45 protein-coding genes are annotated in these 51,522 nt (G+C 71.2%); 25 read left to right on the top strand and 20 right to left on the bottom strand.

Annotated elements, in window-relative coordinates:
• Positions 1 to 605: cellulose-binding domain-containing protein (locus OQ02_RS43115; RefSeq protein ID WP_197043653.1), on the bottom strand; the 605-nt coding region annotated here is incomplete at its 3' end.
• A gap of 37 nt (positions 606 to 642) precedes the next feature.
• On the bottom strand, positions 643 to 1,821 hold the full coding sequence (locus tag OQ02_RS36170; RefSeq protein WP_033443182.1) for a right-handed parallel beta-helix repeat-containing protein: 1,179 nt from the start codon (positions 1,819 to 1,821) through the stop codon (positions 643 to 645).
• A 293-nt stretch (positions 1,822 to 2,114) separates the two neighbouring features.
• Here OQ02_RS36170 and OQ02_RS36165 point away from each other — a divergent pair, with 293 nt between their 5' ends.
• Entirely contained in the window at positions 2,115 to 3,056 is a 942-nt protein-coding gene (locus tag OQ02_RS36165) for a universal stress protein (RefSeq protein WP_033443181.1), read from the top strand.
• Positions 3,057 to 3,282: 226 nt separating this feature from the next.
• Here OQ02_RS36165 and OQ02_RS36160 read toward each other — a convergent pair whose 3' ends face one another.
• Positions 3,283 to 4,005, bottom strand: a complete 723-nt coding sequence (locus OQ02_RS36160; RefSeq protein WP_051773236.1) for an NPP1 family protein — start codon at positions 4,003 to 4,005, stop codon at positions 3,283 to 3,285.
• A gap of 522 nt (positions 4,006 to 4,527) precedes the next feature.
• Here OQ02_RS36160 and OQ02_RS36155 point away from each other — a divergent pair.
• From OQ02_RS36155 to OQ02_RS36115, 9 genes are all read left to right on the top strand, one after another.
• A complete protein-coding gene (locus OQ02_RS36155; protein ID WP_051773231.1) occupies positions 4,528 to 5,859 on the top strand; it encodes a M20/M25/M40 family metallo-hydrolase in 1,332 nt (443 codons plus the stop codon).
• 174 nt (positions 5,860 to 6,033) lie between these two features.
• Positions 6,034 to 8,829 carry an ABC transporter substrate-binding protein gene (locus OQ02_RS36150; protein ID WP_063747212.1) on the top strand — a complete coding sequence of 932 codons (2,796 nt, stop codon included), beginning with the start codon at positions 6,034 to 6,036 and terminating at the stop codon, positions 8,827 to 8,829.
• A 136-nt stretch (positions 8,830 to 8,965) separates the two neighbouring features.
• Positions 8,966 to 10,111, top strand: a complete 1,146-nt coding sequence (locus tag OQ02_RS36145) for a S1 family peptidase (RefSeq protein WP_231500385.1) — start codon at positions 8,966 to 8,968, stop codon at positions 10,109 to 10,111.
• Positions 10,112 to 10,339: 228 nt separating this feature from the next.
• Positions 10,340 to 13,252: a glycoside hydrolase family 3 protein gene (locus OQ02_RS36140; RefSeq protein ID WP_231500384.1), complete on the top strand. Its 2,913-nt coding sequence runs from the start codon at positions 10,340 to 10,342 to the stop codon at positions 13,250 to 13,252.
• Positions 13,252 to 14,532, top strand: a complete 1,281-nt coding sequence (locus tag OQ02_RS36135; protein ID WP_051773229.1) for an ABC transporter substrate-binding protein — start codon at positions 13,252 to 13,254, stop codon at positions 14,530 to 14,532. The genes OQ02_RS36140 and OQ02_RS36135 overlap by 1 nt, the downstream gene beginning before the upstream one ends.
• Positions 14,529 to 15,434 (top strand): carbohydrate ABC transporter permease, encoded by a 906-nt coding sequence (locus OQ02_RS36130; protein ID WP_051773228.1) that lies wholly within the window; start codon positions 14,529 to 14,531, stop codon positions 15,432 to 15,434. Before OQ02_RS36135 ends, OQ02_RS36130 begins: the two co-directional genes overlap by 4 nt.
• The gene (locus OQ02_RS36125) at positions 15,431 to 16,243 is read left to right on the top strand and encodes a carbohydrate ABC transporter permease (RefSeq protein WP_033443178.1); all 813 of its coding nucleotides are present in this window, start codon (positions 15,431 to 15,433) and stop codon (positions 16,241 to 16,243) included. Before OQ02_RS36130 ends, OQ02_RS36125 begins: the two co-directional genes overlap by 4 nt.
• On the top strand, positions 16,240 to 18,537 hold the full coding sequence (gene yicI / locus OQ02_RS36120; protein ID WP_051773227.1) for an alpha-xylosidase: 2,298 nt from the start codon (positions 16,240 to 16,242) through the stop codon (positions 18,535 to 18,537). The genes OQ02_RS36125 and yicI overlap by 4 nt, the downstream gene beginning before the upstream one ends.
• Complete coding sequence (locus tag OQ02_RS36115; protein ID WP_051773226.1) at positions 18,534 to 21,362, top strand: beta-galactosidase; 2,829 nt, start codon at positions 18,534 to 18,536, stop codon at positions 21,360 to 21,362. Before yicI ends, OQ02_RS36115 begins: the two co-directional genes overlap by 4 nt.
• Here OQ02_RS36115 and OQ02_RS36110 read toward each other — a convergent pair.
• A complete protein-coding gene (locus OQ02_RS36110) occupies positions 21,324 to 22,331 on the bottom strand; it encodes a LacI family DNA-binding transcriptional regulator (RefSeq protein ID WP_033443177.1) in 1,008 nt (335 codons plus the stop codon). The two genes, OQ02_RS36115 and OQ02_RS36110, sit on opposite strands and share 39 nt — an antisense overlap.
• A gap of 172 nt (positions 22,332 to 22,503) precedes the next feature.
• Here OQ02_RS36110 and OQ02_RS36105 point away from each other — a divergent pair, with 172 nt between their 5' ends.
• Positions 22,504 to 23,286: a GH12 family glycosyl hydrolase domain-containing protein gene (locus OQ02_RS36105; RefSeq protein WP_033443176.1), complete on the top strand. Its 783-nt coding sequence runs from the start codon at positions 22,504 to 22,506 to the stop codon at positions 23,284 to 23,286.
• Between the two features lie 549 nt (positions 23,287 to 23,835).
• Here OQ02_RS36105 and OQ02_RS36100 read toward each other — a convergent pair.
• A complete protein-coding gene (locus tag OQ02_RS36100) occupies positions 23,836 to 24,288 on the bottom strand; it encodes a MarR family winged helix-turn-helix transcriptional regulator (RefSeq protein ID WP_033443175.1) in 453 nt (150 codons plus the stop codon).
• Between the two features lie 151 nt (positions 24,289 to 24,439).
• On the opposite strand from OQ02_RS36100, the gene OQ02_RS36095 reads away from it, so the two are divergent.
• From OQ02_RS36095 to OQ02_RS36080, 4 genes are all read left to right on the top strand, one after another.
• On the top strand, positions 24,440 to 25,162 hold the full coding sequence (locus OQ02_RS36095) for an alpha/beta fold hydrolase (RefSeq protein WP_033443174.1): 723 nt from the start codon (positions 24,440 to 24,442) through the stop codon (positions 25,160 to 25,162).
• A gap of 44 nt (positions 25,163 to 25,206) precedes the next feature.
• Complete coding sequence (locus OQ02_RS36090; protein WP_033443173.1) at positions 25,207 to 25,959, top strand: hypothetical protein; 753 nt, start codon at positions 25,207 to 25,209, stop codon at positions 25,957 to 25,959.
• A gap of 85 nt (positions 25,960 to 26,044) precedes the next feature.
• Entirely contained in the window at positions 26,045 to 26,896 is an 852-nt protein-coding gene (locus tag OQ02_RS36085; RefSeq protein WP_033443172.1) for an alpha/beta fold hydrolase, read from the top strand.
• A 67-nt stretch (positions 26,897 to 26,963) separates the two neighbouring features.
• Positions 26,964 to 27,908 (top strand): acyltransferase domain-containing protein, encoded by a 945-nt coding sequence (locus OQ02_RS36080; protein WP_033443171.1) that lies wholly within the window; start codon positions 26,964 to 26,966, stop codon positions 27,906 to 27,908.
• A 57-nt stretch (positions 27,909 to 27,965) separates the two neighbouring features.
• On the opposite strand, the gene OQ02_RS36075 is transcribed toward OQ02_RS36080, so the two are convergent.
• The 6 genes from OQ02_RS36075 to OQ02_RS36050 all read right to left on the bottom strand — a co-directional run bounded on the left by OQ02_RS36075 (position 27,966) and on the right by OQ02_RS36050 (position 33,692).
• On the bottom strand, positions 27,966 to 28,409 hold the full coding sequence (locus OQ02_RS36075) for a hypothetical protein (protein WP_033443170.1): 444 nt from the start codon (positions 28,407 to 28,409) through the stop codon (positions 27,966 to 27,968).
• Positions 28,410 to 28,460: 51 nt separating this feature from the next.
• On the bottom strand, positions 28,461 to 29,096 hold the full coding sequence (locus OQ02_RS36070) for an NUDIX domain-containing protein (RefSeq protein WP_033443169.1): 636 nt from the start codon (positions 29,094 to 29,096) through the stop codon (positions 28,461 to 28,463).
• A 19-nt stretch (positions 29,097 to 29,115) separates the two neighbouring features.
• Positions 29,116 to 30,351: an adenylosuccinate synthetase gene (locus OQ02_RS36065; RefSeq protein ID WP_033443168.1), complete on the bottom strand. Its 1,236-nt coding sequence runs from the start codon at positions 30,349 to 30,351 to the stop codon at positions 29,116 to 29,118.
• A complete protein-coding gene (locus OQ02_RS36060) occupies positions 30,351 to 31,331 on the bottom strand; it encodes a hypothetical protein (RefSeq protein ID WP_033443167.1) in 981 nt (326 codons plus the stop codon). Before OQ02_RS36060 ends, OQ02_RS36065 begins: the two co-directional genes overlap by 1 nt.
• 1 nt (position 31,332) lies before the next feature.
• Positions 31,333 to 32,334 (bottom strand): protein kinase family protein, encoded by a 1,002-nt coding sequence (locus OQ02_RS36055; RefSeq protein WP_033443166.1) that lies wholly within the window; start codon positions 32,332 to 32,334, stop codon positions 31,333 to 31,335.
• 122 nt (positions 32,335 to 32,456) lie between these two features.
• Positions 32,457 to 33,692 (bottom strand): MFS transporter, encoded by a 1,236-nt coding sequence (locus tag OQ02_RS36050; RefSeq protein ID WP_051773225.1) that lies wholly within the window; start codon positions 33,690 to 33,692, stop codon positions 32,457 to 32,459.
• Positions 33,693 to 33,796: 104 nt separating this feature from the next.
• On the opposite strand from OQ02_RS36050, the gene OQ02_RS44415 reads away from it, so the two are divergent.
• From OQ02_RS44415 to OQ02_RS36030, 5 genes are all read left to right on the top strand, one after another.
• Positions 33,797 to 33,940 (top strand): hypothetical protein, encoded by a 144-nt coding sequence (locus OQ02_RS44415; RefSeq protein ID WP_156077519.1) that lies wholly within the window; start codon positions 33,797 to 33,799, stop codon positions 33,938 to 33,940.
• 315 nt (positions 33,941 to 34,255) lie between these two features.
• Positions 34,256 to 37,042 (top strand): helix-turn-helix transcriptional regulator, encoded by a 2,787-nt coding sequence (locus OQ02_RS36045; protein WP_063747211.1) that lies wholly within the window; start codon positions 34,256 to 34,258, stop codon positions 37,040 to 37,042.
• Between the two features lie 88 nt (positions 37,043 to 37,130).
• Positions 37,131 to 38,855, top strand: coding sequence for a glycoside hydrolase family 13 protein (locus tag OQ02_RS36040; RefSeq protein ID WP_033443165.1), 1,725 nt, complete (start codon positions 37,131 to 37,133; stop codon positions 38,853 to 38,855).
• Between the two features lie 184 nt (positions 38,856 to 39,039).
• Positions 39,040 to 39,693, top strand: a complete 654-nt coding sequence (locus OQ02_RS36035) for a hypothetical protein (protein WP_033443164.1) — start codon at positions 39,040 to 39,042, stop codon at positions 39,691 to 39,693.
• Between the two features lies 1 nt (position 39,694).
• On the top strand, positions 39,695 to 40,618 hold the full coding sequence (locus OQ02_RS36030; protein ID WP_231500383.1) for a hypothetical protein: 924 nt from the start codon (positions 39,695 to 39,697) through the stop codon (positions 40,616 to 40,618).
• A 10-nt stretch (positions 40,619 to 40,628) separates the two neighbouring features.
• Here the strand turns inward: OQ02_RS36030 and OQ02_RS36025 are convergent, their stop codons facing one another.
• Positions 40,629 to 41,123 (bottom strand): FBP domain-containing protein, encoded by a 495-nt coding sequence (locus OQ02_RS36025; RefSeq protein WP_033443163.1) that lies wholly within the window; start codon positions 41,121 to 41,123, stop codon positions 40,629 to 40,631.
• 82 nt (positions 41,124 to 41,205) lie between these two features.
• On the opposite strand from OQ02_RS36025, the gene OQ02_RS36020 reads away from it, so the two are divergent.
• Positions 41,206 to 41,775: a TetR/AcrR family transcriptional regulator gene (locus tag OQ02_RS36020; protein WP_033443162.1), complete on the top strand. Its 570-nt coding sequence runs from the start codon at positions 41,206 to 41,208 to the stop codon at positions 41,773 to 41,775.
• A 94-nt stretch (positions 41,776 to 41,869) separates the two neighbouring features.
• Positions 41,870 to 42,397 (top strand): hypothetical protein, encoded by a 528-nt coding sequence (locus tag OQ02_RS36015; RefSeq protein WP_033443161.1) that lies wholly within the window; start codon positions 41,870 to 41,872, stop codon positions 42,395 to 42,397.
• 85 nt (positions 42,398 to 42,482) lie between these two features.
• Here the strand turns inward: OQ02_RS36015 and argS are convergent, their stop codons facing one another.
• The 7 genes from argS to OQ02_RS35980 form a co-directional block, all read right to left on the bottom strand.
• Positions 42,483 to 44,255, bottom strand: a complete 1,773-nt coding sequence (gene argS / locus OQ02_RS36010; RefSeq protein ID WP_231500382.1) for an arginine--tRNA ligase — start codon at positions 44,253 to 44,255, stop codon at positions 42,483 to 42,485.
• Between the two features lie 106 nt (positions 44,256 to 44,361).
• Positions 44,362 to 44,826, bottom strand: a complete 465-nt coding sequence (locus OQ02_RS36005) for a GNAT family N-acetyltransferase (protein ID WP_269321661.1) — start codon at positions 44,824 to 44,826, stop codon at positions 44,362 to 44,364.
• Between the two features lie 81 nt (positions 44,827 to 44,907).
• A complete protein-coding gene (locus OQ02_RS36000; protein WP_033443158.1) occupies positions 44,908 to 45,945 on the bottom strand; it encodes a medium chain dehydrogenase/reductase family protein in 1,038 nt (345 codons plus the stop codon).
• 112 nt (positions 45,946 to 46,057) lie between these two features.
• Positions 46,058 to 47,107: an ABC transporter ATP-binding protein gene (locus tag OQ02_RS35995; RefSeq protein WP_033443184.1), complete on the bottom strand. Its 1,050-nt coding sequence runs from the start codon at positions 47,105 to 47,107 to the stop codon at positions 46,058 to 46,060.
• Positions 47,104 to 47,910: a molybdate ABC transporter permease subunit gene (modB, locus tag OQ02_RS35990; protein WP_033443157.1), complete on the bottom strand. Its 807-nt coding sequence runs from the start codon at positions 47,908 to 47,910 to the stop codon at positions 47,104 to 47,106. The genes OQ02_RS35995 and modB overlap by 4 nt, the downstream gene beginning before the upstream one ends.
• Positions 47,907 to 48,653: a molybdate ABC transporter substrate-binding protein gene (modA, locus tag OQ02_RS35985; RefSeq protein WP_033443156.1), complete on the bottom strand. Its 747-nt coding sequence runs from the start codon at positions 48,651 to 48,653 to the stop codon at positions 47,907 to 47,909. Before modA ends, modB begins: the two co-directional genes overlap by 4 nt.
• A complete protein-coding gene (locus OQ02_RS35980; RefSeq protein ID WP_033443155.1) occupies positions 48,653 to 49,051 on the bottom strand; it encodes a TOBE domain-containing protein in 399 nt (132 codons plus the stop codon). The genes modA and OQ02_RS35980 overlap by 1 nt, the downstream gene beginning before the upstream one ends.
• Before the next feature lie 102 nt (positions 49,052 to 49,153).
• Here OQ02_RS35980 and OQ02_RS35975 point away from each other — a divergent pair, with 102 nt between their 5' ends.
• A complete protein-coding gene (locus OQ02_RS35975; RefSeq protein WP_033443154.1) occupies positions 49,154 to 49,645 on the top strand; it encodes a DUF4383 domain-containing protein in 492 nt (163 codons plus the stop codon).
• A gap of 72 nt (positions 49,646 to 49,717) precedes the next feature.
• Positions 49,718 to 49,969 carry a hypothetical protein gene (locus OQ02_RS35970; protein ID WP_156077518.1) on the top strand — a complete coding sequence of 84 codons (252 nt, stop codon included), beginning with the start codon at positions 49,718 to 49,720 and terminating at the stop codon, positions 49,967 to 49,969.
• Here OQ02_RS35970 and OQ02_RS35965 read toward each other — a convergent pair.
• Complete coding sequence (locus tag OQ02_RS35965) at positions 49,963 to 51,147, bottom strand: metallophosphoesterase (protein WP_033443152.1); 1,185 nt, start codon at positions 51,145 to 51,147, stop codon at positions 49,963 to 49,965. The two genes, OQ02_RS35970 and OQ02_RS35965, sit on opposite strands and share 7 nt — an antisense overlap.
• A 103-nt stretch (positions 51,148 to 51,250) precedes the next feature.
• On the opposite strand from OQ02_RS35965, the gene OQ02_RS35960 reads away from it, so the two are divergent.
• Positions 51,251 to 51,433, top strand: coding sequence for a hypothetical protein (locus tag OQ02_RS35960; protein ID WP_033443151.1), 183 nt, complete (start codon positions 51,251 to 51,253; stop codon positions 51,431 to 51,433).
• The last annotated feature ends 89 nt before the right edge of the window (positions 51,434 to 51,522 follow it).

Here is a 51,522-nt window from a genome sequence, read left to right as displayed (position 1 = left end):
GTGCCGGTGTTCTTGGTGGTGGTCTGGTGCACGCTGCCGGTGTCGCTGGGCCACGAACCACTGCCGTCACCGCCACCACCCGGAGTCGTGGTCGTGGTGCTGCTCGTCGTCGGGGTCGTGGTGGACGTGGTGGTCGACGACGAGGTGGACGAACTGGTGGAGGTGGACGTGGGCGACCCGGTGCACGTCACGCCGTTCAGCTTGAACGAGGTCGGCGCCGGGTTGGAGCCCGACCACGAGCCGTTGAACCCCGGTGTCACCGACGCGCCCGTGCCGAGGGAGCCGTTCCAGCTCGTGTTCCGCACGGTCACCGTGCTGCCGGACTGGCTGAACTCGCCGGACCAGCCCTGGTCGACGCGCTGTCCCGCGCTGAACGCCCACTCCAGGGTCCAGCCGGACACCGCGTCACCCAGGTTGGTCACGGTGACGTTGGCGCCGAAACCGCCGTTCCACTGGCCGGCGACCACGTAGTCCACCCGGCACCCGACCGCCGCACTGGCCGTCGGGCCACCGGCCACCACCAGCGCCGCGGACATCGCCGTCACCGACGCCACGGCGGACACCGTGGCGGCCCATCGGGCGGATCTGCTCTTGCGCGTGCTCATCCAAGTCTCCTCATGCTCTGGATCGGGGTGGACAGGTTCAGATCCGGGCGCCCAGCTGGGCGTGGTTCCTCGGCTGGAGGAACGTCGACGGTCGGATGTTGCCGGCGGAGTCGCGGGAGCCGGTGATGGTGGACGCGCTGGTGCTCGCCAGGTCCGAGTCGGACCAGGACGACTTGATGTCCCAGGAGTTGCCCGAACCGGTGGAGCTGCCCAGCGAGACCGGCTTGGCGTTGCCGACGGCCAGGTTCGCGGTCAGCCTCGACTGCGAGCGGTCGACCGTGAAGCCGTTCTTGGCGTTGCGCCACGCGGTGTTGCGGGTCAACGAGGTCGCGCCGGGGTTGCCGTTGTCCACGAACCCGCCGGCGGCGTTCTTGAACGACATGTTGTTGGTCAACGCGTGCGCGACCGCCGGTGCGGGGTTGCCGCCGCCGAGCTTGAACCCGTTGCCGTCACCGGAGAAGTCGGGCAGGTTCCACCGGTTGTAGCCGTTGCCGTGGGCGATGCTGTTCTCGATGCGGATCGGCGAGGCGAACAGCCAGGCGTCGAAGCCGTCGTCGACGTTGTTCCACAGCCGTGCGCCGCGCACCACGTTGCCGGTGCCCGAGCCTTCCTTGATGGCCAGGCCGTCCGCGCTTTCGCCGTTCTTGCGCGGGTCGCGGTTGCCGTGGCTGTCGAGGTTCAGGATCAGGTTGTTCGCGGACGCGCCCTGGAGCTGGAACCCGCTCTCGTAGTTGTCCCGGGTGACCAGCCGCTCGAACACGTTGTCGTTGCACCCGGCGCAGTAGTACGCGTACGGGCCGCGGATGATCTCCAAACCCGAGACGTGCCACCAGGACGCCTCCTGGTGGAACACGCCGCGCTCGTCACGCGGGATGCTGCCGCCGACCGGGGTGTGGCTCGCGGGCAGGGCCTCACCGTCCACCACGACCCGTTCACCGGGGTAGTTGGCCAGCCGGATCGGCCGGCCGGGTTCGCCGCTCTTGCGGATCTGGATGTTCGTCATGACCGCGTACGTGCCGCCCCGGACCAGGATCGTGGCGCCGGGAGTGGTGAGGTCGACGGCCTTCTGGATGGACTTGAGCGGTCTCTCGACCGTGCCGGGGTTCGAGTCGCTGCCAGTGCCCGCCACCACGAAGGTGGGGTCGGCGGCTTGCGCCGGCGCGGGGGCCAGGGCGAGCAGTGCGGCGGCCGTCGTGAGAGCAATCGTTGATCTCATGCGTCCTTCATCCTACTTGCGGGCAGAATTCCCCAAGATGTTCTGGGAGCGCTCCCAGGGAGGTTAACGCAACGGTTTCGAATCAGGCAAGAAAATTCATGGACGTGAATCTTTCCTGTTTTGCCGGGAGGTCGGCGCGCCTTGTTCGCATACTTGAACAAGGCGGTCCGAATGAAATCTCCGCGTGGTTCGCAATACGCATTACGGCTTGGCGGGTGGCCGGCCATGTGTCGGGGAAGGCCGACCCGGCTACCCCCGTGGCATCGGTTCTCGCCGAGCACGGGAGGTGGACCATGTCCAGCCCGGAAAGCCTGGAAGGCGAGCTGGGGCGCGACGCGGTGGTCGTGGGGTTCGACGGCTCGGAGCGGTCGCGGCAGGCCGCGCACTGGGCGGCACGCGAGGCGGTGAGCCGAGGGCTGCGCCTGGTCGTCGTGAACGCACTCCGCGGGCCGTTCCCCGAGGTGCTGGTGACCTCCTTGTCCATGCCCCTGCCGCAGTTGGTCGACGAGGCCGCGGTGCGCGCCTACACGGACGAGCACCTGGCCGAACTCGCCGACGAGTGCGTCCGGATCGCACCCGGCCTGGACGTGGACACCCGCGCGTTCGACGGACATCCCGCCGCCGTGCTGGGCGAGGTCGCCCGGAACGCGGCGCTGCTGGTCGTGGGCTCGTCCGGCGCCACCGGCCTGGCCAGGCTGTTCGCCGGCTCGGTCACGGCGGACCTGGCGCACCACGCCACCGGAACGCTCGTGGTGGTCCGGGAGACCGGTGCGGAGGGCGGCCACGTGGTCGTCGGCGTGGACGGGTCCGACCCGAGCTACCTCGCGGCCGACTTCGCCGTGGACTTCGCCGCCCGCCACGACCGCCCGGTGGTCGCCGTGCACGCCACCACCGGCCTCCCGGTCGACGCGATGGCCCCTGGTGGGGCGTGGGGTCAGGGCCTGGGCCTCGGGCTCGACGCCGAACAGCTCCGGACCTCGGCGGACGCCCTGATCGTCAAGTCCCTCGACGGACCGCTGGCACGCCACCCGGAGGTGCGGGCGGAACGGCTGGTGTCGTTCGCGCGGCCCGCCCAAGCCCTGGTGGAGGCGGCGGAAGGCGCCGCGCTGCTGGTGGTGGGCAGCCACGGCCACGGAGCGGTGCGCCGCGCGCTGCTCGGCTCCGTCAGCCACGCCATGCTCCACCACGCCCACTGCCCGCTCGCGCTGGTGCACGGCGCCCGACAGCCGCACTGAACCCACACCCGGTCGATCACACGGCTTCGCCCGACTCCCGTCGGGTACCGGCGGTGATCTCGGCGCCGGCGTTACCGCAGGTGTTCGTGCTGCTGCTCGGCATCGGCGAGACGTCGTAGACCGCTACGAGGCCGCCCGCAGTGGGTCTTCTCCGCCGCACTGCACGCCTGACGCTCCCTGCTCGCCGCCCCTGGCGGGAAGCGCCTCGTCGGTAGCGCCGTGTCAGTCAGGCGTTCGGGTCGAACGGGATGCCGCTCGGCTTGGCCAGGCCGAGGTTGTAGTGGAACGCGCTGTCCTTGATCGCCAGGCTCGCGCTGCCGAAGTCCGCGTTCACCAGGACGTCCCGGACGCCGGAGGGGAAGTGGTCCCAGCTCACCAGGTCCGGGTACTGCCAGGCGCGGTAGTGGTTCTCCGGCTGCTCGGTCGCGCCCGCGAGGCGGAAGCAGTGCGTGCTCGCGCCGTCCTTGTGGTAGACGATCTTGGGGTGCGTGCCGTCCCATGCGACCTGGGAACGCGGGTAGGTCGAGTATCGGCCGTGCGCGGACGTCGAGACGTACTGCGCCTGGTCGCCGCTGACCCACACGATCACGTGCTCGATGTCGTGCCGGTGACCGCAGCAGTCGATCAGCGGCACGGCCTGGTCCTTCTCGAAGTACAGGTCGTAGAGGTACGCGCACCAGCCGTTGTTGCACTTGGAACGCGAGTACGAGTTCGTGTTGTCCAGGTCGGACTGGTCGCGGCACTGGCCGTTGAGGGCGCCCGAGTTCTTCAGGCCGGTGGCCAACGCCCCGGTCGGCGAGATCGCCGGGGTCGGGTAGCAGCCGTCGGTGTCGTAGTCGAACGCGGGCTGCCACTTGGCGTCCGCGGCGGCCGAGGACGCCGGCAGCGCGCGCGGGGGTTCTGCCCACGCGACCGCGGGAACGAGCGCCGTGAGCAGAGTCGCGCCCACCAGCGCGCCCAGCAGTCTCACGGCGGTCCGCCTCGCACTGGTGCGGGGAGTGCTACGGGGCTGGTCCGTCAACTGGGCGGTCAACTGGGCGGTCACGACGGCACTCCATCCGGTGTCGACTGGACGGCGGCGGAACCGGCCGCTGACGCGGAGATCATCGACCGGCACCGAAGGGTCCCGGCACGGGCTCGACCCCGTCAACCCGCCGATGGTCGGTTCGAGGCGAACAGGCGACTAACAGCTGCGGACCTACTGCCGATGGGGAGACGATCGAGACCTGCGGAGACATCGGCGTTCTAGTGAAACTCCGCGCGGGTGGAGCGGTTCATCCCGACCCGTGGGGTAGCGGTTGCCGGAGCAGGTGGCGGCAGTCGCCAGGGCGCGGGTGTGTCAAGGGAGGCGGATCGGGATCACCACCCGGTGTCATCGAGGTGCGTCGGCCTCGCCCGAACCACCGCTCGAACCACCGCCCGGTTCACCGCAGTCGGCCCCGCGTAGGGCGCGTGGTGGTAGGAAGGCTGGGTGAGCAACTTGGATGACGAGGCCGGGCTGCGGCTCGCGCAGGACGAGGTCGTGTCGCTGGCCAGCGAGCTGATCCGGATCGACACGACCAACACGGGGGATCCGGCCACGGTCGTCGGGGAGCGCGCCGCCGCCGAGTGGGTGGCGGAGAAGCTGGGCGAGGTCGGCTACGAGACGACCTACGTCGAGTCGGGCGCCAAGGGCCGCGGGAACGTGGTCGCCCGGTTGGCCGGCGCCGACCCCTCACGGGGCGCGCTGCTGGTGCACGGGCACCTCGACGTGGTGCCCGCCGACGCCTCCGAGTGGTCCGTGCACCCGTTCTCGGGCGCGGTCCAGGACGGGTACGTGTGGGGCCGCGGCGCCGTCGACATGAAGGACATGGTCGCGATGACCCTGGCCGTCGCGCGGCGCTTCAAGCGGGAGGGCGTGGTGCCGCCCCGGGACATCGTCTTCGCGTTCCTGGCGGACGAGGAGGCCGGCGGCCTGTTCGGGGCCAAGTGGCTGGTGGACAACCGGCCGGAGCTGTTCGAGGGCGTCACCGAGGCCATCAGCGAGGTCGGCGGCTTCTCCATCACGATGAAGGACGACGTCCGCGCCTACCTGGTGGAAACCGCCGAGAAGGGCATCCGGTGGCTCAAGCTCCGGGTCCGCGGCACGGCCGGCCACGGCTCGATGATCCACAACGACAACGCGGTGGCCAAGCTGGCGGCGGCCGTCACGAAGCTGGGCGAGCACCGGTTCCCGCTCGTCGTGCGGCCGTCCGTGCGGGAGTTCCTGGACGGCGTCTCGGAGATCACCGGGCTGGAGTTCCCCGACGACGACATCGAGGGCTCCATCGGCAAGCTCGGCGCGCTGTCCCGGATGATCGGCGCGACGCTGCGCGACACGGCCAACCCGACCATGCTCTCCGCCGGGTACAAGGCGAACGTCATCCCGTCGCTCGCCGAGGCCACGGTGGACTGCCGGATCCTGCCGGGCCGCGAGGAGGCGTTCGACCGCGAGCTGGCCGAACTGCTCGGCCCGGACGTGGAACGCGAGTGGCTCGGGCTGCCACCGGTGGAGACCACGTTCGACGGCGCGCTGGTCGACGCGATGACGGCGTCGATCACGGCCGAGGACCCCGGCGCGAAGGTGCTGCCGTACATGCTGTCCGGTGGCACGGACGCCAAGTCCTTCCAGCAGCTCGGCATCCGCAACTTCGGCTTCGCCCCGTTGAAGCTGCCCGCCGACCTGGACTTCTCCGCCCTGTTCCACGGCGTGGACGAGCGCGTGCCGGTGGACGCGTTGCAGTTCGGCGTCCGCGTGCTCGACCGGTTCCTGCGCAACTCGTGACCGATCGGGTGCCGCCCGCGCGGGTGGGCGGCACCCGGTCGTGGCGACCGCACTAATCGTGCGAATCGTCGGTTCACATTCGTCCGATCGAATGCACGACGGGCGTTTTGCGCGGACGCCCGGAACCCGCCGCCTCGATACTGCTCGGATCGATTCCGACAGGAAGAGGCGAAGGTGAACGATCCTCTCTTTCGCGGTGTCCACGTGCTGCTGTCCGTGATCAGGGACCTCGTGAGCCGGCCGAGGTGGCGTCCGCGCCGCGGCCGGGACGGGCTGCGCGGCGACCGCCCGCTCCCGCTGCTGTGCCTGATCCGCGATTCCGGGCGGAACGACGTGCTGGACGCGTTGTCGACCCGCCTCGGACAGGCCGGCACGCCGCGGAAGCGGAAGGTGCTGTCCGTCCTCGTGCAGGCCGACCAGGCCGAGGCGGACGCCCGGGACTGCTGGTCGGGGGTCGGCCGTGAGGTGCCCCTCCTGCCGCTGCTCGACGTGCTGCACCGCCGGCTGCTGATCGACCGGTTCGGCCACGACCGGCTCCGGTCGTTCCGGCACTACCGGCTGGTCGACTGGCTCACCGGCCACTCCCTGCGGCCCGGCAGCCGGCGCGACGACCGGGCGGTCACCGAGTTGCTCCGCGACTGGTACGCGGCGGCGGACAGCCCCGCCGAAGCGGAGCAGCGCACGGCGGTCGGGCAGGCCGCCCAGTCCCTGTGGCTGCGGGTGCTGGTGCTGGCCCTCACCGTCTGGAACCGCCCGCTGCGCTTCTGGCTCTGGGTGCACGGCGTGCCGCTGATCGGCCGCGAACCGCGCTGGCTGATGCGCCAACCGTTCATGGTCCCCAGGCACTCCACCGCCTTCACCGGGTTCGCCGAACGGCTCACCGCGGGCAGGCGGGGCGAGGAGAACCCGGAGCACCTGAAGAAGCTGCTGGTGCACGCGTTCCTGCAAGACCTCCGGTCGGCGTACCGGCCACGCGGCCTGCGACTGCGGCGGTGGCAGCGCACGGCGTACACGGTCGTCCTGCTGGACGGCGTCACCGAGGAGAACGGCGGCTGGGAATTCCTGCGGCTCGTCAACGACGTCCGCAACGAGTCGACCGAGCACGACCCGCTGCTGGTGATCGCCACCGCGGCGGAGAAGCCGCACGACCTCCAGGCCGACCGGCCACTGGTGCCGGTCAGCCGGATCAAGGGCGAGCTGGACTTCTGGTGGGACGGGCTGCCCGGACACCGGCAGTCGCTGCGCCCGGACGCGAGGTTCGTCTTCGCCCGGCTGCCCGCGCAGGTCGGCGCCGACGCCGCGCTCAGCCAGGACGACGACTCGGCCTGGCCCGACCTGGGTGACATCCAGCCGCGCAAACCACCGCTGCCCGCCCGGAAACCGGTCGTCGCCGCGGTGCTGGGCGCGGTGCTCGTCGCCGGGTTGCTGACCGGTGGCCGCTGGGGGTACGTGCGGGTGGAGAAGGACTGCCTGCCCGACCCGAGGGCGGGCGTCGCCGTCCGCTGGGTCGCCGACATCGAGACCTGCATCGGCTACAGCGACGACGAGGCGCACGTCTTCGGCCGCGACGAACGGCTGAAGGCGGTGCAGCTCGCGATCTTCGACCTCAACGCGGAAGCCGAGCGGCTGCACGAGGAGAACCCCGACCGGGTCCTGGCGAGCCTGGTCTACTTCGCCGACGTGACCCACCCGAAGTCCGATCCCGGCGCCGACGACTCCGTCTCCGAAGAGCTGGAAGGGCTGCTGATCCGCCAGGAAGCCCAGAACAAGACCAGCACGTCCGAGCCGCTGCTCCGGGTGATCGTGGCCAACGGCGGCGACGAGATGGAGGCCGCCCGCACCGTCGTCGACGAATTCCTCGAACCCCTGCTTGCCGCCGACCCCACGGTCCTGGGCGTCGTCGGCATGGGACTGACGGTGCCGGCCACCGAGAGCGCCATCGGCGCGCTGGGCGACCTCGGCACGCCGGTGCTGGCGACCTCGCTGACCGGTGAGGGCCTGGGCGACCTGTCCCCGCTCTACTTCCAACTCGTGCCGGGCAACCAGGTGCAGGCCGAACTGGTCGCCGCCTACGCCAGGGCCGAGCGCAAATCGGTCACCGTCTACCACCCGCCGCTGACCGACAACTACCTCAGGAGCCTGGTCGGGAAACTGGCCACGGCGCTCGGCGGTGAGCACGCCGCACAGCCGTGGGAGAACAACGTCGGCGCGGTCGCCATCTCCTGCGGTGAGGACGAGATCGCGTTCTACGCGGGCCGGGAAGGGGATTTCGCCGCGTTCCTGAGCGCGGTCGTCCACCAGTGCGACGACCGACGCCCGATGGTCATCGGCGACGACACCGTCTCGCGGTTCGTCGCGCAGAGCAGCCTGCGGCTCAAGAACGAGTTCAACGACATCGCCGTGTCGTTCGTGTCGATGGGCTCGCGCGTCGTGCTGGCCGGACCGGACTGCCTGAAGAAGGGCAATCCCGACGTGCCGGACGCCTCCCGTGACGCCGAGCGTTCCCTCGTCGCGTTCTGCACCGGGCACCACACGGTGCGCAAGAGGGTCACCGGACCCGGCCGGGTCGCGGAACTCGCCCGCTTGCTCGACGAGCCCGAGGACCGGATGCCGTGGCCGGGGGAGCGGATCGGGCTCGCCTACGACGCGGCCAGCCTCTTCGTGCAGGCGGTGCGGGAGAACCTGGACCGGAACCGGGTGCGCAACCCGGACGGGTCGGCGCCGTCCACCGCACCGGAACACCGCGTGCACCGGGCCGCTGTCGCCCAGGAGCTGCGCGAGCCGAACACGTTCAGGGGCGCCACCGGCCCGATCGACTTCGCCGAGTCACGCACCGGCCGGACCCGGCCGCTGGCGATCCTGACCATCGCCGACATCTACGACCTCGACCAAGTGCCGACGTGCACGTACGAGATCACCATGCCGGCGGGCGAGTCGGTGGAACCGCCGCGGGGCACTTCGGACTGCTGACCCCGGGGATTGACGCCGGGCCGCAGGGTTGGCATGGTCTGTACCAGTGTGAGAGCGCTCTCAACGACTTGCCTGGGCGCGTGGCCACTCCTGCGCGGCCCCGCGCCTCCCTGTGGACAAGGAGGACTGCGTGCGCATGACAACGTTGACAAAGATGAGTGTGGCCGCCGCGCTGGCGATGAGCGGACTGGTGGTCGCACCGGCCGCCCAGGCCGCGCCGGCCGCACCCCCGTCGGCACAGCTGTCGCCGGGGCTGGTGTCCTCGATGCGGGCCGCGTTCGGGCTCACCGAGCAGCAGGCCCTGGTCAGGATCGACCAGGAGGCCAAGGCCACCTGGCAGGCGCCGTCCGCGCGCGCCGCGGCCGGCTCGTCGTTCGGCGGGAGCTGGTTCGACCAGGACAAGGGCGTGCTGGTGGTCGGCGTGACCGACCCGGCAGCGGCCGAACGGGTCCGGGCCACGGGCGCCGAAGCCCGCCTGGTCGGCCGGACCGCCGCCGAACTGGACCGGCTCAAGGACCGCGTCGACGCGCTGTCCGCGGCGGGCAAGGTCCCGTCGGCGGTCACCAGCTGGCACCCGGACCCGCGCAGCGGCGCGGTCGTGGTCGACGTCCAACCCGGCGTGCAGACTGCGGCGGTCGCGGAGTTCCTCGCCGCCGCACGGGAAGCCGGCCCGGTCGAGGTGAACACGAAGGGCGTCACCGCGCCCGTCCCGTACGCGGCCGGCACCGTCGGCGGCGACCCGTACTACACCGGCAACGTCCGCTGCTCCATCGGCTTCTCGGTGCACGGCGGGTACGTCACCGCCGGGCACTGCGGCGGCACCGGCGCGCAGGTCTACGGGTGGGACCGGTCCTGGCAGGGCCAGTTCGCCGGCTCCTCCTTCCCCGGCAACGACTACGCGTGGGTCCGTACCGGCGGCGGCTGGTGGAACGTGCCGGTCGTCCTCGGCTGGGGCACGGTGTCCGACGCGCTCGTGCGCGGCTCGTGGGAAGCCCCGGTCGGCACGTCGGTCTGCCGTTCCGGCTCCACGACGCACTGGCACTGCGGCGTGATCCAGTCCCGCAACGAGACCATCCACTACGCCCAGGGCGACGTGCACCAGATGGCGGGCACCAACGTGTGCGCCGAGGGCGGCGACTCGGGCGGCTCGTTCATCACCGGTGACCAGGCGCAGGGCGTCACGTCCGGCGGGTACGGCAACTGCTCGTCCGGCGGCCGGACCTGGTTCCAGCCGATCAACGAGATCCTGTCCACCTACGGCCTGGCACTGCTCACCGCCTGACCGCGACCGGACCCGCCCGCGCAGCCCGCGGGCGGGTCCGCTCGGACCGTCGGGCGTTCACCGGACGATCACCGCGCACCGCGACACCCCGCCACATCACGGTCCGTCACCCCGGTTCGGTGCTCCCAACACTGTTGCATCCGTCACGGGCGGCCTCTACGGTTGCCAGTCGAAGCGCTTCGATGAAGTGGGGGCCTCGGCTCCCCCTGAAGACGAAGGGGACGACCCGTGTCGAGACTCCGCCGGCCGGTGCTGATGGCGCTGGTCGCGTCGCTGGTGCTTGCACCCTTGCCCGCGCACGCCGAAGAACTGCCCTTCCGCGACCCCGACCTGCCCCGCGCCGCCCGGATCGACGACCTGCTCGGCAGGTTGACGGTCGACGAGAAGGTGTCGCTGCTGCACCAGTACCAGCCGGCCATCCCGAGGCTCGGGATCGGCGCGTTCAAGACCGGCACGGAAGCCCTGCACGGCGTCGCCTGGCTCGGCGAGTCGACCGTCTTCCCGCAGGCGCTCGGCCTGGCGACCACGTGGAACCCCGACCTGGTCGAGCAGGTCGGCGCGGTGACCGGCCGGGAGGCCCGCGGCTTCCACGCCCGGAACCCGGCGCACCACGGCCTGAACCTGTGGGCGCCGGTGGTGAACCTGCTGCGCGACCCGAGGTGGGGGCGCAACGAGGAGGGCTACTCGGAGGACCCGCACCTGACCGGCGCGATCTCGACCGCCTACGGCCACGGCATCCAGGGCGACCACCCGGACTACCTCCAGGCCGCGCCGACGCTGAAGCACTACCTGGCGTACAACGTCGAGGACGACCGCACGACGGTCGACGCGATCGTGCCGCCGCGGATCATGAAGGACTACGACGAGGCCGCGTTCAAGCCGGCCGTCTCGGCGAACGCCGCGACCGGCGTGATGGCCTCGTACAACCTGGTCAACGGCCGTCCCACGCACGTCATGCACGACCTGGACGACGTGGTGCGCTCGTGGACCGACGAGGACCTGCTGATCGTCGGTGACGCGGCGGGCGCCTCGAACGTCACCGGCTCGCAGCGCTACTACGCGACCAAGGCGGAGGGCAACGCGGCGGCGGTCCGGGCGGGGCTGGACAGCTTCACCGAGGACAACCAGAACCCGGCGCCCACCACCGCGGCGATCAAGACCGCGCTCGACCAGGGCCTGCTGACCACGGCCGACGTCGAGGACGCCGTCCGGCACGTGCTGTCGGTCCGCTTCCGGCTCGGCGAGTTCGACCCGGCGGGCCGCAACCCGTACGCGGCCATCACCCCGGACGTCATCGACGCGCCCGAGCACCGTGAGCTGGCCCGCAAGGCCGCCGCCGAGCAGATGGTGCTGCTGCGCAACGACAACAAGGCGCTGCCGCTGTCCACTGCGGACACCAAGGAGGTGGCGGTCGTCGGTCAGCTGGCGGACACGCTGTACGAGGACTGGTACTCGGGCACCATGCCCTACCGCATGACGCCGGTGAAGGGCCTGGCGGAACGCGCGGCGGTGACGTCGAGCGAGGGCGTGGACCGGATCAGGTTGAAGGACCTGGCCACCGGCAACTACGTCACCGCGTCCACCGCGCCGGCCGGTGCGGCGCTCACCGCCACCGAGACGACGCCGACCGACGCGAGCGGGCTGGACGTCTTCGACTGGGGCGAGGGCACCGTCACGCTCCGGGCCGCGGCCAACGGCAAGACGCTGTCCCTCGGTGACGGGCGCACCCTGGTCAACAACGCGGCGCAGCCCAACGGCTGGTTCGTCCAGCAGCAGTTCGAGCTCCTGGCGCAGCCCGACGGCTCGTACGTGCTGGAGTACGCGGGCAACGAGGTCACGCAGTCGTGGTTCGGCCGGAACAGGTACGTGGTCGTCGGCGCGGACGGCAAGCTCACCGTCGGCGCCGAGACGCCCGAGTCCGCGGCGAAGTTCGGCCGTGAGGTCGTGCACAGCGGTGTGGAAAGCGCCGTGGCGGCGGCGAAGGACGCCGACGCGGCCGTCGTGGTGGTCGGCAGCATGCCGTTCATCAACGGCCGTGAGGACGACGACCGCAAGACCACCGTCCTGCCCGCCGGCCAGCGCGCGGTCATCGACGCGGTGCGCAAGGCGAACCCGCGGACGATCGTGGTGCTGGAGAGCAGCTACCCGTACTCGGGGGACTGGGACACCGCGGACCTCCCGGCGATCCTGTGGACCACGCACGCGGGTCAGGAGACCGGGCGCGCGCTGGCGGACGTGCTGTTCGGCGACACCAACCCGAGCGGCAGGCTGACCCAGACGTGGTACCGGTCCGACGCGGACCTGCCGGACATCCTCCGGTACGACATCTCCAAGTCCGGGCACACCTACCAGTACTTCCAGGGCAAGCCGCTGTACCCGTTCGGGTACGGGCTGAGCTACACGTCGTTCCGCTACGACAGGTTGCAGGTCGACCGGACCACCGTGGACGCCGACGGTCAGGTCAAGGCACGCGTGACCGTGACGAACACCGGTGACCGGGCGGGCGCCGAGGTGGTCCAGCTGTTCTCGCACCAGAAGAAGTCGCGGGTGCGGCAGCCCGTCAAGCAGCTGCGCGCGTTCGAGCGGGTGGAGCTGGCACCCGGTGAGAGCAAGGCGGTCGAGTTCACCGTGGCCGCCGCCGACCTGTCCTTCTGGGACGTGACGCGGGAGAAGCGGGTGGTGGAGACCGCGCCGCACGACCTGATCGTCGGCTCGCTGACCCGCGCGATCAGCGTGCGGGGCGAGCGGATCCCGCCGCGTGACCTGCGCCGGACCACCCAGGCGCAGAACTTCGACGACTACTCCGGCGTCACCCTGGTGGACACCACCAAGGAGCGCGGCACCGCCGTCGCCGCGACGGCCGCCGGCCAGTGGATCGCCTTCGCGGACGTCAACCTCGGCCGGTCCGCCCGGTCGCTGACGGTCCGCGTGGCGAACCCGGACGCGCCAACGACCGTCGAGGTCCGCCTCGGCGGCCCGACCGGCCGGCTGGTGGGCACGGTGGCCGTGCCGACCACCGCCGACAAGTACTCCTGGACCTCCGTCTCGGCGCCGTTGCGCGACGCGGCCGGTCGGCAGGACGTTCACCTGGTCTTCACGGGGAAGGCCCGGATCGACAACCTCACCGTGGAGGGATCCTGATGTCCAAGCGACTCCTGGTGGCCGCCGTCGCGGCCCTGCTGGCCGTGGCCGGGTGCGGCGGCGGATCGGACGCCGCGTCCGACGGCAAGACGCTCAAGCTGTGGCACTACGAAGGCCCGGACAGCGCCATGGGCGTGGCGTGGGCGGAGGCGATCAAGCAGTTCGAGGCCTCCCACCCCGGTGTGAAGGTGGAGTTCGAGGAGAAGGGCTTCGAGCAGATCCAGAAGACGGCGCCGATGGTGCTCAACTCCAACGACGCGCCGGACATCCTGGAGTACAACAAGGGCAACGCGACCGCCGGCCTGCTGTCCAAGCAGGGCCTGCTGACGGACATCAGCGACGAGGTGGCGAAGCGCGGCTGGGACAAGAAGCTCGGTCCGGGCATCGACACCACGGCCAAGTACGACGAGCGCGGCGTCATGGGTTCGGGGAAGTGGTACGGCATCCCCAACTACGCCGAGTACGTGATGGTCTACTACAACAAGACGATGTTCGAGCAGCAGGGCCTGGCCGAGCCCAGGACGCTCGACGAGCTGACGGCCGCGATGAAGAAGTTCGTCGCCGCCGGGGTCACCCCGTTGGCGTTGGGCGGTGCGGAGTACCCGGCGCAGCAGGTGCTGTACCAGCTGGCGCTCACGAAGGCCGACCGCGACTGGGTGGACAAGTACCAGCGGTACACGGGTGACGTGGACTTCCACGACAAGGCGTGGGTGTACGGCGCGGAGACGTTCGCCGAGTGGCTGCGCGAGGGCTACATCTCGAAGGACTCGGCCGGGGTCAAGGCCGAGGACATGGGCGTCGCGTTCATGCAGGGCAAGCACCCGATCATGATCAGCGGCAGCTGGTGGTACGGCCGGGTGCAGTCCCAGGTCAAGGACTTCCAGTGGGGTTCCGTGCCGTGGCCCGGCATGACGGCCGGGTCGAGCGGCAACCTGTGGGTGGTGCCGAAGGGGTCGAAGAACAAGCAGCTCGCCTACGACTTCATCGAGATCACCATGTCGCAGCCGATCCAGGACAAGCTGCGCGACGCGGGCGGGGTGGCCGTCGCCTCCGGTGACGCGCCCGCCCCCGATCCGGCGACCCAGCGCCTGAACGAGGACTTCAAGCAGCTGAGCGACGACGACCGGCTGGCGTTCTACCCGGACTGGCCCGCGCCCGGCTTCTACGACGTGCAGGTGTCGGCCGTGCAGAAGCTGATCACCGGGCAGGCCGGTCCGCACGAGGTGCTGACCGAGTTGTCCGACTACTACAGGGAAAACCTGGCGGGCGTCGGCAAATGAGCGTGGTCCCGACCTCGATCCGCGACCGCGGGTCGTACCTGTGGTTCCTGGTCCCCGGCGGACTGCTGCTGCTCGCGGTGATCCTGGTGCCGTTCGGGATGAACATCGGCATCAGCTTCACCGAGTGGTCCGGCGCGGGTGAGCCGGAGTGGGTCGGGCCGGACAACTACGTCCGGCTGATGTCGGACTCGACGTTCTGGGCGTCGTTCCGGCACAACGTCGGCTTGGTGGTGGCGATGGCGGTCCTGCCGACCCTGGCGGGGCTTGTCATCGCCGCAACCCTGTTCGACTTCGTGGGCAAGCACTTCGGGTCGCGGCACGCCGCCGTGCTGCGGGCGTGCGTCTACCTGCCGCAGGTGCTGCCCATCGCGGTGGCCGGGATCGTGTGGAGCTGGATCCTGGCGCCGCAGGACGGCGCGCTGAACGAGGTGCTGCGCGCCGTCGGGCTCGACTCGCTGGCGCAGAACTGGCTGGGCGACCCGGACCTGGCCCTGTGGTCGGTGATGGGGGTGATGCTGTGGATCCAGGTCGGCTACCCGGTGGTCATCTTCATGGCCGGGATGCAGCGGGTCGACCCGGCGCTGCACGAGGCCGCGGAGCTGGACGGCGCGTCGTGGTGGGGCCGGTTCTGGCACGTCACCGTGCCGCAGATCCGGCCGGAGGTCTTCGTGGTGCTGCTGACGTGCACGATCGCCGCGTTGAAGGTGTTCGCGCCGATCTACGTGCTGACCCGGGGCGGTCCGGGCGGGTCGACGAACGTCCCGTCGTACTACTCGTTCCAGAACTTCTTCGAGAAGACCCAGGTCGGTTACGGCGCGGCGATCGCCACCGTGCTCACCGTGCTGATCCTGGTCCTGACGACCGTGTTCCTGCGCATGCAGAATCGGGGTGACCACCGGTGAAGCGGCACGCGGTGCTGTGGTCGATGATCGTGCTGGCCGTGGTGATGCTGGTGCCGTTCTTCCTCGTCGCGCTCAACGCGGTGAAGACGCCGGAGGAGTACTCCACCGGCGGTCCGCTCGACCTGCCCGGCGGGGTGTCCCTGGACGGCGTCATCGCCTTCTGGGAACGCGTCGACTTCGGCGAGAAGCTGCTCAACAGCGTGGTGATCAGCGGCTCGGTGGCGGTCCTCGCGGTGGTGGTGTCGGTGTTCAACGCCTACGCGCTGGGCATCGGCCGGGTGAAGGGCCGGCTGTGGATCCTGGTCGTGTTCCTCATCGCGAACACGCTGCCGCAGGAGGCGCTGGTCTACCCGCTGTACTTCCTGGCCAACCAGGTCGGCCTGTACGACACGAAACTGGCCGTGATCATCATCTTCACGGTCATCCAGGCCGCGTTCGGCACCTACCTGCTCACCTCGACGCTCGGCGGCTTCCCGCGCGAGCTGCTGGAGGCCGCGCGGATCGACGGCGCGAACAAGTGGCAGACGCTGGTGCGGATCGTGGTGCCGATCAGCAAACCCACGCTGGGCGTGCTGTTCGTGTTCTTCTTCATCTGGACGTGGAACGAGTTCTTCCTGCCGCTGGTGCTGCTGATCTCCAACGAGAACCAGACGGTGCCGGTGGCGCTGGGCGTGTTGCAGGGCCAACGGATGATGGACGCCACCATGACCAGCGCGTCGGCGCTGCTGGGGATCATCCCGGCCATCGTCTTCTTCCTCATCTTCCAGCGGGCGTTGACCCGCGGCATCACGGCAGGAGCGGTCAAGTGAAGTTCAGCGACGGGTACTGGCTGCTGCGACCCGGGGTGGAGGCCGCTCACCCGGTCGAGGTGCACGACGTCGCCACGGGGAACGGGGAGGTCGTCGTGCACGCGTCGACCCGCCCCATCCGGCACCGCGGCGACACCCTCAAGGGACCGGTGGTCGCCTTGGGCCTCACCTCCCCGATGGCCGACGTGATCGGCGTGAAGATCACGCACTTCAGCGGTGAGGTCGCCAAGGAGCCGGCGTTCACCCTGCACACCGACAGCGCGCACGAGGCCAAGGTGGTGGAGGACGACGCCGGTGCGGTGATGACCGCGGGCGCGTTGTCGGTCCGCGTGCACCGGGGTGACGAGTGGAAGGTCGACTTCACCGCAGACGGTCGTTCGTTGACCAGCAGCGGCGCCAAGGGCATCGGCCTGATGACGGTCGACGGCGCGCACCACGTCCGCGAACAGCTCGTCCTCGGCGTCGGCCACGCGGTCTACGGGCTGGGCGAGCGGTTCGGTCCGCTGGTCAAGAACGGCCAGACGGTGGACATCTGGAACGCCGACGGCGGCACGAGCAGCGAGCAGGCGTACAAGAACGTCCCGTTCTTCCTGACCAACGCCGGGTACGGCGTCTTCGTCAACCACCCCGGGCACGTCTCGTTCGAGGTGGGTTCGGAAGCGGTGTCGAAGGTCCAGTTCAGCGTCGAGGGCCAGTCGCTGGAGTACTTCCTGATCTACGGCCCCACGCCGAGGGACATCCTGCGCAAGTACACGGCGCTGACCGGACGTCCCGCGCTGCCGCCCGCGTGGTCGTTCGGCCTGTGGCTGTCCACCTCGTTCACCACCTCGTACGACGAGGAGACGGTGTCGGGGTTCATCGACGGGATGCTGGAGCGCGACCTGCCGCTGAGCGTGTTCCACTTCGACTGCTTCTGGATGCGCGAGTTCCACTGGTGCGACTTCGAGTGGGACCCGCGCACGTTCCCGGACCCGGCCGCCATGCTCGACCGGCTGCGCGCCCGCGGCCTGCGCATCTCGTTGTGGATCAACCCGTACATCGCGCAGCGGTCGCCGCTGTTCGAGGAGGGCAGGGCGAACGGCTACCTGCTGCGCCGCCCGAACGGCGACGTGTGGCAGTGGGACCAGTGGCAGCCGGGCATGGCGCTGGTGGACTTCACCAACCCCGCCGCCCGCGCCTGGTACTCGTCCAAGTTGGACGCGCTGCTGGAGCAGGGCGTCGACTGCTTCAAGACGGACTTCGGCGAGCGCGTCCCGACCGACGTGGTCTACCACGACGGCTCCGACCCCGAGCGGATGCACAACTACTACACGCACCTCTACAACCGGACGGTGTTCGACCTGCTGCGCGAGCGGCGCGGTGAGGGTGACGCGGTGGTGTTCGCCCGGTCGGCCACCGCCGGGTCGCAGCAGTTCCCGGTGCACTGGGGCGGCGACTGCGAGGCTAGCTACGAGTCCATGGCGGAGAGCCTGCGGGGCGGGCTGTCCCTCGGCCTGTCCGGGTTCGGGTACTGGAGCCACGACATCGGCGGGTTCGAGGGCACGCCGTCGGCCGCGTTGTTCAAGCGGTGGATCGCGTTCGGCCTGCTGTCCTCGCACAGCCGCCTGCACGGCAGCTCGTCGTACCGGGTGCCGTGGTTGTTCGACGAGGAGTCGGTCGACGTCCTGCGCCGGTTCGTCAAGCTGAAGCTCAGCCTGATGCCGTACCTGGACCGGGCGTCCCGGCAGGCGGCGGCGGAGGGCGTGCCGATGATGCGGGCGATGGTGGTGGAGTTCCCGGACGACCCCGGCTGCGCCCAGCTCGAACGCCAGTACATGCTCGGCGACGACCTGCTGGTCGCCCCGGTGTTCTCGGACGGCGGCGACGTCTCGTACTACGTCCCGGAAGGCACGTGGACGCACCTGCTCACCGGCGGGACCGTCGAAGGCCCGCGGTGGGTGAACGACCGGTGCGACTTCCTCACCGCACCCGTCCTCGTGCGCCCGAACACCGTCCTGCCCGTGGGAGCGGTGGACGACCGGCCCGACTACGACTACGCCGAGGGCGTCACGCTGCACGTGTACGAACTGGCGGACGGCGAGCACGTGACGGTGGTCGGCGGCACGACGTTCCGCATCCACCGCGACGGTGACGTGATCCGGGTCGAGGCCGACGCCGCGCCGTCGCAGTGGCGGCTGCTCATCGTCGGCTCCCGGGAGGTGGACGCGGTGGACGGTGGTTCGGCGAGCCCGCACGACAACGGGGTGCTCGTCACCGCCGACGGCGCAGCCCTGGCCCTGCGGGGGATCCGGTGAGGCTGTTAGCCGTCGTGCTCGTGCTGCTCGGCTCCCTGACCGCGACCACACCGGTGGTCGCGGCGCCGGTCGCGGTGGACTCCGGGCAGCACGAGGTGTCCTACGACAAGTACTCGCTGACCGTGGACGGCAAGCGGGTCATGTTGTGGTCGGGGGAGTTCCACTACTTCCGGCTGCCCAGCCCGGAGCTGTGGCGCGACGTCCTGGAGAAGGTCCGGGCCGCCGGGTTCAGCGGCGTGTCGCTGTACTTCCACTGGGGCTACCACTCGCCCTCGCCCGGCGTGTACGACTTCACCGGCGTGCGTGACGTCGACCGGTTGCTGCGGCTGGCCGACGAACTCGGCCTGTACGTGGTGGCCAGGCCCGGTCCGTACATCAACGCCGAGACCAGCGGCGGCGGTTTCCCGGCGTGGCTCAAGACGGTGGTCGGCCGGGCGAGGTCCAGCGACCCCGGCTACACCGCGGCGTACACGGACTGGCTCGGCCACATCAACCCGATCATTGCCCGGCACCAGGTCGGCCGGGGCGGCTCGGTGATCGCCTACAACGTCGAGAACGAGTACGCGGTCAACGTCGACCCGGCCTACATGGAGAACCTCCAGCGGCTCGCCCGTGACGCGGGCATCGACGTGCCGATCGTGCACAACAACTGCTGCGGCGGTGACCTGGCCAACTGGTCCTCCGGCCGGGGCGCGGTGCAGATCCCGGGCGTGGACGACTACCCGCAGTCGTTCGACTGCCGGAACCCCGACACGTGGGGTCCGTGGGGCCACGGCGTCACCCGTCGGCTGCGCGACGACGCGCCCGTCTACGCCGCCGAGTACCAGGCGGGCGCGATCGACCTGGACAACGCCGGGTACGACAAGTGCCGTGAGCTGACCGGCCCGAGCTACATGAAGGCGTTCTACAAGAACAACGCCATCGCCAGTGGCGCCACCATGTACGGCTACTACATGACGTACGGCGGCACGTCGTGGGGCTGGCTCCCGCAGCCGAACGACGTCTACACCTCCTACGACTACGGCTCGGCGATCACCGAGTCGCGGCAGCTCACCGCGAAGTACGACGAGTTCAAGCGGCAGGGCTACTTCATGACCACGGTGGCGCCGCTGACCAAGACCGACGCGGCGACCGCGCCGGTGCCCGCGGACGCGGCCGTGTTCACGCTGGCGCGGGCGAACCCGGACAGCCGCACGCAGTTCGTGCTCGTGCGGCAGGCCGACCGCGCCGGCACGGCGGACCTGGCGACCACGCTGGAGTGGTCCACCCCGGACGGCGAGTACCAGGTGCCCGTGCGGGTGAACGGCCGGGACGCGAAGATCCTCGTGGCCGGCTACGACCTGGGCGGCCAGCGCCTGGTGTGGTCGAACTCGGAGATCCTCACCCACGTCACCGTGTCCGGCCGCGACGTGGCGGTGCTCTACGGGCGTGACGGGGAACAGGGCTCGACCGTGCTGCGGTACGACTCGGCCCCGACCGTCAAGGTGCTCGACGGTGAGGTGCGCAGCTCCTACCAGGACGGCGACCTGCGACTGGACTACGTGCACGCAGGCCTGTCCCGGGTGGAGGTCTCCGGTGGCGGACGTCCGCCGGTGCTCCTCCTGCTCGGCACCGACGAGACGGCCGCCGGGTTCTGGCGGCAGGACACGTCGGCCGGTCCGGTCCTGGTCCGCGGCACGTCGCTGGTCCGGTCCGCGGAGGTCAAGGGCAACCGGGTGACGCTGCGCGCGGACACGGACCGGGCGACGGAGGTCGAGGTGTTCGCCCCGGCCCGTCACCTGACCGTGGGCGGCCGGTCGGTGCCCGTGCGCCGCACGTCCAGCGGCTCGCTGCTGGGCGCGCTGCCCGGCCCCGAGGAGGTGCGCCTGCCCGAACTCGTGAACTGGCGGCACCGCGCCGAGTCGCCCGGTGCCGGCGAGTCCGGGTGGACGACGGCGGACAAGACCACCACGGCCAGTCCGATCAAGCCGAAGTCGCTGCCGGTGCTCTACACCGACGAGTACGGCCACCACAACGGCAACGTCTGGTACCGCGGCGGGTTCACCGCGAACGGTGCGGAGAAGACGGTGTCGGTCAACGCGATCACCGGGCGGCGCGGCATCTACCTGGTGTGGCTCAACGGGCGTTACCTCGGCTCGGCCGCGGGCGGTGTCCAGGCGGACTCGGAGCCGGTGAACCCCGATCCCGGTCGGGGCGACTTCGCGGTGCCGGCAGGACTGCTGGTCGACGGGCAGCAGGCGACGGTGACCGTGCTGGTCGAGAACATGGGCCACAACGACGACTGGACCGCCGACGACATCCGCCACAAGCAGCCGCGCGGCCTGTTCGGGGTGGCGGTGGAGGGTGCCACCTCGCCGATCTCGTGGCAGATCCGGGGTTCGCGCCCGACCGACGGCGAACGCGGCCCGATGAACACCGGCGGCCTCCAGGGCGAACGGGAAGGGTGGCACCTGCCCGTCCTCGGTGCCGAGGGCTCGGACCGCTGGCAGCGCCCGCCGGGCGTCATGTCGCCGGGTGTGTCCTGGTACCGAACGAACTTCCGGCTGGACCTGCCGCGCGGGCACGACGTCTCGCTCGGCCTGCGGTTCGACGACACCACCGCCCGCGGCTACCGGGTGCTGATCTTCGTCAACGGCTGGAACATGGGCCAGTACCTGAACGGCGTCGGACCGCAGCGGGAGTTCGTGCTCCCCGCCGGCGTGCTGCGCGACCACAACACGCTCACCTTCGCCGTGATCGCGACCGAGGCGGCGCAGGATGGTCCGGGACCGGTGCGCCTGGTGACCCTAGGCAACCACCGGACCGGTGCTGCTCCGGACCTTTAGCCGGGGCGGGAGCAACCGGACCTCGGGCTCGGCCAGGCCGTCGAGCCGGCGCATCGCCAGCTCGACGGCCAGCCCGCCCAGCTCGGCGGCCGGGATGTCCACGGAGGACAGCGGCACGGACTGCGCCACGGCGAGGTCCGGCGGGCAGACCGCCAGCACGGAGATGTCGTCCGGCACGTGCCTGCCCCGCCGGGCCAGTTCGGACAGCAGCGGGCCGAGGATGGCCTCGTTGTGCACCACCAGACCGGTGAGCGCACGAGGTCGGGCGAGCAGGTCGTCGAGGACCTCGCGGACGCCGTCGTAGCTGGGCGCGCAGGCCAGCGTGACGGTGTCGACACCGCGCTGCGCGGCCGTTTCCTCGAACCCGCGCAGGAACCGGCCCGCGTAGCTCGTGCCGCGCTCGTAGACGGCGGGTGACGGGCCGATGAGGGCGATGTCCCGGTGGCCGAGGTCGGCCAGGTGCGCGACGCACTCCGCACCGGCGGCGGTGAAGTCCAGGTCGACGCAGGCCAACCCCTGCGGGTCGGCCGGCACGCCGATCAGCACCGCGGGCCGGGCCAGGGCGCGCAGCACCGGCACCCGCGGTTCGGCCGCTTCGACGTCCATCACGATGATCGCGTCGGCGAGGGAGGAGGCCACCACCCGGTGCAGGCCCTCCGCGCCTTCGTCCGCCGTCAGCAGGAGCACGTCGTGGTCGTAGGTGCGGGCCTCGGTGACGGTGGCGGTGACGAACTGCATGACCACCGGGACGTTCAGGTCGGTGCGCAGCGGCACGACGAGGGCGAGCACGTTGGAGCGGTTGCTCGCCAGGGCCCGCGCGCCCGCGTTGGGGTGGTAGCCGAGCTTGCGGATGCTGTGGTGCACCCGCCGCCTGGTCGCCTCCGAGATGGAGCGCTTCCCGGACAGCACGTACGAGACGGTGCTGGGCGAGACTCCCGCCGCCCGCGCGACGTCGGCGATGGTGACCATCGGACGATCCTAATACGCCCGGCCCGGCGTCCCGGTCGCGACGTCCATAGTGGACCAGACCACTCGTGGTCAGGGGGAGCGCCGGGTCGACCACTCGGTCGGCCGGTACTGGAAGCTCGGATGATAACGCTAACATCGAAGGCCGCCGCTGGGGCCAGAAGGGAAGAACTCGATGAAGCGTTCTGTCCGGCTGAAGTGGAAAGCGCTTACCGTCAGCCTGCTGGCGGCCGTCGCCGTCCTCGTGCCGACGGGCACCGCCAACGCCGCAGGCACCTGCGAGGCGTTCGGCGAGGTCTCCACCACGAGCAAGTACTGGATCAACAACAACCTGTGGGGCCGGGACTCGGGCAGCGGGTGGCAGTGCGTCTGGGACGGTTACGCGTCCGGTTCGACCCTCGGCTGGGGCACGAACTGGGACTGGACTGGCCAGTCGAACTCGGTGAAGTCCTACAGCAGCGCGGTGCTGGGCTGGCACTGGGGCTGGAAGAAGCAGGGCACCGGGCTGCCGGTGCGGATCTCGGACCGCCGCACCATCGACACGAGCTGGCAGTACCGCGTCACCCAGTCGACCCCGAACACCATGAACGTGGCCTACGACCTGTGGCTGCACACGATCGCCAACCCCACGTGGGAGCACCAGCCGAGCGACGAGGTGATGATCTGGACCTACCGCGCGGGCGGCGCCGGTCCGGTCGGCACCCGGCAGGCGACGGTGACCGTCGCGGGCACGAACTGGGACCTGTACCGCGGCAACATCGGCTGGAACGTGTACTCGTTCGTGCGCACGTCGAACACGCAGTCGGTGACGTTCAACGTCCGCGACTTCCTCGACAACCTGGTCAACCGCGGGTGGGTGTCGTCGTCGAAGTACCTCACCAGCGTGCAGGCCGGCACCGAGGTGTTCACCGGCTCCGGGCGGCTCGACACGGACGCCTACCGGGTCGACGTCCGCTGACCCGGGTCGCCTGACCCGGGTCGCAGAACCCGGGTCGCCCGGTCCCAGGTCGGCCTGCGCATGGCGGTTCTCCGGCTCGCACCGCACTCCTCCTCCCGGTGCGAGCCGGAGGACCTGCGAATCCGGGTGCCCGGCTCCGCGTCACGGCCCCGCTTCGGTGGCCGGGGGGAGGGGCGCGTTGCGCTGTTCGCCGGTGTCCCGGCGTGCGAGCGGTTGTCTGGTCCGGCCGGTGTCCGGGCCGTTGCGGTGGAGGCGCACCGCCCACGGAGGTTTGCTCCGCTTTGTCGTCGGCTCGGCCAGTGCCCGCCAGTGCCTGCCCGATCAGACGGAGCCACAGCGGTACGCGCGGAGCTGGTCCTGCGCTACACCATGCAGGCCGGCATCGAGTACCTGATGTTCGCGTCGACCTGGGGCGACGAGCTCCGGACCACCAAGTGCGACGAATCCCGGTCCGCTTCAGGCGGCCCGCCCGTCACGGAGTCGACCACCACCGTCGCCTCCTGTGCCGTCGCCACGTTGCCCTGCGACCAGGCCGCCTTTACCTGATGCTCAAGCTCCGGAGCCGTGCGTCGACACGTTGTTCGTCAGCCGGCGCAACGAGTCGCGCAGCCGGGACAGTTCCGCCTCCGGCATGCCCATGGCGTCGCCGATCGCGATCGGGATGTGGCGGGTCGACTCGCGCAACTCCCGCCCCTCGTCGGTCAGGCCGACCTCGACGGACCGCTCGTCGTCCGCCCGGCGGCGACGCGTGACCAGGCCCGCCGCTTCCAACCGCTTGAGCAACGGCGTCAGGGTGCCGTAGTCCAGCTGGAGGTGGTCGCCCAGGTCCTTCACCGTGATCGACCCGCGCTGCCAGAGCACCACCATCACCAGGTACTGCGGGTACGTGAGGTTCAGCGCCTGCAACAAGGGCCGGTAGGCGGACGTGACCGCGCGGGACGCGGCGTAGAGGGCGAAGCACACCATGTCGTCGATGGTCGACACCGCCTCGTCGGGGTCCATCCCCACCACAACCTCTCCTCGCCGCCCGCCTGTTCCTCGCTCCCCATGATGCCACGCGTGCCATTGGTCACACCCAAAGTAACTTGTGCACAAGTTACTCGTGCACTAGCTTTAGCGGCACCAACCCGCACGGCGAACGAGGAGAAGCACGATGAGCAGCAACAACACCCCCACCGTCGTCCTGGTGCACGGCGCCTTCGCGGACGGCTCCAGCTGGGCCGGCGTGATCGACCGGCTGCGGGCGCGCGGCGTCGAGGCGGTGGCTGTGGGCAACCCGCTGCGCGGCCTGGCGCACGACGGTGACTACGTGGCGAGCGTCGCGGGCCAGATCGACGGGCCGGTCGTCCTGGTCGGGCACTCCTACGGCGGCCCGGTGATCACGCACGCCGGCGCCAAGACGCCCAACGCGAAGGCGCTCGTCTACGTGGCCGCGTTCGGCATCGACCAGGGTGAGAGCGCGCTCGGCTCGGTCGAGAGCTTCCCGCCGGTGGACCTGGGCACGTCGCTGGTGCAGCGGACGTTCCCCGACGGCGAGGGCGCCGAGGTCGAGTTCACCATCCGCCGGGACGCGTTCGCGAGCGTGTTCGCCGCCGACCTGCCCGCCGACTTCACGGCGACCGCCGCCCTCAGCCAGCGCCCGATCGCGGCCCGCGCGCTCGGTGAGCCGCTGTCCGTCGAGCCGGCCTGGAAGTCCCTGCCGTCCTGGTTCGTGGTCGCGACCGCCGACAACGCCATCCACCCCGACTCGCAGCGCGCCGCCGCCAAGCGGCTCGGTGCCACCGCGGTCGAGGTCGACGCGTCGCACGCGGTCGCCGTGTCCCGGCCGGACGAGGTCGCGGACCTCATCCTCGCCGCGGTCGACTCGGTGGCCTGACGTCCCACCACGCCGCAGGCGGCCCTCCCCGATACGGGGGAAGCTTGGGGCTGGAGGTGGTGCGGGTGCTGCGGTTGCCGTTCGGCGTGCACGACGAGGTGCGCGTGGAGTTCGAGCGCCGCTGGTCGCGGGCACGGCCGTTCATGCTCGGGTTCCTCGCACCGCCGGCGGTGAGCCTGGTGGTCGCCCTGGTGGCCCCGTGGTCGGGAGCCGCGCCGCTCGGCTGGGCGGTCCTGGTGATCGGCGTCGCGGTGCCGGTGTGGTTCCTGGTCCGGCGGACCTACCTGCACCGGACCGGCTGGTGGGCCGGCGTCGTCGTGTACGGCGGGGTGGTGCAGGCGATCGGGGTCGGGTTGCTCACCGCGAGCCCGCTGCTCGTCGTGCCGACGGTCGTGGCGGCGGCGGTCGGCGCGCTGCTGGTGGTCAGGGCGAAGACCGTGCTGCTGGACGAGGTCGGCTGCGCGATCGCCGGGACGACGCTCGGCGTGCGGAGCGCGTCCCGGCAGGTCCGCAGTGCCACCGGCCACCTGGTGCCGGCGCACGCCGCCTTCGACGGCGAGTGGCTGCGCTGGCACGTGTCCACCGCTCCGTCCCACCCGGACACGTTCGGCGGTGAGCTGCCGCTGGCCGAGATCACCGACGTGTGGGTGGCCGAGGCAGGTGGCGAGCCGGGCGGACCGGTGGTCGTGGTCCACACGCACGAGCGGAACGTCGAACTGGTCGTCGGGCACCCGCACGACTTCGCCGCCGTCCTCGACCGCCGGGTGCGCCTGCTGGGGCAGGCGGGCTGGTCCTGAGGTCGGGGTGATCCACGTCGCGTGACGTCGGCCGTTGTTACTCGTTGGTCAGGGAACACGTCCGACGACGGAAGGGGCAGCGGCCATGGCGACCGAGCGGTTGCGGCTTGAGGACGGCACGGAGCTGAACGTGGCGCACAGTGGACCGTCCGACGCCGAGGTGACCGTGGTGCTCGCCCACGGCTACGCGTTGGACCACCGCAGCTGGCACCGGGTCGTGGCGGCGCTGCCCGGGTCCCTGCGGGTGATCGCCTACGACCACCGGGGGCACGGCGCGTCGTCGCCGGCGGACAAGGAGTCCGCGACGATCGAGCAGCTGGGCGACGACCTGGGCGAGCTCGTCGAACGGCTCGTGCCCGAGGGCCGGGTGGTCCTCGCCGGTCACGCGATGGGTGGGATGGCCGTGATGGCGATGGCCGAACGCCGTCCCCGGCTCTACCGGCAGCGGGTGGCGGGCGTGGTGTTCGTGTCGACCGCCACGACCGGGCTGGCGGAGAGCTCGCTGGCGTGGCCCAAGGCGTTGGGCAAGCTGGTCCGCGAGCTGGAACGCGCGTTCGGCCCGCTGGTGCGGGCGGTGCGGGAGAAGATCGAGCCGGCGAAGACGGCCGGGCTGCGCTGGTGGCTGTTCGGTGACGAGCCGCGCCAGGAGGACGTGGACCTGACCGCGGACATGGTGTGGTCGCACTGGCCGGAGACGGTCGCGCTGTTCCGGCCGGCGGTGGACCGGTACGACCGCGAGGCGGCGCTCACCGTCGCCGGCGAACGGCCGGTGATCGCGATGGTGGGCGACGAGGACCGGCTGGTGCCCGAGTCCGACGCCAAGTCGCTGGCGGCGGCGGTCGGCGGTGAGTCCGTCGTGGTCGAGGACGCGGGCCACATGCTGCCGCTGGAGGCGCCCTCCGAGGTGGCCGCCCGGATCGCGGAACTGGGCGCCTGACCCGGAACCCGTGCGCGGGAACCGAAGGCGGGGACGGGTGACCCCACCGGCCGGTAGGATCGCCGACGTGGATCTGGACGACACCGCCGCCCGGCTCGGGGTCCCCGTCGAGGACGTGGACCGCGTGCACCGACTCGCCGGCGACCGTCCGTCGGCTCCGCTGCCCGCCAAGGCCGACGCCCCCGCCATCCTCGACCGGCTCGCGGTGCCGCCGGACGACGTCGCGGAGATCATGGCGGGCTGGCCGGACCCCGACTCTCCACAGTGGACTCCGGAGCTGCGCTGGCTGCTCGACCGCTCGATCGCGCTGGTCCGCGCCGACCTCGGGGGTCACGGCTGGCTGCCGCCCGGTCCGGAGCTGCCGCGCGACCGGGGTCCTGCCTGGCGGCACCTCTACGTGTACGCGTACCTGGCCCTGGTCGACGTCGTCACGGCCTACCACCGCGACCACGGCATCGCCGAAGCCGTGTCGTGGGCGACCCTCGCCGACCTGGGCCGCAACCTCGCGGTCGACCGGCGGATGCGCGGCGAGGGCTGGCCGGTCATGCAGAGCTGGCTGACGCTGCACGCGCGCGGCGGCCTCTACGAGCTGGGCCGGTTGCAGCACCAGCGCGGCGGCACCTCCATCGCCCTGCACATCCCCGAGTCCGGGCCGATGACCCCGGAGGCGGTCGCGGCGTCGCTCGACGAGGGCCGCGCGTTCTTCCCGCGCCACTTCCCCGACGAGCGCTACACGGCGTTCTCCTGCGGCTCGTGGCTGCTCGACCCGCAGCTGCTGGAGTACCTGCCCGCGGACTCCAACATCGTCCGGTTCCAGCGGCTGTTCGAGCTGGAGCCCTACGAGGAGCCGGAAGGGCAGGACGCCGACGTCGAGGTGCTGCGGTTCGTGTTCCGCACCCTGACCACGCCGCTGGACCAGCTGCCGCGCCGCACCGCGCTCGAACGCGCGATCGTCGACCACCTGAAGGCGGGACGGCACTGGCAGATCCGCCGGGGCCTCATCCCGCTCTAGCTCGCCGCTCCACCGCGGGGCCTCCACCCTGCGGGCCACTTCGGCACCGCGGACCCGCTATGCCGGGGGCGTGGTGCGGTAGCTCTCGGTGTAGTACTCGCCCAGGCGCTCGCGGTAGGCGGTGGCGTCGAACGTGTCCGGGTCGTACTCCGGCGCGTGCTGCACCTGGTCCTTGGTGCGGTCGACGTGGACCTTCCTCGCCTCGTGCTCGACCCGTGCGACGGCGCCGACCGGCAGCACCACTTTGTGGTGGGACAGCCGCGTGCCCGTGTCGACCAGCAGGCAGTCCGCCGGCACCCGCGCGTTGGACTGGTCGACCTCGCCGATCGACCCGTCGAGCGCTTCGACCTCGTACCCGAGCAGGCCGATGTCGGGACGTTCCCGCCGGTCGGCGGCCTCGGTCGCCTCCGCGGCCTCCGGGGAATCGGTGTCACGCCGGTCGAGCAGTTCCGACACGTTGCGCCAGACCCACGGTGCGAACGGGATGGGGAACGGCTGCATCTCGGCCTCCTTCTTCGCGGTGGACGACCGAGGGGTACCCGTTCGCGCGCTTCACGAGACCCAGCGCCAGACCGACGGCGGCCGACCGCCCTTCGGCAACGCGGACGCGTGCTGGGCGGTCCGTTCCAGGCCGGGCACCCGTTCCATGGTCCGCCCCAGGTTGGCCGGGTACGGCCGGTCGCCGGTGAGCGATTCGGTCAGGTCCAGCGCCTGCGCGGTGGTGAACTCGCGGCCCAGCAGACCGGCGGTGAACGCGGTGTCCCGCCAGAGCCGGTCGGCGAGCATCGGGCGGCAGTCCCGGACGATGCGGTCGTGGTCGAACGCCAGCGGCGGCACGTCGTCCAGCGGGGTCCACGTCGGGCCCGCGCCAGCCAGCCGGGTGGCGTCGACCGTCGACCAGAGCGCGATCGACAACGTCGGCCCGCGCGGGTCGCGGGACGGCTCGTCGAACGTCGCCAGCTGACCCGACGCCGAGATCGCCCCCTCCGGCACACCCAGCTTGCCGGTCACCGCACGCCGTGCCGCGTCACGCAGCCGCTCGCCCCGGCCCAGCAGCACGCCGGGCAGGGCGAGGGCACCCGCGAACGGTTCGAGCGCGCGCGGAGCGACACCGAGCAGCACGGCGCGCGCGTTCGGGTCGAAGCGCAGCGCCAGCACGTCCACCGACACGAGGGTCGACTCGATCATGCCCCAATCCTCCCGCACCTCACCGGCGGACCGGCGTCCGCACCGCGTAGTCGGCCCGGTCGGGGCCGGCGCCGGTGATCAGGACCGGCACGCCGAGGTCCTCTTCCAGCCACGCCACGGGATCGGGCATGTCGACCAACGTCGGCGTGCGGTCGAAGAGGAATTCGGTGAGCCGGGCGGACGGCAGGGGGGCGTCGTACGAGGTGGCCACCTTGAGGCCGCCGACGTCCAGGTGCGTCACCGCCAGCGCGTCCACGCCACCGCACGCGGCCACCGCGTACCTCAGCAGCACGGCGTCGAGGTGCCCCGCCCGCCACGAACCCTGGTACTCGCCGGTGCCGTTGTGGCGTTCCGGGAACCGCTCCGGCACGGTGCGGTCCTCGGTCGGGAACGGCCCCGCGCCGTGGCGGGTCTGGTAGGTCCGCGTCACGCCGATCACCGTGGCACGGCGGTGCCCGAGCAGGTCCCGGGCGTTGTCCGGCGTGACCGTCGACCACGTGGTGTGCGGGTGGAATCCGCGCCACTGGTCGAGCAGCACGCCCTGGGCGCCCTCGAACACCAGCCGTCCCCGATCGGCCAGCCGGCCGACCTCGTCACCGGTCGTGACGCGGACCGCCCCGGCGAAGTCCCGGTACAGCGCCACCAGGTCGTCCACCGACGTGCCGGCGCCGATCAGCGGCTCGTAGAAGCGGGCCAGGGCGTCGAGCTTCGACCGCAGCACCGAGGGCCGGGCGCAGTCGCCGACCGTCGGGGGCGGCCCCGGGACACCGAGCACCCGCTGGTGCTCCACCGTGTCACCCGGGACCGCGCCCCGTTCCGCGAGCAAGGCGTACCAGGCCGTTTCGCCGATGCCCTTGCCGCACGACCCGTGCCGGGAGTGACCCCGGGCGTCCTCCCTCGCCCGGTTCGCGGCCACGTGGAGCGGAGTGGTGAGCAGGGCGTCGGCGTCGATCGACAGCAGCCGGAGCGGGTCCGCGACGCCCAGCGCCGCCAAGTCCTCCGACTCGCCGGCCAGGGCGATCGGCTCGACCAGCACGTGCCGGGAGAGGTGGGTCGGCACGCCCGCGAGCGTGCCGGCCCCGAACTGGCTGAACGTGTGGTGCCGGTCGCCGACGACCACGTTGTGCGCGGCCTGGGCGCCGCCGTTGAACCGCACCACCGCCGTCACCGCGCCGTCGTGGCACAGCGCGTCGACGACCGCACCCTTGCCCTCGTCGCCGAACCCCAGGCCCACGACGATGATGTGCCCTTCCATCAGGTCAGCGTGACGTCGTCGGGACCGTCGAGCAGCGGGGGAGCGACCGACTTGGCCGGCGTCTTCCCGCCCGCGTGGACGAGCGCCTTGCCGACCGACTCGCTCTCCGCCACCGACCCGATCTCGGCCAGGTCCACCATCGCCTGGTCCAGGTCGACCACCTGCTCCTCCATCCCGATGGTGGCGGCGATCAGCTCGCACACCGCGCCCGGGTCGTCCAGCTTGAGGAAGTTCTGGCCGAGCAGGTCGCGCCAGTGGTCGGCGATCTGCGGGTCGTCGTAGTACGACGACTGCTTGGGCAGCACGAAGTACACGTGCCACTTGCGGCTGAGCTCCCGGTACACCGAGGCCGGGTCGATGTCCTCCCGGACGTCGTCGCCGATGAGCCGGCGGATGTGCTTCGCCTCCAGCTTCGGCTTGTTCAGCTCGTCGCCGATCAGGAACAGGTAGCCCTTGCGCCCGCGCTTCTGCCACGCGTCGGTCACCACGTGTCGGGCCACGAAGTAGGCCGCGAGCTCGTACGACTCGCTCTTCTGCCCGCCGCCGTTGCCCTCCAGGAAGATGGTGCGCAGCTGCTCGTCCATCCGGTTGTCCGACTCGAACTGCCCGACCTGGAGCGGCACGCGGTCGCTGTCCGCGTCGCCGATGCCGCCGAACATCAGCTGCGGGTCGGTCAGGTAGCCCTTGCGCTGCAACAGGCCGTGCAGCTTGCCCAGCTTGCGCTGCATGATCTGCGGCACCCGGCCCATCGAGCCGGTGACGTCGAAGAGCACCGCGATCGGGGTCGAGTCGGCGTGGTCGGGTGAGTCGCGGCACTCGCGCGCCACCACGCCCTTCGGGTCGAGCGACGGGTCGGCCTTCCACTCGCGGCTCGGCCGCGACCGCAGCGCGGCGGTGTAGCCGAAGTCGTCGATGCCCTTGGCGGCGCGGAAGGTCCGGCCTGCGGCGTAGGCGTTGTCGTCCCACTTGCCGTGTCCCATGTCAAGCTCCTGTCCTGGGTAGCGCGAACGGGCGGAAGGTCCGTTCGCCGTGGAGTTCTTCGAGCAGTTCGTCGTACTCGGTGAGCAGGTCGGCGGCGTCGGGCCGTCGGTCCGGGTTGTCCTGCGTGCACCACCGCGCGAACGTGCGCTGTCTGGTTTCGTTGTCCGCCAGGAGGTCCAGCATCAGCGTGTGTGCCATGTGGACGTCCGTGGCGGGGGTCACCGGTCGTCCGTCGCGGACTTCCGGCGGGTAGGCGATGCTCTTGCCGGTGGCCAGCAGCCGTTCGCCGGTCGTCACGGCGAACGTCCAGCCGGCGAGCACGATCCCGTGCTGCTCCGGGTGCACCAGCACGTTGTCCGCGACGATCGCGCCGTGCACCAGGCCGATCCGGTGCGCGCCCGCGATCGCCCGCAGCAGCCTGCGGTGCATCCACGCGTAGTCACGCCCGTCCAGCCCCATGGGGAACGCCCGGCGCACGTCCGCCAGCGTCACGAACCCGTCCACCAGCGGTTCGAGCACGGTGAACGCGCGCTCGCCGCGGGACACGTCACCGGACTCGTCGACCAGGCGCGGGTAGTAGGGGCGGAGCCAGCGGTGCTCGTCGGTGAGCCGGTCGAGGCGGCGCAGCGCGTCCCACTCGGCGTGCAGCAGCGGGTTGAGCGCCGGGTTGCGCACCACCTTGACCACGTGCGGGCCGTCGGTCCGGTAGACGTTGGCGACGCTGCCGACCGCGTGCCGGTCGGTGATCCGGTACGCGCCGCGGGCGGTGCGCAGTTCGACCGGCGTCCCGTGCTGCCACTCGTGGTGCAGCCGGGTCAGTTCCGCCGACGCGGCGTGCGCCCGGGTGTCACCCGCGCCGACCCGGTCGGGGTGCAGCACGGCCGCCAACGCCCGGAACAGCCGCTGGGCGTCCTTCTTCCGGATCGGGTCGAACGGGCCGAACAGGTCGGCCGGTGAGCCTGCCCGCTCGACTCGTTCGAGCGCTTCGTCCCTGGTGAACATAGTTTGAGTCTAGACGACTCAAACCTGCGGCGGGATGGAATATCGGTGTGTCGCCGGTCACGTCGACCGCTGTGCAGTCGGCTGCCGCCGAGTCGGCTGCGGCGGAGTCGGTCGCTGTGGAGTCAGCCGCTGGTGATCGGCCGGGCGGGGTCGGCCGGCCGGCGGTGCAGGCCCGTCGCCGCAGCGAACGGCCGCCACGCGACCGCGGTCACGCCCGTCATCACCACGACCGCGAACCAGAACGGCGTGGTGATGTCGAACTGCCGGGCCAGCACGCCGCCGACCACCGCACCCAGGGCCGAGCCGCCGATGCTGAGCAGTAGATAGGCGCTGCCGACCCGTCCGCGCAGTTCGTCGGGCACCTCGCGCTGCCGGACGGTGTGGGTGATCACGTTCCACACCACCGCGTGGAAGCCGAACACGGCGAGCGTGGCGCCCGCGACCCACGCGTTCCGGGCCAGGGCCAGCGCCAGGTGGGTCGCCGTCTCGATCACCAGTCCGATCCGCAGCAGCGTGGTCGGTCCGAAGCGGTCGATCAGGCGGTTCGCGAGGACGGTGCCGAGGATGCCGCCGATCGCGATGGTGCTGAGGAGCAGCCCGAACCACTTCCCGTCCAGGCCGAGCCGTTCGCCGGCGTAGAGCACGAGGATGGACATCGCGCCGGTGAGCGTGAGGTTCATCAGGCAGAGGCAGAGGGCGAGCGTCCGCAGCACCTCGTGCCGCCACAGCCACTTCAGCCCTTCGCCGATCTCCACCCTCAGGGGGCGTCGTTCGACCGGCGCCTGCTTCGGCACGCCGCGCAGCGACGCGATCAGCAGCGCGGCGATCACGAACGTGACCGCGTCCAGCCCGAACGGCAGCGCGGCGGCGACCACGAACAGCGCGGCGCCGACCGGTGGCGCGGCGAACTGGTTGCCCAGGATGTGCGTGGCCATCAAGCGCGAGTTGGCCCGTGGCAGGTGATCCTTCGACACCACCGCCGGGAGGATCGCGGAGGACGCGTTGTCCGCGATCGTCTCGCCGGTGCCGAGGAGGAACAGGCACGCGTAGACGACCGGCACCGAGGCCTGATCCGCCACGATCGCGACGGTGAGGATCGCGACGACGCCGCCCCGGAACAGGTTCGCCGCGACGGCCAGCTTGCGGCGGTCCAGTCGGTCCACGATCGCGCCGCTGAGCAGTGAGAACAGCAGCCAGGGCAGTTGCTGGGCGAACACCGCGCCCGCGACCAGCGCCGGGTCGTCGGTGAGCGAGGCCAGCAGCATCGGTCCTGCGGCCAACGTCATGCCGTCACCGATGTTCGACACCGCGGACGCGAGCCACAACTTGCCGAAATCACGTCCGAGCCTGGGCGCCATGGTGTAGACGTTAGCGATCCCGCCCGGACGGGGCACGCGTGCGTTCTGGCGCGCATTCACGCAATTGTTCGGTACCCGAACATCGCTCACGATATCCGCCGGTCGTGACCGAAAGTGGTGTGCTGATCACGCAGCGCGCGAACACCATATCACGGTTGATCTGCTCCGCAATGGGCTCGATAGGCAGCCCCGATGGCAACTTCACGGCGGATGAATACCGCCTGAACCGCCCTGTCGGCGCGATGTGAACACCGGTTTGCGGTCCGGTCCGGCCACGACCGTCGTCCGCGTCGGCCGACCACCCCTATCGTTACCCCTAAGTGCGGATTTACCTGTGGATACGTCCGTTCGGCGCCCGGCTCGCAGACCGGCGCGCGCGACGGTCGTTACTTCGTGCGGGCGAACGCGACTGGGCCGTACACAGCAAATCGCACAACGCCCACTGCGGACACCTCGAATCAGTGCTTAGGTACTCTGTTGTAGCGGCAGGCTCATTCGGCGGAAGCGGTCGAGCCGGTGACGTGCCGCCGACAACGGCGGGCCAGCCTGGGGGATGGCAGCAAATGAATCTGGTCGAAAGAGAAAGTCATGCGAAATTACTCGTCGGTATGCTCGCGGACGGCCTGGCCGGTCGTGGACGGGTCGCGCTGGTCTCCGGCGGTATCGCCACCGGCAAGACGGAGCTGATCTACGGCTTCACCGAGTCCGTCCGCGACGCACTGGTGCTCACGGCCACCGGTGCGCGCGGCGAGCAGCAGTTCGAGCTCGGCGTGGTGGAGCAGCTGTTCTACTCGGCGGCCATGCCCGCCGACGTCGCGACGCACGCGCGTGCCCTGCTGGTGTCCGCCATGGCCGAGGACTCGACGGGCGGCGAGGACGCCCGGTCGATCCACGACATCTGCGCCCTGCTGCTGGACCTGTCCCGCGAGCAGCCGCTCGTGATCGCCGTGGACGACGTGCAGTTCGCCGACCGGACGTCCCTGCGCGTGCTGCTGCACCTGCAGCGGAAGATCAGGTCCGCCGCCGTCCTGCTGGTGCTCGGTGAAGCCGCCGGCACGAGCACCCGGCCCGCGCACACCGCGTTGCGCGACGAGATCGTCCGGCAACCGCAGGCACGGCACCTGCGACTCAGACCGCTGTCCCCGGAGGGCGTCCGCGACCTGCTGGCGCACCACCTCGGCCCGCAGGCCGCGGCCGACCTGGAGGAGCCGTGCCACGTGCTCAGCGGCGGCAACCCGCTGCTGGTGCACGCGCTGATCGAGGACTTCGTCGCGGCCGACCGTCCCGCCACCGAGCTCGGCGTGTCCGAACCGGTCACCGGTGACGCGTTCGCGCAGGCCGTGTACACCTGCCTGCGCCGGGGTGAGGAGCTGCTGCTCCGCGTCGCGCAAGGCGTGGCGGTGCTCGGCGAGCTGGCGAAGACCGAGCTGCTCGCACGCCTGCTGGAGCTGGACTCCCGCACCGTGCGGGACCTGTTCAAGACCATGAACGAAGCCGGGCTGATGGACGCCGACCGCTTCCGGCACCCCGTGGCGCGGACCGCCGTGCTGCGCGAGCTGGACCCGGACGAGCTGTCGGCGTTGCGGCTCAGGGCCGCGCGGTTGCTCCACGACGACGGCGTGCCGGCCGTGACCGTCGCGGAGTACATCACCGCCGCCGAGTGCGAACCGGGCGCGTGGGCGGTGCCCGTGCTGCGCGACGCGGCGGCCGAAGCGTTGGCGCGCAACGACGTCCACCGCGCGGTGGACTGCCTGGACCTCGCCCGGACGGCGTGCGGGGACGAGCGCGAGACCATCGCCGTCACGGCGACCCTCGCCGAGGCGCAGTGGCTGGTCGACCCGGCAGCCGCCGCCCAGCACCTGACCCGGCTCGGCGCGGCCTTCCACCGCGGTCTGCTCCCCGAGCGCGAGGCGTGGGGTTTGGTGCGGGCGCTGGTGTGGTTCGGCCGGTCTGCCGAGGCGGCGGCGGTGCTCGCCGAACTCGACGGCACGGCACCCGACAGCGCCGGCCCGGACAGCGCCAGCCCGGTCGAGGGCGAACCGAACGACTGCGGCACCGGGCGGCACGTCACCCGCCACTGGCTGGCCACCGTCCAGCCGCAACTGCTGGGCGACCTCGCGGCGGACCTGGACGGCCGACAGCTCGACACCCCCGCCGCCGTCGAGAGCGCGGAACGGGTGTTGCGGAGCGCCCGCATCGGCGAGACGCCGCTGGAAGAGCTGATCTGCGCGTTGCAGGCGCTCAACCACGGCGACCGCGGCGACCGGGCCGGCTACTGGTGCGACGAATTCCTCGAAGAAGCCCGCGCCCACCGCGCGGTCACCTGGCGGGCCGCTCTGTCGGACGTCGCCGCCGCCGTCGCGCTCCGCCGGGGCGACCTGGTGTCCGCCGAACGCCTCGCCCGTGCCGCCCTGGGCGCGCTGCCCGCACCGAGCTGGGGCGTCGGCATCGGCTCACCGCTGGCCACGCTGGTGCAGGCGACAACCCGGCTGGGCAAGTTCCAGGAGGCCGACGCGCAGCTGCGCCAAGGCGTGCCGCAGGCCGTGCAGCAGACCAGGCACTGGGCCCAGTACCTGCTCGCCCGCGGTCAGCACCACCTGGCGACCGACCGGCTCCGCGCCGCGCTCGCCGACTTCCTGGCCGTGGGCGAACTGGCCGCCGAGTGGCGGCTGGACCTGCCCGTGCTGCTGCCGTGGCGGCAGGAGGCCGCGCAGGTCCACGTCCGGATGGGCGAGCCGGAACGCGCCCGAGAGCTGGTGGACCAGCAGCTGACCCTGCCGGGAGCGGACGGCGCCCGCGTGCGCGGTGTGTCGCTGAGGATCCTGGCCTCGGCCAGTGCGCCGGGACGGCGGCTGCCGCTGCTGCGGGAGTCCGTCGACCTGCTCGGCGGCCTCGGCGACTGGTACGAGCTGGCGTTGGCGTTCGCCGACCTCAGCGCCGCGCACCAGGCGTCGGCCGAGTTCGACCAGGCCCGTATCGCTGCCCGCCGCGCGTTGCGGTTGGCCAAGAGCTGTAAGGCGAAGCCGCTGCACGAGCACCTGCAACACCACCGCACCGCCACCGGCGGTCTCGACTTCAACGACAGCGCGGAGTACAGCGCGTCGGCGACACCGCTGAGCGCCGCGGAACGCCGGGTGGCGGGTCTCGCCGCGCTCGGCTACACCAACCGCGAGATCAGCCGCCGGCTTTACATCACCGTGAGCACCGTCGAGCAGCACCTGACCCGGACGTACCGGAAGCTCAAGATCAACCGGCGGACCGACCTGCCGATCCTGGCCAACCCCGTGCCGGGCGGGTCACCGGTCGAGGCGGGTCCGAGGGCGGCGCTGCCCGGCAACCGGCAAGCCTGACCTCCACCGACGGCGCCGTGGGTGCACGCCCGTGCGCGGAGTGGTGGACTGGGGCTGACGTGCGACCGACCCCGGGAAGAGGACGCCGATGAGTCTCGACCAGACCGGCACGACCGGAACCGCCCCCGCGTGGTGGACCTCGGCCGTGGTGTACCAGGTGTACCCGCGCAGCTTCGCCGACTCGGACGGCGACGGCGTCGGCGACCTGGTCGGGCTGACGTCACGGCTGGACCACCTGGAACGGCTCGGTGTCGACGTGATCTGGTTGTCGCCCGTCTACGCCTCGCCGCACGCGGACAACGGGTACGACATCTCGGACTACCAGGCGATCGACCCGGTGTTCGGGACGTTGGAGGACTTCGACCGGCTGCTGGCCGAGGTGCACGCGCGGGGCATGAAGCTGGTGATGGACCTGGTGGTCAACCACACCTCCGACGAGCACCCGTGGTTCGTGGAGTCCCGCTCGTCCACGGACAACCCGAAGCGGGACTGGTACTGGTGGCGCCCACCGAGGGACGGCTTCGAGGCGGGGCAGCCGGGCGCGGAGCCGACGAACTGGGCGTCGTTCTTCTCCGGTCCGTCGTGGACGTTGGACGAGACGACAGGGGAGTACTACCTGCACCTGTTCGACCGCAAGCAGCCGGACCTGAACTGGGAGAACCCGGAGGTCCGGCAGGCGGTCTACGCGATGATGCGGTGGTGGCTGGACCGGGGCGTGAACGGGTTCCGGATGGACGTCATCAACCTGATCTCGAAGGACCCGGCGTTGTCGGACGGCGCGTCGACCGCCGCCGGTGGCCTGGGTGACGGCTTCCCGCACTACGGCAACGGACCGCGCATCCACGAATTCCTGCACGAGATGCACCGCGAGGTGTTCGAGGGACGGCCGGGTGAGCTGCTGACGGTGGGGGAGATGCCCGGCGTCACGGTGGAGCAGGCGAAGCGGTTCACCGATCCGGCGCGGCGTGAGCTGGACATGGTGTTCCAGTTCGAGCACGTGTCGCTCGACCACGGTCCCGGCGGCAAGTTCGACCCGAAGCCGCTGGACCTCCGTGACCTGAAGGCGTCGCTGAACCGGTGGCAGACGGCGTTGGGCGACACGGGCTGGAACAGCCTGTACTGGAACAACCACGACCAGCCCCGGGTGGTGTCCCGGTTCGGCGACGACGGCGACTTCCGGCGTGAGTCGGCGACCGCGCTGGCGACGGTGCTGCACCTGCATCGCGGCACGCCGTACGTCTACCAGGGCGAAGAGCTGGGGATGACGAACGCGCCGTTCGCCGGCGTGGGCGAGCTGCGCGACGTGGAGTCGCTCAACCACTACCGGCACTCGCTGGCGGCGGGCGGTGACCCCGAGTCGGTGTTGCGCGGTCTGCGGGCGATGGGTCGCGACAACGCCCGCACCCCGGTGCAGTGGGACTCGACGCCCAACTCCGGGTTCACCACCGGCGAGCCGTGGATCGCGGTCAACCCGAACCACACCTGGCTCAACGCCGAGGCCCAGTACGACGACCCGCGCTCGGTGTTCCACCACTACCGGCAGCTGATCGAACTGCGGCACAAGTTCCCGGTCGTGGCGTTGGGCGACTTCCGCATGCTCCTGCCCGAGCACCCGCACGTCTACGCCTTCGAACGCACGTTGGACGACGCGCGGCTGCTGGTCGTGGCCAACCTCAGCGGCACCACGCAGGTGGCCGAGCTCGACCCCGAGTGGTCGGTCGACGACGTGGTCCTGGCGAACACGGAAGACCTCCGGCTCTCGACCGGCCGGGTGGAACTGCCGCCGTGGCAGGCGCTGGTGTTCAAGCGCTGAACCAGGACGTCGTGTATCCCGCTCGGCCGCGAAGGCCTCTTCCACCGTAGGGGTTGTCATCGCCCCTTCGGAGGTGGGAACGATGCGTTGGTGCACGACAGTCGGTTCGTTGGTCATGGTCGCGGCGCTCACCGCCGGGTGCGGAAGTCGTCCCGCTCCCGGCGATGAGGTCGCTCGGGATTCGGTGCAGTCCTCGGCGGACAACGGCACGGGTCAGCCGGGTGCGGAAGCGGGCACCGACCCGACGGGCACCGAACCCACGGGCGCGGAACCCGGTGTCGAAACCCCTGGCGTCGAAACCCCTGGCGTCGAGCCTCCTGGTCGAGAATCCGCGACTGATCCGCCCCCGGGCGGTCAGCCCACCCGGGGCGGGACCGCCGGAACGACCAGCAAGGGCAAACAGCCGGGCGCGCTGGGCAGTCCGATCAAGTTCGACCCGTCCCAGCAGAACCCCACGCTCGGTCCTCGGCGCGAGTACTTCCGCACCGAGCTCGCCAAGGAGTGCGGGCCCGACCTCTGCGACGTCACCATCGACGTGGTCTTCCTCGACGAGCCCGGTTTCGTCGGCGAGGACTGCTCGGTGTCCAGCACGGACTGGCCCAAGCCTCCCCATCGCGGCATGGTCATCACCATCGTGGTGAGGAACCCGTGCTCGGAGAACAAGAACCGGCCTGAGGTCACCGCGCCGTCGGTCACCACGTCAGCCGAGCGCTCGACCACGACGACGCAGGAGACCGCGCGTGCCACTGCGCGCGGCACCGAGCCGACCGCTGAGCCGACTACCGCGCAGACCGCCGAGCCGACCACCGTGCCCGCGACGAGCCCTGACGGCGGTTGACATGTCCAGCCTGCTCGACCACCCGCACGTGTCCGGTCCGGAGTCCGCGGACGACGGCGAGACATCGGGACCGGCACGCGCGCTGAAAGTCGTCGGTTCGGTGCTCGCCAACGCGACTCTGCTGACCGCCCTGGTGTTCCACTTCGGGTTCCTCTACACCCAGGTGTTCTTCGCGCATTTCGGAGTGCACTACACGGTGCTCGGCGAGAGCACGGACATCATCCTGGTCCGCGGTGTCGACGGCATCTACATCCCGCTCGCGGTGCTCTCGGCGTCGGTGCTCGTCGTGATGTGCGCGATCCGCTACCTGCGCGCCCGACTGGCCGAGCGCACCTGGCAGGAGATTCTGCGCGTCTGCACCCCGCTCGCGGGGGTCGTCGGGGTGGTCCTGGTCGGCGCCGCCGTGATCGTCGCGATCGACCCGCGACCGTTCGAGGACGACGCCGGCCTGCCGGGGATGAGTTTCGCCGCCGGTGTTCTGCTGCTCGTCTTCACCTGGCGCCGGGTGATGGCAGGTGCGGTGGACGGGGCGTCCGGGACGGCCGTCGCGGAATGGGTGATCATCTTCGTGCTGGTGAGCGTCGGCCTGTTCTGGGCGGTCAGCGACTACTCCAGCGCGGTCGGCGTCCGCCGGGCGTCCGAGACGGAGGCCGCCATTCCGGCGAGGCCGCACGTGCTCCTGTTCAGCGCGAAGAGCCTCAACTTCGCCGCGAACGGCGTGGAGGAAGTCGAGTGCGCACGTCCCGAGTCCGCCTACAAGTACCGCTACGACGGCCTCAAGCTGCTGCTCCAGTCAGGGAACCAGTACGTCCTGCTGCCGGCCGGGTGGACGTCGTCGGACGGCACGGCGATCGTCCTGCCCCGCTCCGACCAGGTCCGACTGGAGTTCACCGCCGCGGCCACCCCGCCCGGCGACGCTTGTTGACGCCCGCGGGTCACCCGATCACCCGGTCGAGGAAGCCGGTGAGCTTGGCCGTGGTCCGGTCGATCTTCTCCTCCAGCGTGAGCGACTCGTGGAGCCGCCCGCCGGGGCCGGCGTCCTTCTTCCCGCGCACGTACAGCGAACAGCCCAGATCGGCGCAGATGTAGACCCCCACGGAGTCGCCCTGCTGACCGCTCCGCCCCGCTTTGCGCGCGGTCATCAGCGAGACGCCGTCTCCCGGGTGCGTGGTCAGGCACAGCGAGCACATGCCGCGCCGCGGCCGACCGGCGTACGACGACGCCGAGCGCAGCGCCACGCCGACGAGACCGTCACCGGACTCGACGACCAAGTGGGCCCGCTGCGGCGCCGAGGGATCGCGCCACCCGAGGAAGTCCAGGTCGTCCCACGGTCGCGTGGACAGGTCCGTGGGCAGTGCAAGGCGCTTCGCCTCGCCCTTGGTGCAGTTCACGAACGACGCGCGGATCTCGCGCTCACTCAGCGGCCTCATGAACCAAAAACTACGCCCCCTAGACAGACAGGGCAAACTGTTAGGTGTTAGCCTAGAGGTTCTAGGTTTGGGAAAGGGTGACATGCCACGCGCCGGGGTGACCTCCGAACGTCTGGTCCAGGCGGCTGCCGACCTGGCCGACGAAGTCGGCTTCGCGAACGTGACCGTCTCGGCGCTCGCACGCGGGTTCGGCGTCCGGGACGCGAGCCTGTACTCGCACGTCGGCAACGCGCAGGAGTTGCGGCAACGTGTGGCGGTGCTGGCCCTGGCGGAACTCGCCGACCGGGTCGCCGCCGCCCTGGCGGGCCGTGCGGGCAAGGACGCCCTGGTCGCGTTCGCCAACGCCTACCGCGACTACGCGAAGGACCACCCGGGCAGGTACGCCGCGATGCAGGTCCCGCTGCCCCCGGAGGTCGCGGCCACCAGCGCGGCGGGCAGGCACTCGGAGATGACACGGGCGATCCTGCGCGGCTACGACCTCCCCGAGCCGGCCCAGACCGACGCGGTGAGGCTCCTGCACAGCACGTTCCACGGGTACACCAGCCTGGAGGCGGCAGGCGGTTTCAGCCACACGCCCCGCGACACCGACGCTTCCTGGTCCAGGACCCTCGAAGCCCTTCACGTCCTGCTGAGCCACTGGCCACCGCCCTGACGCGGTCTCCCACGGAGAGTGATCGCCCTGTAACGCGGTGGTGAAACCCGGCGATGTAGTCCATGTCGATCCGAACACCTGAAGGGGTTCGCGGATGAACGGGATCAAAGCCGTCGTGCGCATCGCGACCGCGTGCCTGGTGGCTTCAGCGGCGTTGTCCGGCGTGGCGCCGGCAGCGCACGCGGACGCCGGGCAGACGTGCGCGGTCAACGAAGTGGTGTCCTTCAGCCAGCCGGTGACCAACACCCCGCAGACGGTCACGGTCACCGTCCAGGGGCAGTTGTTCAACTGCACCAACGGCTCCGCCGCCACCGGCTCGTACACCGAGACCGCCACGCTGCCGGACTACAGCTGCACGCAGGTCTTCTACCAGGGCAGCGGCACCCGGGTCTTCACCTGGACCGACCCCACCGTCGCGCCCAGCACGTACTCCTACAACAGGACTTCCAGCCGGGTCGGCGCGAACATCGTCATCCTGCTGCTCGGTTCGATCACCAGCGGCACGTTCGCCACCGAACCGGCGAAGATGCAACTCACCGCGCTCAACCCCGACCCGATCAGCTGCGCGACCACCGGGATTTCCCAGCTGACGCTCCTGGGTGTCCTGACCGTCGGCCTCTGACCGTCGGCCTCTGATCACCGGCCTCCGCGCGGATGGCCTGACCGTTGGCTGCTGCCACAGCCCGGCCCTCCGCGCGGAGGGGCGACTACATCCGTTGCGGCGCGGCGATCCCCAGCAGGTCGAGCCCGTGGCCGAGGGTCCGTGCGGCGAGCGTGCACAGCGCCAGCCGGTTGCCGCGCACGGGCTCGTCGGCCTTCAGGACGGGGCAGGCTTCGTAGAAGGTGGTGAAGACGCGGGCCAGCTCGTAGAGGTAGCCGCAGAGCCGGTGCGGTTCGAGGGTCGCGGCGACCTCCGTGACGACCGCACCGTAGGCGTCGAGCGCCAAGCCGAGGTCCCGTTCGGCGGGCTCCAGCGGGATGGTGCTGTCGACCGTCGTGCCGAGATCGCCGGCGTTGCGCAGGATCGAGCTGATCCGGGCGTGGGCGTACTGGAGGTAGACCCCGGTGTTGCCGGTGAAGGACACCATCCGGTCGACGTCGAAGGAGTAGTCCTTCACCCGTGAGGTCGACAGGTCGGCGTACTTCACCGCGGCGATGCCCGCCGACTCGGCGATCCGGTCGAGTTCGGCCGCGTCGAGACCGGGGTTCTTCTCCGCGACGACCGCCCGCGCCCGCGACACCGCGTCGTCGAGCAGGTCCATCAGGCGGACCGTGCCACCCGCCCTGGTCTTGAACGGTGTCCCGTCGGGCCCCAGGATCGTGCCGTAGGCGGCGTGTTCGGCGGTGACGCTGTCGGTGAGCCAACCGGCGCTCCGGGCCGCCTCGAAGACCAGTTGGAAGTGCAGCGCCTGGCGCGAGTCGGTGACGTAGATCAGCCGGTTGGCCTTGAGGTCGCGCAGGCGGTAGCGGATGGTGGCCAGGTCGGTGGCGTCGTAGCCGTACCCGCCGTCGCGCTTGCGGATCATCAGCGTGACGGGCCTGCCGTCCGGGCCGGACACCTCCTGCGAGTAGAAGACGAGCGCCCCGTCGCTCGCCACCGCCAGACCGGCCTCGGTCAACTCTTCGACGGTGTCACCCAACATCGGGTTGTAGAACGATTCCCCGACCGAGTCCTCGGGCGTGAGCAGCACGGTCAACCGGTCGTAGATCGCGCGGAACGACCGCTCGGACTCGGCGACGATGTCCTGCCAGACCGCGACCGTCCCCGGATCGCCCGACTGGAGGGCGACGACCCGCGACCGGGACCGGTCGGCGAAGCCCGGGTCCGCGTCGAACTTCGCCCGAGCCGACCGGTACAAGCCGTCCAGTGCCGACACCGCCGAGGTGCCGTCGCCCAGCTCGTCCTGGTGCCACGCCGCGTCGGGGTGCTCGTCGAGGTACTGGATCAGCATCCCGAACTGCGTGCCGAAGTCGCCCAGGTGGTTCTGCCGCAGCACGTCCGCGCCGAGGAACCCCGTCACCCGCGCGAGGCTGTCACCGATGATCGTCGTGCGCAGGTGCCCGACGTGCATCTCCTTGGCGATGTTGGGCGCGGAGTAGTCGACCACCACCCGGCGACCGAGCTCGGGCAGGCCCAGGCCCAGGCGCGCGTCGGCCAGGCGGGCGGCGACCTGCTCCCAGACCGCTTCACCCGTCACGGTGACGTTGAGGAAGCCCGGCCCGGACGGCTCCACCGACGCGATCACCGCGTCACCGTCCACGTCGAGCCCGGCCACCACCGACGCGGCCAGCTCGACCGGCTTGACGCCGACGCGCTTGGCCAGCGCGAGAGGCGCGTTGCACTGGAAGTCGGCGCGGTCGGATCGTCGCACCACCGGGTCCGCGCCGGTCAGGTCCGCACGGACCCGGCCGATCGCCTGCGACATCGTCGTGGCGATCCGTTCCAGCAGCGACGGCACCTCTTGGTGGTGGGCACTCACCTGACACATCCTCCTTGGTCGGAAAGAACAATTGTTCCAGGCGCCATTCGCGGCGGACGCACAGGGGCGCTGAGTGCGCCGCCACCACAAAGGCGCCTGTCGTGCACTAGTCGAGGCGCAGGATGGTTTCCTCGATTTCGGCGTTCCGGGCCGGTGCGTAGGAGATCTCGGTGCCGACGGTCGTGAAGCCCGCCTTGTGCAGGACGCGGAGCGATCCGACGTTGTCGCTCGCCGCGCGGGCGTACAAGGGCCGGACCCGCACCGTGTCGAGGAACAGCGCCAAGGCTCGGCCGGCGACCCCTTGGCCCCAGGTCACACGGTCGATCCAGTAGGTGATCTCGGTGTCACCGTCCATCACGAAGCTGCCGATGCTGCCGACGAGGTGCCCATCGCGGGTCACCGCGCGAAGCGTGTTCCCGGGCGAGGTTCTCACCTTCGACATGTGGCTGTCGAATGCTTTGCGGTCATCGGGGTCTTCGGCGGTGAAGGCGGCCATCCGAACCGACTCGGGGTCGCGCATCTGGTCGAACAACGCGTCGAGGTCGGAATCCTCGATCGACCGCAATGCCACCTCTGCCACTGGAGTTCTCCTCACGTTGATCCGTCCGGCTCACGGGGGAACGTAGCAGCGGCATCCGACAATTCCGGCGGATCAGGGGACCAGCACGACCTTGCCGCTGACCGTGCCCGACTCGGCCAGCCGCATCGCGTCCGCGACCTGCTCCAGCGGCACGCGGGCGGCGACCTGCGCGCGCAGGGAGCCTTGGGCCAGCAGCGCGAAGACCGCGCCGAGATCGCGCGTCACGCGGGCGCGGAACTTCGTCGCGTCGCGCCGGCCCGCCCAGATGTTGAAGAACGTGGTGGTGCGGCCGTTGGGCAGCGCGTTCCACCACAGCAGGCGGACGAACAGCTTCAGCACGGGCAGGCGCGAGGAGCCCTCCTGGTCACGGGTGGACGCCGTGCCGTAAGCGACGAGCGTGCCGCGCGGCGCGAGCAACCGGTAGGAGTCGACGATGCCGGGGCCGCCGACGTGGTCGAACACGGCGTCGACGCCGTCCGGTGCCAGCTCGCGCACCCTGGCGGGCAGGTCCGTGTCCCGGTAGTCGACGGGGGCCGCGCCCAGCGCGCGGACCGCGTCGTGGTGCCGGGGCGACGCGGTGCCGACGACCCGCGCGCCGGCCAGGCGGGCCAGTTGCACCAGCGTCGAGCCGACGCCGCCGTTCGCGCCGTGCACCAGCACGGTCTGGCCGGCGGCGACCTTCGCGACGCCGTGCAGCATCTGCCACGCGGTGAGGCCGTTGACCACGACCGTCTCCGCTTCGGCGGGGTCGACGCCCTCGGGCACCGGCACCAGGTCGGCCGCGTCCACCAGCGCGTGGCTCGCCCAGCCGCCGATCTTGGTCAGCGCGGCGAACCGGCCGCCGATCAGGGCGGGGTCGACCCCGGTGCCGGCCTCCACGACCGTGCCGACCACGTCGTAGCCGGGCACGAACGGGAACGCCGGCTGGTCGTAGTACTTGGCGCGGCGCATCTGCTGCTCCGCGAAGGACACCCCGGACGCCTCGACCCGCACGAGGGCCTGCCCGGCGGCGGGGGAGGGCCGGTCGCGGTGGCGCAGTTCGAGACCGTCGGGCTCGACCACGCCGGGGAGGACGACTTCCAGGATCTGCTCGGTGGACTGCCGGCCCATCGCTTCCTCCAAGAGTATGAGTGGTCAGTCACTCATTCAAGGCCGAGTTAACCGCCGTGCGAGTGGAAGTGTCAAGCCAAGCTGGTTTTCGACAGTGATTGGTGAATCACAGTCAGGACGGGTAGGCGTGCACCTCGGTGGCCTTGACCGCCGCCCACAGCTCATCACCGGGCTGGAGGCGCAGGTCGGCGACGGTAGCGGTGGTGATGTCGGCCAGCACGGGCGGCACGCCGTCCAACCGCACGCGGGTGGTGTGGGCGTGCTGCTCGATCCCCGCCACGGTGACGCGCCACGCGTTGCGCGGGCTGCCGGCCGGGTTCTCGGGGTGGAGGCTGACGGCGGTGGGCGGGAACACGACGTGCACCGGCCCGGTCACCGGCAGCGCGACGGTGAGCGTGCCGCCGGAGTCCAGGGCGACGGCCGTGCCGTGCGCCGTGCCGCGGTAGAGGTTGAGGCCGACCAGGTCGGCGACGTAGTCGGTGCGCGGTCGGCGGGCGACTTCGGTCGGCGTGCCTTGCTGCACGATCGCGCCGTGCTCCAGCACCACCAGCCGGTCGGCCAGCACCATCGCGTCCAACGGGTCGTGCGTGACGAGGAGCGTGTGGCCGGGGTAGTCGTGCAGGTGGCGGCCGAGTTCGGCGCGCACGTGCAGCCGGGTGGCGGCGTCGAGCGCGGCCAACGGCTCGTCGAGCAGCAGGAGCTCCGGGCCGGTGGCCAGGGCGCGGGCCAGGGCGACGCGTTGGGCTTGGCCGCCGGACAGCGTGCGCGGCTTGGCTTTCGCGTGCTCCGCCAGCCCGACCAGGTCGAGCCAGCGGGCCGCCTCCGCACGGGCCACCGCACGGCCGACACCCCGCGCCCGCAGACCGAAGGCGACGTTTTCCAACGCGGACAGGTGCGCGAACAGCAGGTAGTCCTGGAAGACCACGCCGATCGGACGCCGTTCGGCGGGCCGGAACACGTCCGGTGGCGCGTCCCAGGTCTGCCCGCCCAACCGGATGTGCCCGCCGCTCAACGGAAGCAGCCCGGCGAGCGCGCGCAGGGCGGTGGTCTTGCCCGCGCCGTTCGGGCCGAGGAGCGCGACCACCTCACCCGGTTCGACGGCCAGCTCCGCGCCGAGCCGGAACCCGTCCCGGACGACTTCGAGGTTCGCGTGCAACGTCACGACGGCCCGCTGATCCACCGGTCGCGCAACGCGGCCAGCACACCGACGGACACCAGCAGCAGCACGACGCTGAGCACGATCGCGGACTCCGGATCGGATTCCAGGGCCAGGTACACGGCCAGCGGCATGGTGGTCGTCTCACCGGGGAAGTTGCCCGCGAACGTGATGGTGGCGCCGAACTCGCCCAACGCACGCGCCCAGCACAGCACCGTCCCGGCCACCACGCCCGGCAGGATCGACGGCAGCGTCACCCGCCGGAACGCCAGCCAGCGCGACGCGCCCAAGGTCGCGGCGGCCTCCTCGTACCGCGGATCGGCGGCGCGCAACGCGCCCTCCACCGAGATGACCAGGAACGGCATGGCCACGAACGCCTCCGCCAGCACCACCCCGGCCGTGGTGAACGGCAGCGAGATGCCGAACCACGCGTCGAGGTGCTGCCCGAGCAACCCTCGTCTGCCCAGCACGAACAGCAACGCCACCCCGCCCACCACGGGCGGCAGCACGAGCGGCACCGTCACCAGCGCCCGCAGCAGCCCGCGCCCCGGCACGTCGCCGCGCGCGAGCAGCCACGCCAACGGCACCCCGAGCACCAGGCAGACGACCGTCGCGAGGCTCGCGCACACCAGCGACAGCCGCAGCGCCTGGCCGACCGACTCGCCGGCCAGCCGCTCCGGCAGGGTGCTCCAGGGCGCGCGGACGAGGAGCCCGACCAGCGGTACGAGCAGGAACGCGAGCCCGATCACGGCCGGCAGCACCAGGACCACCGGCAGCCGGCCGCGGGCGCGGCGACGGGTCGACGTCACGGCGCGTCGAACCCGGCCTCGGCGAGCACCGCCCGGCCCCGGTCGGACCGGACGTGCTCGACGAACGCCCGAGCGCCCGCGTCGTCGGGTGCCGCCGCCAGGGGCGCGATCACGTAGTCGTTGACCGTCCCGTCGGCTCCGGGGAACGCGATGCCCTCGACCTCGCCGGCCGCGGACCGCACGTCCGTCCGGTACACGAGCGCCGCGTCCACCTCGCCGAGCCGCACCTTGGTCAGCACGGCCTTCACGTCCTGCTCCAGCGTGTCCGGCCGGGCGGTGATCCCGGCGGCGTCGAACGCCCGCTTCGCCGCTGCCCCGCACGGCACCTGCTCGGCGCACAGCGCGATCTTGGCGTCGGCGTCCCCGAAGTCGGCCAGCCCGGAGATTCCCGCCGGGTTGCCCCGTGGCACCGCGATCTCCAGCCGGTTGCGCGCGAACGTGACGGGCGCGGCAGCCGTCCCGCCCGCGTCGACGACCTGCGCCATGGTCGAGGGCGCGGCCGAGGCGAACACGTCCGCCGGCGCGCCCTGGCCGATCTGCCGCGCCAGGCCGGAGCTGCCGCCGAAGTTGAACACGACGTCCACGCCGGGGTTGGCGGCCTCGAAGTCCTCGCCGAGCCGGGTGAAGGTCCCGGTCAACGACGCCGCCGCGAACACGGTGATCCGCCCGGTCACCGCACCGTCGGGCGCCCGCTCGCCGCAGCCCGCCAGGACGAGCAGCGCCACCAGGGCGAGAGCGCGCATCAGGACTCCGGGATCTCGACCACGACGTGGGTGGACTTGATCGAGGCGACCGCCACGCTGCCGACCTCCAGGCCCAGCTCGTCGGCCGACTCGCGGCTCATCAGCGACACCACCCGGAACGGCCCGGCCTGCATCTCGACCTGCGCCATCACGCCGTCCTTGAGGACCCGGGTGACGATCCCCCGCATCCGGTTGCGCGCCGACGCGGCCACCGTCACCCCCGGCTCGGGCGCCTCGGCCAGCCGCTGGGCGAACTCCGCCAACTCCCGGCCGTCCACACCCTTGCGCCCGCTGTCGAGCTGCACCTCGGCCAACCGGCCCTGCTCGATCCACCGGCGCACGGTGTCGTCGCTGACCCCGAGAAGGACGGCAGCCTCACTGATCCGCAGATTCGGCACAGTGACGAGTATAACTCCGAACCTGCGGCACTACGTGATCTTCGTTTCACCCATTCGGCTCCGGGTACGCCGCACACAGCCGGTGCACCGGAGGTGACAGCCATGACGAGCTCAGCGGAACGCGTCGGCCTCCGCCGTCGTCCCGTCCAGTCCCTCGCCCTGTTCGTCGGCGCGGTGTTCCTGCTGGTCGGCGTGCTGGGCTTCGTGCCGGGCGTGACCGAGGACCTCTACCTGCTCGAACTCGCCGGGCCGCACTCCGACTCGATGCTGTTCGGCGTGTTCCAGGTGTCCGTGCTGCACAACGCGCTGCACCTGCTGTTCGGCGTGGCCGGGGTCCTGTCGGCTTGGACGTGGGGTGCGTCCCGCGTGTACCTGGCCACTGGTGGGTTCCTCTACCTGCTGCTCTGGGCCTACGGGTCGGTCGTGCACTCGATGGGCCACGGCGGCGGCGGGGCGAACTTCGCCCCCTTCAACCCGGCCGACAACCTGCTGCACCTCGCGCTGGGTGCCGGCATGGTGCTGCTGGCGGTGCTCGGCACGGTCGCCGAACGGACCCACGGGCAGTATCCCGGTCGGGAGCGGCGCGGTCGGTGACGCCCGGTTGATCGGTCGGCGGTACCCGTCGCGTAAGTTCACCCAGGGAGGCGCTTGACTGGGAGGACGTTGATGGCGAGTTCCGGAGGACGGCGGCATTTTGGGCGGGTCGACCCGTTCTGCCTGTTCATAGTCCTGCCGCTGGTGCTGATCGCGGGCATCCTGGTCTGGGGTGGCCTGGGCTGGGTCGGTGCCGTCGTCATCGTGTGCGCGGCGATCGTGATCCTGATCGACTCCTGGACGAACCGGCCGCTGCCGTTCACCGTGCCGGACGAGGACTACGACTACGAGCCGCCGCCCGGACCGGGACGGCGCTCCTACTGAATCCCCTCGGCGGTGCGCAGCGTGAGCAGTGAGATCTCGCTCGGCGCGAAGACCCGCAGCGGCGGTCCCCAGAACCCGGCGCCCCGACTCGTGTAGAGCCTGGTGCGCTCGCCGTGCCGGCTCAGCCCGGCCAGCACCGGCTGCTGGAGCCGCACGAGCAGGTGGAACGGCCAGATCTGGCCGCCGTGCGTGTGACCGGACAGCTGGAGGTCCACACCGGCGGCCACCGCCTTCGGGATCTCGCTCGGCTGGTGCGCCAGCAGCACCACCGCGTCGTCGTCGCGGGTGCCGCTCAGCGCGGCGGCGAGGTCGGAGCCGTGGCCCGCTTCGCCGGAGTGCGCGCCGGTGACGTCGTCCACGCCCGCGAACACCAGACGCGCGTCATCGCGTTCGAGCACGCGGTGCTGGTTGTGCAGGCTCGTCCAGCCCAGCTCGGCCATGTGGTCCAGCCAGGCCTGGGCGTTGCTGCCGTACTCGTGGTTGCCGGACACGTAGAACCGGTGCCGCGCCTGGACGTCGCCCAGCGCGGCGGCCTGGCCTCGGCGCTGCGCCACCGTGCCGTCCGCGATGTCGCCGACGTGGACGACGACGTCGGCGTCGAGCTGGTTGACGGCCGCCACCGTGCCCTCGGACCACTTCGTGCGGTCGATCGCGCCGTAGTGCGTGTCGGCGAGGACGGCGATGGTGAGGCCGTCGAACGCCTTGTCGAGGCGGGGGAGCACCACGTCGGTCCGCTTCACGCGCGGCACGCGGCGTGCCTCGCCGATGCCGTAGGCGACGAGGGCGAGGCCGACCACGAGCAGCGACACCGCCACCAAACGAGACCGGAACGGGTCGGCGACGTCCGCTGCCGCCAGCACGAGTCGCAGCACGTGCGCGATCACCGACCAGGCGAAGAACACCCATGCCACGCCGAGCATCAGGTGCGCGGTGCGGGCGGCCCGGTCGGAGTGCTCGCGGCCGTGCGCGCGGATCAAGAGCAGCGGGAACGCCACCGACGTGACCACGAAGAACGCCGTGCCGACCGCCTGCACCGGCCACGGCCACTGCGCTCCCGGCGTGAGCAGCACCGTCCACGGCACCCAGAACAGCAGTGCCGTCACGGTCAGCAGCACCGCCGTGAACACGACCCGCCGCCGTGCGGTTGGGCGGGGTGGCGCGGTCGTCGTGCTCGACATCGGTTCTCCTCGGTGTTACGAACCAGTGGGCTCTTATCGAAGGTAGCCCGCCGCCGAGGCGGTGTCCAAGTTTGCCGGTCCGGCGCGCGGAAACCCTGGTCACATGGCCGATGACGAGCGCGGGACCCACGTGCCCGAGGTGGACACCTCCGAGCAGGAGGAGCGGCTGGCCGACACGCAGCGGAAGATCGACGAGGCGAAGGTGGTCGCGGCCGACCTCGCCAAGACCACCCCGGACCCGCTGCCCGACAGCGAGCCGCCGGAAGGCGCCACGCCCGCGTCCTGACCCCCGCCCTGCCCAAGTCCCGCCCCCGCCCTTCCCCAAGTCCTGCCCGCGCCCCGCCCCCGCCCTGGCCCTGGCCCTGGCCCTGGCCC

It is taken from the genome of Saccharothrix sp. NRRL B-16314 (genome assembly GCF_000716595.1).
Lineage (GTDB): Bacteria > Actinomycetota > Actinomycetes > Mycobacteriales > Pseudonocardiaceae > Actinosynnema.
This window is presented reverse-complemented; position numbering and strand designations above follow the sequence as displayed.

Coding starts and splice junctions, on each gene's coding strand:
- OQ02_RS36145 (WP_231500385.1), top strand. CDS start 8,966: ATGACAACGTTGACAAAGATGAGTGTGGCCGCCGCGCTGGCGATGAGC.
- OQ02_RS36165 (WP_033443181.1), top strand. CDS start 2,115: ATGTCCAGCCCGGAAAGCCTGGAAGGCGAGCTGGGGCGCGACGCGGTG.
- OQ02_RS36050 (WP_051773225.1), bottom strand. CDS start 33,692: ATGGCGCCCAGGCTCGGACGTGATTTCGGCAAGTTGTGGCTCGCGTCC.
- OQ02_RS35965 (WP_033443152.1), bottom strand. CDS start 51,147: ATGTCGAGCACGACGACCGCGCCACCCCGCCCAACCGCACGGCGGCGG.
- OQ02_RS36015 (WP_033443161.1), top strand. CDS start 41,870: ATGAACGGGATCAAAGCCGTCGTGCGCATCGCGACCGCGTGCCTGGTG.
- OQ02_RS35970 (WP_156077518.1), top strand. CDS start 49,718: ATGGCGAGTTCCGGAGGACGGCGGCATTTTGGGCGGGTCGACCCGTTC.
- OQ02_RS36135 (WP_051773229.1), top strand. CDS start 13,252: ATGTCCAAGCGACTCCTGGTGGCCGCCGTCGCGGCCCTGCTGGCCGTG.
- OQ02_RS36170 (WP_033443182.1), bottom strand. CDS start 1,821: ATGAGATCAACGATTGCTCTCACGACGGCCGCCGCACTGCTCGCCCTG.
- OQ02_RS36075 (WP_033443170.1), bottom strand. CDS start 28,409: ATGCAGCCGTTCCCCATCCCGTTCGCACCGTGGGTCTGGCGCAACGTG.
- OQ02_RS36045 (WP_063747211.1), top strand. CDS start 34,256: ATGAATCTGGTCGAAAGAGAAAGTCATGCGAAATTACTCGTCGGTATG.
- modA (WP_033443156.1), bottom strand. CDS start 48,653: ATGCGCGCTCTCGCCCTGGTGGCGCTGCTCGTCCTGGCGGGCTGCGGC.
- OQ02_RS36085 (WP_033443172.1), top strand. CDS start 26,045: ATGGCGACCGAGCGGTTGCGGCTTGAGGACGGCACGGAGCTGAACGTG.
- OQ02_RS36020 (WP_033443162.1), top strand. CDS start 41,206: ATGCCACGCGCCGGGGTGACCTCCGAACGTCTGGTCCAGGCGGCTGCC.
- OQ02_RS36110 (WP_033443177.1), bottom strand. CDS start 22,331: ATGGTCACCATCGCCGACGTCGCGCGGGCGGCGGGAGTCTCGCCCAGC.
- OQ02_RS36095 (WP_033443174.1), top strand. CDS start 24,440: ATGAGCAGCAACAACACCCCCACCGTCGTCCTGGTGCACGGCGCCTTC.
- OQ02_RS36030 (WP_231500383.1), top strand. CDS start 39,695: ATGTCCAGCCTGCTCGACCACCCGCACGTGTCCGGTCCGGAGTCCGCG.
- OQ02_RS36060 (WP_033443167.1), bottom strand. CDS start 31,331: ATGGGACACGGCAAGTGGGACGACAACGCCTACGCCGCAGGCCGGACC.
- OQ02_RS36100 (WP_033443175.1), bottom strand. CDS start 24,288: ATGGACCCCGACGAGGCGGTGTCGACCATCGACGACATGGTGTGCTTC.
- OQ02_RS36130 (WP_051773228.1), top strand. CDS start 14,529: ATGAGCGTGGTCCCGACCTCGATCCGCGACCGCGGGTCGTACCTGTGG.
- OQ02_RS36025 (WP_033443163.1), bottom strand. CDS start 41,123: ATGAGGCCGCTGAGTGAGCGCGAGATCCGCGCGTCGTTCGTGAACTGC.
- OQ02_RS35975 (WP_033443154.1), top strand. CDS start 49,154: ATGACGAGCTCAGCGGAACGCGTCGGCCTCCGCCGTCGTCCCGTCCAG.
- OQ02_RS36105 (WP_033443176.1), top strand. CDS start 22,504: ATGAAGCGTTCTGTCCGGCTGAAGTGGAAAGCGCTTACCGTCAGCCTG.
- OQ02_RS36070 (WP_033443169.1), bottom strand. CDS start 29,096: ATGATCGAGTCGACCCTCGTGTCGGTGGACGTGCTGGCGCTGCGCTTC.
- OQ02_RS36000 (WP_033443158.1), bottom strand. CDS start 45,945: ATGGGCCGGCAGTCCACCGAGCAGATCCTGGAAGTCGTCCTCCCCGGC.
- OQ02_RS36040 (WP_033443165.1), top strand. CDS start 37,131: ATGAGTCTCGACCAGACCGGCACGACCGGAACCGCCCCCGCGTGGTGG.
- OQ02_RS36055 (WP_033443166.1), bottom strand. CDS start 32,334: ATGTTCACCAGGGACGAAGCGCTCGAACGAGTCGAGCGGGCAGGCTCA.
- OQ02_RS35960 (WP_033443151.1), top strand. CDS start 51,251: ATGGCCGATGACGAGCGCGGGACCCACGTGCCCGAGGTGGACACCTCC.
- OQ02_RS36065 (WP_033443168.1), bottom strand. CDS start 30,351: ATGGAAGGGCACATCATCGTCGTGGGCCTGGGGTTCGGCGACGAGGGC.